Raw genomic sequence first — 57,671 nt, forward strand, 5'->3', positions numbered from 1 at the left:
GCCGACCAGGCAACGGCCGAACGAACGAACCTGAAACCCCGTCAACCCGCCCTGACCAGCTGATCAGCACCTCCCGCACGCCGGGGGAACCTCAGGTGGACTTCGAAGCCGACGTGAACGCTGCGGACTTCGACGCCGAAGCGACGCGCGACTGGCTCATCGAACGCGTCGCCGACTACCTCGAAAGGCCACCGGCGGTCATCCCGACCGACGCCTCACTGATCTCGATGGGCCTCGACTCCGTCTACGCCGTCGCCCTCTGCGGCGATCTGGAGGACCGCTTCGGTCTGGAGCTCGACGCGGCCCTGGTGTGGGAGCACCCCACGGTCGACGCCCTTGTCAGCCACGTCCGGGCCCAGCTGGCCACCGCGGACACCTACGGTCGTACCTGAGAGAGCAGAGAGATTCGATGACACGGCACATCGCCCCCAGGATCGCGATCGCCGGCGCCGGTATCGGCGGACTGACCGCCGCGCTGGCCCTGACCCGCCGAGGATTCCGGGTGACTGTCCACGAACAGGCCCCCGAACTCCGTGAGGTGGGTGTCGGACTCCACCTGGCCCCCAACGGCAGTCGGATCCTCCACCGTTTCGGCCTCGCGGACGCCCTTCACCAGATGGCCGTACGCCCCGAGGCGCTCGAGGTCCGGCGATGGAGCGACGGAGAGGTCCTCACCCGACGCCCGATAGGCGACGCCTGGGTGAGCGAGTTCGGCGGTCCGCACTACACCGTGCACCGCGCCGATCTGCACGCTCCGCTCGCCGCCCGGCTCCCGGCGGACTCCCTGCGCCTGGACAGCCGGTGCACCGGCTACGCCGAGGACCTCGACGGCGTGGAACTCCACTTCGCCGACGGATCCACCGCACGGGCGGATCTCGCGATCGGTGACGACGGCGTCAACTCCCTTATGCGCGCAGCGGTTTCCGGCGGACAGGACCTCCTGGTGCCGACCGGGACGTGCGCGGTGCGCGGGCTCGTCCCCATGGACCGGCTGCCCCGGCTCAACGCCCAGGACATGTACGTGTGGGCCGGTCCCGGCGGTCGCATGCTCACCGCCCCGGTGAGCGCGGGGCAGCAGCTGTCCTTCGTCGCCGTGATCCCCGAGAACGACGAGGAGCAGCGGCGCGAGTCCTGGAGCCGGCCGGCCGAGCTGGACCTGGTTGCCAAGGCGTTCCAGGGCTGGGACCCCACCGTGCAGGAGCTGGTCGACGCCGCGGACGAGGCCGGCCACTGGACGCTCTGCGACCGCGAGCCGCTGACCCGCTGGAGCACCGCGCGCACCGCGCTCCTCGGTGACGCGGCCCACCCGGTGCTTCCGCATCACGGCCAGGGTGCCAGCCAGGCCATCGAGGACGCCGTCGTCCTGGCGGCCTGTCTCGCCGATGCGGGGGAGCCCCCGAGTCCGCAGGACATCGCCGCGGCACTGCGGCGGTACGAGACGGTTCGCCTGGCCCACACCACACAGGTCCAGCTGGGCAGCCGCGACAGCGGCTCGCAGCGCCTGCGCGGCGGCCCGGCCGGTCTGCAGGCCCGCAAACAGTCCGGCCAGGAGATGAAGGCGCTCGTCGCCGACACCTCCTGGATCCAACGCCACGATGCGGAGGCGGCGCTCGCCGAACAGCCCGCCGCCTGAACCGCTCCCCTACGCACCACGCGCCCGTGCCCCGCACATCCCACACCCTGGACGAGGAGTCCCCATGTCACGACCGCACCGCTGGGCCGACCGGCTCCTGAAATTACCGGGAGGGAGGAAGGGCAAGTGGTTGACGCTGATCACCTGGCTGATCATCGTCGTCGCGTCCGTGCCCCTGGCCGGACAGCTCTCGGAGATCGAGAAGGACGAGCTGACCATCGAGCTGCCCCGAGGGGCCGAGTCCACCGATGTCGCCGGGCTCACCGACCGGTTCGCCGACAGCAAGATCTCCCTCGGCATCGTCGTCTACGTACGGGACAGCGGGCTGACCGCCGAGGACAAGGCCAAGGTCGCCTCCGACATCAAGGAGTTCGCGAGCTTCGCGGCCGGCGAGGTCGGGCCGGCCAGGCCGTCCGACGACGGCAAGGCGCTGACCGCGTTCGTGCCCCTCGACAAGGAGGACAGCACCGCACTCGCGGACAACGCGGAGAAGGTACGGGACCGGGCCACCGCCGACCGGCCGGACGGCCTCGAAGCCAAACTCACCGGCCCGGCGGGCAACTCGCTGGACGCCGCCGACGCCCGGGAGTCGACCGGCCGCGCGCTGACCCTCATCACGGTCCTCGTCGTCGCCGCCCTGCTCCTGATCACGTACCGCAGCGCCATCCTGTGGTTGCTGCCCCTACTCACCGTCGGCGTCGCGTTCCTCACCACTCAGGCCGTCTCGTACCTCTTCGCCAAGGGCTTCGGGCTCACGGTCGGCGGCGGCAACGAGATCGTCGTGACAGCACTGCTGTTCGGTGTCGGCACCGACTACGCGATGCTGCTGCTGGCCCGCTACCGCGAGGAACTGCGGGTCCACGAGGACCGGCACGAGGCCATGCAGACCGCGGTCCGCAGGGCCGTCCCCGCGATCGCCGCGTCCGCGGCGACCGTCAGCATCGGGCTGCTCTGCCTGACGCAGGCGGACGTCGGCTTCAACTACATGCTCGGCCCTGCCGGGGCCATCGCCATCATCTGCGGTCTCGCCGCGATGACCACGCTCTTCCCGACCGTTCTGGTGTTCCTCGGACGTTGGGTCTTCTGGCCCAATGTGCCGCGCGCCGGAGTGGCCGTGAAGAACGCCAACCACCGCCTGTGGGACCGTGTCGGCGGCAGGATCTCCCGCCGTCCGCGCCTGGTGTGGATCGGCTCCGCCCTGGTCCTCACCGTGCTGGCCCTCGGCTCGCTCGGCCTGAAGACCGGTCTCGACGACGAGCACCTCATCGTCGGCAAGCCCGGCTCGATCGCCGGCCAGGAACTCCTCGCCGACCACTACCCGGCCGGCCAGAGCAGGCCCGCCGAGGTGATCAGCAAGGCCGCGGTCGCCGCCGCGCTGAAGGGCATCGACGGGGTTGCCGAGGTCGCCGCACCGGAGAAGTCCACGGACGGCACTCTCGCCAGCACCCGGGCCGTTCTGAAGGACAGCCCGGACAGCGCGGCGGCGGCCCGTACGGTCGACCGCATCCGCACCGCCGTGCACGCCGTCCCCGGCGCCGACGCCCAGGTCGGCGGCCCCACCGCGATGGCACAGGAGAAGACCGAGGCGCAGGCCCACGACCGCAAGGTGGTGATCCCGCTGGTGCTCGCCGTGGTCTTCCTGATCCTGGTCGCCCTGCTCCGGGCCCTGGTCGCGCCCCTGCTGCTGATGGCGACCGTGGTGTTGTCCTACTTCGCCGCCCTCGGCATCAGCTGGCAGCTGTTCCAGCACGTCCTGGGATTCCCGGCGGTGGACATCCAGGTCATGCTGATCGGCTTCCTGTTCCTGGTGGCACTCGGCGTCGACTACAACATCTTCCTCATCCACCGGATCCGCGAGGAGGTCGGTCACCGCGGCCACCGTGCCGGTGTACTGAGCGGACTCACCTCCACCGGCGGCGTCATCACCAGCGCTGGCGCGGTGCTGGCGGCGACGTTCGCCGCTCTCACCACGGCCCCGCAGGTGGCGTTCATCGAGATCGGCATCGTCGTGGCCATCGGTGTCCTGATCGACACCTTCCTCGTGCGGTCCGTCCTCGTCCCGGCCCTGGCCCTGGACGTCGGCCGGACCTTCTGGTGGCCGGGCCGCCCCGTAGGCACGGACACCGCACCGCCCGCGGCGGGCGAACAGCCCACGCCAGCCGCCGTACCCGCGGGCAGCCGAGGTGGTGGCGTATAGCCCGGATATAGCCAAGGGCCGGAAGGTGGGGGGGCCTGTTCAGCCGGACGACTCCGGCGGGCAGTTCCGCTCAGCCTTCCGGCCCTTCGCGCTCTCCGGTCCGACCGGCGCGGCGGCCGCCCTACCCACCGGGAGCCGCAGCATGCCACCGACCGTTCGGACCCTGCCCCTCTCGGCGAGCCAGCAGGCGCTGTGGCTGGCCCACCGGCTGGCGCCCGAGAGCGCCGCCTACACCATCGTGCTGCCGGTACGGCTGCGAGGGCCGCTGGACAGCGACGCGCTCTCCGCGGCCGTTCGCACCGTCGCGGCCAGGCATCCCCTGCTGCGTTCGGTATTCGCAGAAGGGGACGGCGAGGGTGCGGGCGGGGAGCCGTACCGCACCGTGCTCGACAGCCCGGGCCAGGACGTCCTCACCGTCCGGGAGCTGCCGGACGCCACGGACGCGCACCTGCGTGCGTTGGTCCGCGAGTGCGCCCAGGAGGCCTTCCGGATCGACGTGGAGCCGCCGTGAGTTTGAGCAGTCGGCCTCGGCGTCCTTGCGGACCTTGGCTTTCGCGGCCTGGACAACGACGTACGCGCCCCAGTGATCGTCACCGGCTTCACCGCCACCCGCGCCCGCAAGCTCACCCCGGCCAGAAGGACGCCAACCGAGTTCTCGCCACCGGGCGCACACCGGGCGAACACGGCTTCGCCCACCTCAAGAACTGGCGGGCCCTCACCCAACTCCGCACCGACCTCGCCCGAGTCACCCAACTCCTGTGCGCCCTGCTCGTCCTGACGAACCTCGAAGTCAACCGCTGACGGACACCGGCCCACAGCCGGGGTGAGCATGACGATACTCAGAGAGGGGCCTTCCAACCCGCTTGTACGGTGGGAACATGGCAGATCAAGGGAACTCAGAAGCTTCGGTCGCACAGGTCACCGCAGCCTGGGGGCGTATCGAGAAGTGGCTGCATGCCCATGCTCCGGCGTCCGCCGCACTACTGCGACCTGCGGCCAGTGAGGGCGAGATCGCCGCCGCCGAGGAGGCGATCGGTATACCGTTTCCGCCCACGCTGCGAGCCTGGTACGGGCTTCACGACGGCACCAATGATCCCGATGCCGGGCAGAGTTGGTGGCCTGCAGGGTTCCTGCCGGGGTATCAGGGCTGGTATCGACTGGCGCAGTTGCAAGACGCTTACGTCGTGCAGACCCGTGACTGGGAGCGCGAACCGGGCCGCATCCCGATCTCCTGCACCCCGGACGACATGTGGCACGGACTCTACATCGATGCCCGCCCGGAGGAGCCGTCCTACGGCAGCCTCGGTCGGTGGGTGGTCGACCGGGAGCCGGAGCCCATCCCGGAGTCCACCTCGGGCTGGCCGCTTCCGGCGTGGCTCACCGAACTCGGCGACGCTCTGGAGCAGGGCCGCTGCCTCATCGAACCCGACGGCTTTCGGGATGAGGACAGCTGGCCGGCGTTGACCGTGTGCGGGGGGCTGGCGTGGGTGTCTCCTGGGGAGGAGCCTGAGTGTCCCGAGGGCCGTGTCCTGCTGGACGGTCCTCGATAGCGCCTGGTGGTCCGGCAGGAGCGGCGTCCTGCCGGACCACAACAAGTCTTCTTACGGCTTGGGGACCGTGCAGGTCACGATCACCTTGGAGGCGTCACAGTGCCCGAACTGGGGGAAGTCCACCCAGTAGGGGTCCTTGTCCAGCAGCCGGTACTTGCCGGAGAACCCGCCGCTGAACGCGCCGCCCATCGAGGTGGAGTTGATCCACCCGGACATGGCAGATCGGCCGCAGACCTCATTCCACGTCGGGGCCGCCTTGCGCTCGTCGTCGTACAGGTGCCACTCGCCCTGCTTGACGCGGGTGGCGTAGGTCTGCACGCACTTGTCGCCCGAGGAGACTGGATTCATGCCGCCGATGACGCCGCCGGGCATGCCGCCGGAGTTGTAACTGGAGGCATAGGCGAACTCATCGCACGACGCCTTGTCGCCCGCGCTGATCTCCGGGACGGTCGTGGCGGCCGGATTGCCCTGCTTGCTCGCCCAGCTTGAGCCATCAGGGTTCTTGGGGCTGATGACATCTCGGTTCTTGTTCGGGTCGCGGCCCGGGGCGTTCTTGTCCGCTGCTGGCAGGAAGAACATCGGCTTGTTGTGCGCCTTGCTGCCCGGGTGGTTGGGCAGCTTGGACTGGATCAGCCACGCGTGCGCGACCGCGGGCGACGTCTTGTCGAAGTTCATTACCCACGTCGGGATGTACTTGTGGAACGTGCAGCCCAGTGTCGTGGAGGAAATCTTGTCGCAGCGGATCTGCGCACCGTCGGCCTGCCAGCGCGAGGCGGCCGGGTTCGCCACCGGCGAGTAAGCGGTGATCTTCGTGGACAGGTCGAGTGTGTCGGCGTTGTTCGCCGCGCTCCAGGTGTGGTCGATCTTCCCGACCGCCGAGTGCGAGAACGGATCCGCACCCAGCCACTCCAGCGCCCCGTCCCACTGCTGCGGACCGTTCGTGCACCGGTCGGGCATCATGCAGTCGAACCGCACGTCCAGTGTCACCGACACGAACTTCGCATCAACAGCCACCGGCACGAGCGTGAGTTGCTGGGTGAACGTCGCCGAGTTCCCCGCCAGTTTCACCTCCTGGCCGAGGGCCCACGAGGCGATCAGGATTTCACCGGTGGGCTTACCGTCCTTGACGACGATGCCCACGTACTCGTAGGTGAAGCTGCCGATGCACGCTTCGTACCGCTTGATGTGCGAGTTGCCCAAGCCCTCGCACCAGTCGACCAGGTGAGGCAGCGCCGCCCTTGCCCCCTGTATTCCCTTGGTGAGGGCGGCACGGGTCTTCTTGCTGTCATCCGGCACCAGCCGAGAACACGGCTGAATGTTCGTCTTCTCGTTCAGCTCGCCACAGCTCCAGCCATCTGCCGCGCTGCGACCGATGGGCGGCTCGGCCGGTGGCACCGGCTTCACATCCGGCTGGGCGATCGCCTGCGGCTGCTGGTGGCTGTCCTGGTTGAGGACCGGTGCGTCCTTGTTAGGCTCGGGCAGCTTGATATCGACGGCCCGGTTGCGGATCTTGAAGTTGACCCACGGGGACCACACGGTCTCGTACAGCCCCGTGTCGTCGTAAGCGGAAGTGTGGAGGGCGTACGTGACGCCCGGCTGCAGCCTCCCGTACGGAACCGTGACCTCTGCTATCGAGCCGGAAGGCACGAACTTCGACACGAGGACGCCGTACTGACTGTCATCCAGCTTGACTTGACTCTTCGGCTTGCCAGTGATGTCCGTCGTGTAGACCTCGAAGGTCAAGTTCGCCGTGTCGTTGTCCTTGTCGGTCACGGTGTTGCGCAAGACCGGCTCGGTGGTGTTGACCTGCCACACCCCGCCCACCTGAGTCCAGGGCGGGCCGGCCTGTGGGTTCTTGCCCGACTCCGGCCGGTTACCGGCCAGGACGCTGCTCTCCGGCCCCGCCGCCGGCCTGGAGGACGGGGCGGCGGCCGGGTTGGGGGGTAAGTCGGGCGCGGGTGCGGCGGTTGCCATCCCGGCTCCCAGGAGCAGGGCAGCCGCGGCACCCATGGCTATGTGAGCCAGGATGCCTCGTCGTCTGGTTGAGCTGAACACGTAGTCGTCCTCACTCATGGTGGTTGCGTTCGTCGAGCACCCACCTTCCTAGCCCCTGCCGAACGCACGTATCAACGCCAACTACCAGGACATCCCTGCCCGTTCGGCAGAAGCCAGACGTGATCCTGAGCACGGTTATAGAACACTCGGTCACGATCACGTTGCGCGCTTCGCCGTGAGAACGAGCGGGGCCTGCCGCGACAACAACCATCTGCGGGAGACCCGCAGGCAGCGGCTACAACGTTCCGTCTGCGCACACCGCCGACGTCGGCCCATCGACGCTTCTCCGAGTGGTCGAAGGCCAGGGTGTGGGCCCAGCTCCACCGAGTGGTGCTCGACGAACTCGGTTCCCGCGGCGAGTTGGACTGGTCCCGCTGCGCGATCGACTCGGTGAACATACGGGCCCTGAAAAGGGGGACCTGACAGGTCCGAATCCTGTCGACCGGGGCAAGTACGGGTCAAAGATCCATTTGATCACCGAGCGGACGGGTCTGCCCCTATCCGTCGCCATCTCGGGGGCGAACCTGCACGACAACCAGGCCCTCATCCCCCTCGTGCAAGGGATACCGCCGATCCGCTCCCGCCGTGGACCGCGGCGCCGCAAGCCCGCAAAGCTTCACGCCGACAAGGGCTACGACTACTCCCACCTGCGACGATGGTTACGCGGACGTGGCATCCAGCAGCGCATCGCCCGTAAGGGAATCGAGTCCTCACGGCGACTGGGCCGCCACCGCTGGACCGTCGAACGCACCATGTCCTGGCTTGCTGGCTGCCGCCGACTCCACCGACGCTACGAGCGCAAAGCCGACCACTTCCTCGCCTTCACGAGCATCGCCTGCACCCTCATCTGCTACCGAAGACTCACCAATTGAGATGACTTCTAAATCCCGGGATGAGCCTGGCGGGTGCCCGTCTATTGGCCAGGTGGTGTCCGGCATGCAGGCGACATGAGCCCGGTCTGCGGCTTCCGCACGGAACAGGAGAAGGCGTGCCTCGATACCGCCCGCCGCGATGCGGCGGCAAGAGGGAGTGCCCCAAGCAGCGGCTTCCGTGAGGGCCGAGGGGTGGAAAGTCCCCTCGGCTACTCGGCGACGCGCTGGTGAGCCGCTGCCAGTTCGTTGACGATCACCGGCGCCGGTTCGACGTCAAGCGGCTCTGCGACATCCTGGGCATCGCCCGCTCGAGCTTCTACTACTGGCGCCGCACCGCCCCGGAAAGAGCGGCCCGCCAGGCCGCCGAGGACCGCCTCGCGGCCTGGATATGTAAGGCCCACAAGGACTCCGACGGCACCTACGGAGCCCCGAGGATCACCGCCGAACTCCGCAACGAGGGCGGCCAGGTGGTCAATCACAAGCCGGTCGCGAGGATCACGCGGACCATCGGGATCGAGGGGCTCCGCCTGCGGCGCCGGCATCTGGGATTCGCATCCTGCGGGCCACCGAACAGGTTGAGTGGGGCGACAGGCCCAAGAAGCAGGAAGAGGCTTTGGCTGGTCTGGTGGCTGCGGCAGCCGGGGTGGCCTTCGGTCGACGAAGCCGCGGTGCCCCCGCCGTGATCCTTCGTGGAGTGAAGTCGTTCGCACGCGCTGCGGGGCGGAGTGCGCGGGATGGCGGACGAAGTGCATCGGTCAATTGCACCTTCAGTGAAGGTTTCTGACGGACCGTCATGTGGCTGGAAGTCGCCTTGCTGTATCGCTTCGCAGGCGCGGTATAAAAATGGAATGAACTTTCCGAAAATGAGCCGACGTAGAGTTCTCACAGGTCTTGGCGGTGTTCCTCTCGCGGCGGCTGCCGGAATACCAGTAGCCCGCCGCGAGCAGCCCGGCGGGCATGGTGAGAGACCGGGTGAGCGGCGGACCACGGTACTGCGCGGTGCCGACCTCGTCCTCACCATGGACCCCGGCATCGGCAAGGGCGTACTGGGCGCGCTGGAGGGAGGCGTCGATGTCCTGATGCGGAACGGCGAGATCGCCGCTGTCGGCAGGCGGCTCGACGTGCCACACGGTGCGCGAGTGGTGGACGCCACCGGCAAACTCGTCCTGCCGGGCTTCGTCGATATGCACAATCACCTCTGGCAGTCGAGCATCAGAGGCGGCTGCTCCGATCAGAACCTCATTGGCTGGCTGGGTGCGTGCAACAGGGCCATCCTGCCGAAGATCGGCGCCCAGGACATGTACGGCTTCGTCCACCTGGCAGCCCTCGACGCCCTGCAGACCGGTGTCACCACTGTTGTCGACTGGGTACATCCCATCCCGTACGACACCAGCGAGCGCTATGTCCGGGCACTGCACGACTCCGGACTGCGCTTCGTCTACGCGATGGCGCAGAGCGGCGCCGACCGCCACCTCATACCGAAGGTGAAGAAGGATTTCCTGGATCCGCTGCCGCTGGCCTCCGCGCAGGTGGCGGTGCACGCGGGCATGCCGGGCATCAAGGACCTGCGGCTGCTGCACGAGACCTCCCGCGACCTCGGCCTGATGATCAACTCCCATGTGCTGGAAGTCAGGACCGATCGCAAGGACGAGCAGATCGGCGCTCTGCGCGAGGTCGGCGCCTTCGGTCCTGAACTGCTGATGAACCACGCGATCCATCTCACCGATGACGAGATCGCGCTGGCTGGTGACCACGATGTCCGAGTGGCGCACTGTCCGCTCAGCAATATGCGCCTGGCCTCCGGCATCATGCCGCTGCCCGCGCTGCACCGGCATGGCGTCCGGGCCGGACTCGGCCACGACGGCGGCACCAACGACACCTCTGACATGTTCAACGTCATGAAGGCGGCCGTCGGGCTACAGCGAGCCCTCCACCAGGAGGCCGGAATCCATCCCACCATCCCGGCCGTTCTGCGGATGGCGACGCTGGGCGGCGCGGAGTGCATCGGGATGGCCGACCGGATCGGATCACTGACGACGGGCAAGCGCGCCGACGTCCTCGTCCTGGACCCCGGCACCCTCAACTTCGCGCCGCATTTCGACTGGGTCAGCCAGATCGTGCTCAATGGCCAGCCCCCGAACGTCACTCACGTCTTCGTCGACGGCTATCTGCGCAAGTCCGACGGTGAGCTGGTGAATGTGGACACCGAGCGGGTGGTCCGCGCGGCGGAGAGGGCGGCGGCACACGTGCGCGCCGCCTGATTGCATGGGCGTGGACGCCGCAAGGAGAAGCGTGGCACAGCGGCAGGGATATGTTGACGAGCTCGGACTCGCCCTTCGGTAGCACTTCGGTGACGTCCGGGCGCTGCTGTGGGTCATCTCTCAACTGCCGAAGAGTGTGCCGAGTGTGCCGCGTATGCCGGTGACCTCGAAGGTACTCGACCTGTCGCAAGGCAGCTTGTACGGGAGCGCGGGGGTACGGGGGCGGGGGTGCGCAGGGCCTGGCAGATTTCGCCGGCCGCTGGGTGGGCGCCAGTCGGCCAGAGGCAGCCGGCGCAGCACCACCGCTTCGTGTTTCGCCACTTCGGCGAAGTCCAGACATCTTCGCTTCCTGGATCACAGCTGCTCCGCCCCACTGTTGGAGGGGCGGGCGGAGCAACCAGCTGGGCGGTGTGTTCGAGACCTGGCTACGGTCGGCGTGAGTGCCTTGACAGGATGGTGCTCCCGGGATGGCTCCGCGGTCACTTCGCACGTTCTGCGGAGCCAACTTTTCCATGTCGGGTCAGAATATCTGGTCCGGCTCACCTCCGCTCGCGCGGAGAAGGCTGCGCGTGCGCCAGTGCGTAGGCGGCTCCGACGTTCGGGGGCAGGTGCATCCTCGGCTGTCACCGATGCGGCGCGGGCAGTCAGGCAATGTTGTCTTCGCGGCCATCAGGAGAAGTCGGTGGTGGGCTCGGTGGCGTAACGGCTCATTGCCCGGAGGTTCGCCTGGGGGGTCAGCGCCTGGCCGTCGGCGATCAGGTCCTGCAGGTCCCGGAAGTACTGCACGTACAGGTCCGGTGTGAACGTGCTGAGCATGACGGCTGGTTGGTCCGTCACGTTGGCGAATGTGTGCGGGGCGCCGGGCGGAACCATCACGAGTGTGCCGGCCGTCGCGTCGTAGTCCTTCTCACCGACCGTGAAGCGCACCGTGCCGGAGATGATGTAGAAGCCCTCGTCGTGCTGGGCGTGACGGTGCTGCGGCGGTCCAGGTGTGTGCGGGGCGAGGATGGACTCGGCCATCCCGAGGCGGTGCCCGGTGTTGCTGCCGTCTTCGAGGACGCGCATTCGCGTGGTGCCCAGGAGGATCGTCTCACCGTCGTCGGGACCGACCACCGATACGGCGGGGTCTGCGATCGGTTCACTGGCCTTCGGTTCGTCAGTCATGCTTCGATTGCACGGCCGGGGCACCGCGACTGTCCAAGACCCATTCCGTACTGCCGATGCCGTACGGGTATCGTCGCACCATGGAGCTACGCACGCTGCGCTATTTCGTGGCGGTCGCTGAGGAACTCCACTTCGGCCGGGCCGCCGCCCGGCTGCACATGAGTCAGCCGCCGCTGAGCCGGACGATCAGGCGTCTGGAAACGGAGCTCGGCGTCGCACTGTTCGACCGATCGTCCACAGGTGTCTCGCTCACTCCGGTGGGGCTCGTGCTGCTCGATGAGGCGCGCGCCCTGCTCGACCAGGCCGACCGTGTGCGCGAACGCGTGGCCGCGGCGGCCGGTGCCGCCTCCATCACCGTCGGCTTCCTGGGCGACGGCACCGACCCGCGTGCGACCCGGCTGGCCGAGGCCTACCGCCGACGCCACCCGCACGTCGAGATCCGTATCCGTGAGACGGATCTGACGGATCCCACCTGCGGGCTGCACGCCGGGCTGGTCGACATCGTCCTGACCCGCGGGCCGTTCGACGAGACCGGCCTGACCGTGCACGGGCTTCGTACCGACCCGGTGGGTGCGCTGCTGCGCGCCGACGATCCGCTGGCCCGCTTCGACAGCCTGAAGCTCGCCGATCTGGCCGACCGCCGCTGGTTCCGGTTCCCGGAGGACACCGACCCCCTTTGGCAGTCGTACTGGAACGGCGGGGAACCTCGCGAGGGTCCGGTGGTGCGCGCCGTACGGGAATGCTGGCAAGCCGTTCTCTGGAACGGTACGGTCGGCATGACTCTTCTGGACCACGAGCCGGCGGAGGGGCTCACCGTGGTGCCGCTGGCCGACATGCCGCCGAGCCGCGTGGTGGCGGCGTGGAACGAGGGCGACACGAATCCACTGATCCGCTCGTTCGTCCAGATCACGACCGACGCCTACCACGACTGAGCACCTCACAGGCGGCACCGAGTACGACCAGTACGACATGGGCGAACGCGATGCCCCGATCCTCCCGAGCCCGGAGACGGGAGGCAGCCGCCCGGTCCACGACCACCACGGCAGCCGTGGCCTCCGTTCTCACGGGCAAGGCGATCGCAGTTGCCACTGACGGTCCGTTCATCGGCGAGCGGACCGCGACCGCCGCATCCGTGGGCTCACTCACAAGCCGGGCGCCATGGTGGCGCTGACCTGCAAGAGGCATGGCCAGAACGTGGACGGCAGCAACCTCTGGTACTTGCTGCGGGACAAGGACGCTGGGTGTCGGTGCGTCACGTGCGGAATCGCTTACGGGTGCCGCTCCGCATCCACAAATGACGTCTCCGCAAATGACGTCTCCACGGGTGACGCACCCGCCGCGGAGGTCTCGTCGACCCGCCCGTCCGACACGCGGGCCAGCAGTGCCCCGTGCAGGGCCGGCCCGGGCTGCCACCAGGCCGGGCGGGGGGCGCCCCGTCGGGGTCGGTGACGTTGGCGCCCGCTTCGCGGGCGATCAGCACGCCGGGGAGGAGGTCGCCGGCGTCGGGGCCGCACTTTGGGACATCGGCCCACTCGACGGCGGCGATCGACCGGCCCATCGCCCGGCGCGAGGTCCGCCTCCGGGAGAGGATGCTGTGGTGCATGCTCTACTCTCTGAACTTTGTCATCGCGGCGTAGGCCAGGCGATGTTGGGATGCTTCAGGCGTCACCGCGTGAGGACCTGTCTCTCGGACTCCTGGTGCTCCCAGCGTGATTCACCGTGGGGATGCCGAGGTCAACAACGCTGCGATTGGCCGGACGCCGGTCGAGCTGTGCGAGTTCCAAAGCATGCTCATGGATGCAGGGGGTGCCGAAGGCCCGGCCGCAGGCCCCGATGGAGGCCTTGCGCCGTTCGAAGTGGCCTAGGAACTCCTGTTACTCCTCATCGGTGGGAACGCGGCATTCCTCACTGGGCCGCAGCGACCGGCGGCGAGCGAGGAAGGCCCAGTGGGCCAGGACCGCTTCTTCGGGGTAGATCGCTAATGGTGGAGTCGGGTATTGGAACCGTCCGAATGCCCCCTCGGCAGCAAGGCGGGGACGGGTCATAGAGGCGCGAGGATCATGAGGATCTCGTCGCGGTCGTCGGCTGGGGCAAGTCGCAGGGCGCCGGGCCATCGTCCGATCTCCTTCCAGCCGAGGCGACCGTAGAAGTCTTCGAGTCCGGCACCGCCTCGCGCGGCGAGGTGGAGTTGTTCGAGGTTCATCTCGTCCCGAGCGATTTCGCGGGCCCGGTTCATCAAGGCGGTGCCGATGGAGCGGCCGCGGAAGGCTATGTGGCTCTGGACGTGGTTGACGGTGCCCCAGTGCGCAACGAGCGGGTTGAGGTCGCGGCGGAGGTTCAGCCAGCCGGCGAGGACACCGTCGACGATGGCGAGGAGGAGTCGGCTGCGCTGAGGATCGAGGTCAGCGATGAGCCGGTCGGCGATGGGGGCGACCTGATCTATGTCGACAGGTGGGAAGGGGAACCCGGCGGCCCCACCGGCGTTGGTGACGGTGATCCAGCAGTCGATCAGATCCCGTCTCAGTTCGGCTGTGATCTCGTGTGGGTGGACGATCTGCTGGAAGGCAGGAGTGTTGGTGCTGGTCATAGCGGCGAGCATCGCTTTCGGGTCGGTCACGATTGGGCTTTCAAGCTGTGCTGGTCGGGATTTCGCTGAGCGACGTCGGCGGCGTAGGCGGCCCAGTCTCCGGCTGATGCCCGCTGCCACTGGACGGCGACCTTGATGTGGACCCCAAGCATCCGGGCGAGGATCGCGGCAGGCAGTTCGGCGGCGAGAGTGAACAGCGCGGTGGATCGGTCCTGGCGAGGCTGGAGCCCGATCTTCTGGAGCCGAAGGCCGAGCCGGTCGTCACCGATCAGGTGTCCGGGGCGACCGCCTGGGAAGAGCCAGGGGACATCATCCGGTGTCCCGATCTTGGCCTTGCCACGGCGGATGGCGACGAGTGCGCGGACCAAATCGGCCAGCGGTTCAGGGAGGACGACCGGTGCGGTTCCGAACGTGATCGTGACAGAGACCTCGCCGAGCTGGACGTCGTCGACGGTGAGTTGGGTGATGGTGGCGATCTTCTGCGTGTAGAGGAGCAGGAAGAGACCGGCGACACGATCCTGAGCGGGCAGGCTGTCGTCGTGGAGAAGGCGTCGGGCGTCATCCTAGCGTTTCTCGCTGTCGATGGTGCTGGTCGGGCCGGTCCAGCCGATGGTGCCGAAGGTCAGATCCCGTGCATGCCGGTGCTGTACCGACCAGCGAATGAAGTGGCCGGTCTCGTCCCGGTAGGTGGCTTCCGGGGCTGAAGCCCATTGTTCGAGGGTGGCTTGGGTGCAGGTGGCGAGAGTGAGTCCGTTGCTGGTCAGCCAATCGAGGAAGTTCGTCGCGGCGGTGACGTGGCAGCGGACATTCAGGGCCTGGAGGTGGGTGGTGTGCCCTTCGCCGAGGCGTCGTCGGAGTCGGCGGAGGTGGTGCCAGACCGCGTATCCGTGCAGGATGCGGCGCTCGGCGAGATCGGTTCGGGCCTGGACCGTCGTTGTGATCTCCTTCTCCAGGAGGACGAGCCGCTCGTCGCGGGCCGGCAGGGCGCCGGTGGCCACCAGGACACTGCGCAGGTGGGCCAGCACCTTGCTCGCGGGGAGTTCGTCGAGCAGTTCGTGGGTGACGGGCCGTTCGTCACGACCTATCTGTTCCAGCAGGCCGCGGACCTTCGAGCGGGCGATCCAGGCAAGGGCAACGTCGGGGCGTTCGGCGCCGGTCAAGGCTTCGTGGAATGAGGCGAGCTCAGGGCGGACGCCGCCGGTGCCGTCGCCGAGGAGGCCGCGTAGTTTTTGGTCGAGCACGCAGCGTTGGCAGGGCCGTGGGCTGAGTTGCCAGGTCTTCATGCAGGTGGGACAGCGGCCCCAGAAATCAAGGTCGGGGTTGGTGCACTGTGCGCACAACGGGGCGTCCCAGGTGCCGCCGCGGGCCTGGGCCACGGTGCCGCAGCCGCTGCAGGTCACCCATCGCTGCTGGCATCGCTCGCACCAGGGCTGACCGGTAGCCCGGGAGATCTCGCAAGGCGCTGTCCGCCCCCAGATCCCGCATTCACGGACCTCCTTCGGCCGGCAGTTCTGGCAGCGGACGCCGTCGGCAAGCCGGACAGCGACCGGCTGCCGGCGACCGCAGCCGATGCGGACTTCCAGGTTGTTCGGATCTCGCATCAGGCAGTTGGGACACAGCGGCTGCCCGTCAGGATCACGGGTAGCGGGTTCACGGACGGCGCCGCAGCGAGAACAGGGGACGGCAGCGTGGCGGGCGAAGCAGGCCCGGCAGATCCTTTTGCCGTCGAGGAGCTTCGACAGAGCCTTCACGCCGTGACATCGCGGGCAAGCGGGTTTGACGATCTTCGTGGCTCCGGCTGCGATGAGCTCGCTGATGAACCGCAACGCGGCCGGGGTGGGGGCCTCATGCCCAGAGCCGGTCAGCAAATCGGGCCGGTCGATCACGGCCCAGGCCAGGCGGCGTTGCCCGGCTGGCCGGAGCGTCGCCCGGGCGAGTGCGGTCAGCACGGCGTCCGCGTCGAGGGCAGGATCGATCCTGGTGACGAGCTCGGCGAGTTCCTTGAGCGGATCACCGTCGTTGTCGGGGCATTTCGTACATCGGGGCTGGCCATGACGGTCCCTGCTAACGACGCGCCGTTCCCGGTGGCAGCCCGCGCAGACAGCGTGCTTGTCGAACCAGGGCGCGCACCCCCACCGGCCCCCGGCGCGGCTGCCGACGTAGGGGCGTGGGCGTCCGCACTCGCCGCAACGGGGCAAAGCGATGTCCTGGGCGCCAGCCTCGCGCAGGGTCATCAGCAGCTTGGCGACACGGAACGGCGCTGGCGGCTTGCCGGTTCGCAGCAAGGACGGGTCGTTGTGCAGGGCCTGGGCGAGGTTGCGGCGACCGGCCCGTGTACGTACGAGCATGTGTTGGCACCTGTGACCAGGTCTGATCGGACACTTGCTGACCCTTTGCTTGACTCTACTGACAAGTAATCAGATTGACGGAGTCGGCGGGCGCCAGTGCCTGACGGTCGGCCGCAGCGTGGTTGGACCGTGTGGTCCTGGCATAGGAGTGCCGTTTGGTGTTCCTGCCTCCTCGGGCTCTCGCCCTGATCTTGGACACTTGAGGCTGTGGTTCTTGAGGATCTGAGAACGGATATGTCGTGGTCATGAAGCACTACCCGCCGGAGTTCAAGGCGGACGCGGTCGCGTTGTACGAGTCGCGGCCCGAGCCGAGGCAGGCAGCCTGCTCGGCCGACGACACGAAGGCGATCTCGTCGAGCTCGGGTACGTTTTCACGCTCCGTCTCCAACACGGCGAGATCCGCATGTCAGCGACGCGCGAGTGCGCTGGGTACAGACGGGGCGAGGAAGCGGAAGCCAAGACTGCCGAACTGTGCTCCTAGGGTGAGGCCCCAGAGCCGCAGTTGCTCAAACGGAGTCATACCGTCGAGGGCGACGCGGCGACGCGCATCGGTCCTTGCGGCGGCGAGGTCCCGCACATCGCTCGCCGGGTGGGGCCGACGCGCCAGCGCGGCCCCACCCGGCGCGTCATGGCCAGGTCGGCCGATCAGGTGCCGATACCGCGATTCTGCGTAGTCCCTTCGAGCAATGCATTACCCATAAACGGCAAACCGTAACAATGAGGACGGGGGGGTGGAAGGCAGATCGACAGGAGAGTGGTGCATGTCCCTGCGGAGACGTAAAGCGCAGCTGAAGGCCCGGGCCGGGAAGATGGCGGACAGTGCTTACGGCGCGGTGGATGGGCGCCTGCCCGTCAGCGAGCTGGCCAGGCAGTTGCTGCGCAAGGCCTTTCCCGATCACTGGTCCTTTCTCCTCGGTGAGATCGCCCTCTACTCCTTTGTGGTCCTGCTCCTCACCGGCGTGTACCTCACCCTGTTCTTCGACCCGAGCATGATGGAAAGCGTCTACGCCGGTTCCTATATCCCCCTTCAGGGGGTGAGGATGACGCAGGCCTACACCACCACCCTCAACATCAGTTTCGGCGTGCGCGGAGGCCTGCTGATCCGTCAGATCCACCACTGGGCGGCACTCGTGTTTGTCGCCGCGATCGCCGTTCATATGCTGCGGATCTTCTTCACCGGCGCCTTCCGTAAACCGCGGGAGGCCAACTGGGTCGTGGGCGTGACACTGTTCGTACTCGCGCTTCTCGAAGGATTCGCGGGCTACTCGCTGCCCGACGACCTGCTGTCCGGTACGGGCCTGAGGACGGCGGCCACCATTGTGGGGTCGATCCCTGTCGTCGGAACGTACCTGGCGCTGTTTGTCTTCGGCGGACAGTTCCCGGGCGATGCCGTGATCCCCCGTCTGTACCCCGTGCATGTCCTGCTCGTGCCCGGCCTGATCGTGGCGCTGATCACCGCTCATCTCATCCTGGTGGTCTATCTCAAACACACCCACTGGGCGGGTCAGGGGAAGACCAACGTAAACGCCGTCGGCTCACCGGCGTTCCCTCACTTCACGGCGAAGACCACAGGTTATTTCCTCATGGTGTTCGGCGTACTGACCTTGCTGGGCGCGCTCGCCCAGATCAACCCCGTATGGAACTACGGCCCCTACCGCGCCAACCAGGTCTCCGGTAACGCACAGCCGGACTGGTATGTGGGGTTCCTGGAGGGCGCGCTCCGGCTGATGCCACCATGGGAGACCGACATTGCGGGCCACACCATCATGTGGAATGTGTTCATTCCGGCGATCGTGCTGCCAGGCGTGGTCTTCACAGTGCTGTTCCTCTATCCCTTCTTCGAGAAATGGGTGACGGGCGACCGCGGGGAACACCATCTGTGCGACCGGCCGCGCAACCGGCCGACCCGTACGGGGCTCGGCGTGGCGGCCATCGTCTTCTACGCCGTTCTCCTGGTCGCCGGCGGCAACGACGTCGTCGCCCTCTCATTCAGGGTTTCGATCGAGGCCATGACCTGGATCCTCAGAACCGCGCTGATCGCCGCCCCACTCCTGGCCTTCGCCCTGACCAAACGCCTCTGCCTCGCCCTTCAGATGCGGGACCGCCGCCGACTGACCGAAGGCGAGGAGACCGGCCAGGTGACACAGTCGGTGAACGGCGATCTCTCGGAGAGCCGCCGTGGCCTGAGCCAGACAGCCCGCTACCGCATCCTGATGCGTGATGTCCCGACGCCCCTGGAGCTCCCCGCGGAGGGCCCGATCTCGAATCGGCGACGGCTTCGGACCGTACTGAGCGGCTGGTACTACGGGGACCTCGTGGATCTGCCCGTCACGGAGGAACAACGGTCCCGGATCGCGGAGCGGACGACACCGCCGGCGCCGGTACGTGAACGCAAGGACTGAGAACCGCCCTCAGTCCTGGACACGCACGTACTGGAGGACCATTCGGAACGCCCCCGCAAGGACCAAGCCCAGCCCGATCAGGAACAGCCACAGACCGAACACCACACCGAGGGCGAGCAGGGCCATTCCCGCGGCTGTCAGTGACGGCCAGATGCTGTGCGGAGGGAAGAAGTCCACCGGACCGTACCGCTCATGGATGTGCCCGTCCCCGCGGTCCTCGGGGCGCAGGCCCTTCCTCCGGTAGTTGGTGGCGAGGAAGAACGTGACCAGCAACGCCATGAGGAACGAGACGGTGAGAGCCGCCGTGCCTGTCGGATCACGGGACCACACGGCGTAGAGAACATCGGTCACGAGGAAGAACCCCGCGACTCCGGCGAAGAGAATGGCCTCGGTCTTCATTTGCCCGACTCCTCTTCAGTGCCCGATGCGGAGCGGGACCCGCCCCGGCCGAGGCCCGGCTTCTGCTTCTCCGACGTGAGGGGGTGGTGCAGGTCGAAGGCCGGCGAGTCGGAACGTACGCGGGGCAAAGCCCGGAAATTGTGCCTCGGGGGCGGACAGGAGGTAGCCCACTCCAGGGAACGGCCGAACCCCCACGGGTCGTCCACATCGACCTTGGGCGCGTAACGGCTGGTGCGCCACACGTTGTACAGGAACGGCAGTGTCGACAGGCCCAGCAGAAAGGAGCCGACGGACGAGATCGTATTGAGCAAGGTGAAGCCGTCCGCCGCGAGATAGTCGGCGTAACGCCGGGGCATTCCGGCCTCCCCCAGCCAGTGTTGGACCAGGAAGGTCAGCTGAAAGCCGATGAACAAGGACCAGAAATGGATACGTCCGATGCGTTCATCCAGCATGCGTCCGGTCAACTTGGGCCACCAGAAGTAGAAGCCGCCGAACATCGCGAAGACCACTGTTCCGAAGAGCACGTAATGGAGGTGGGCGACGATGAAGTACGAATCGGTGAGATGGAAGTCCAGCGGGGGTGAGGCGATCAGCACTCCACTGAGGCCGCCGAGGAGAAAGGTCACGAGGAAGCCGATCGCCCAGAGCATGGGTGTCTCGAACGAGATACTGCCGCGCCACATAGTGCCGATCCAGTTGAAGAACTTGACACCGGTGGGCACGGCGATGATGAACGACATGGCGGAGAAGAAGGGTAGGAGAACGGCTCCTGTCGCGAACATGTGGTGGGCCCAGACAACCGCCGAGAGCATGGTGATGCTGATCGTGGCCATCACCATTCCGAAATACCCGAACATCGGCTTCCGGCTGAACGCGGGAATGATCTCGCTCACCACTCCGAAGAAGGGCAGCGCGACAATATAGACCTCGGGATGGCCGAAGAACCAAAACAGGTGCTGCCACAGCAGCGCCCCACCGTTCGCGGCGTCGTAAACATGGGCCCCGAACTTCCGGTCGGCTTCGAGGGCGAGCAGGGTGGCGGCGAGTACCGGAAACGCGAGCAGCGCGAGGATCGAGGTGAACAGAATGTTCCAGGTGAAGATCGGCATCCGGAACATGGTCATACCCGGGGCGCGCAGACAGACGATCGTGGTGATGAAATTGACCGATGCCAGGGTCGTACTGATCCCCGACAGCACCAGGCCCATGGTCCAGAGGTCTCCGCCGGCGCCGGGCGAAAAGACGGCACTGTTCAGCGGGGCGTAGGCGAACCAGCCGAAGTGTGCCGCGCCGCCAGGCACCACGAAGCCGGACACCACGATGATTCCGCCGAAGAGGAAGAGCCAGTAGGTGAGCGCGTTGAGGCGGGGGAAGGCGACGTCGGGCGCGCCGATCTGCAGCGGCATGATGGCGTTCGCGAAGCCGCCGAACATCGGCGTGGCGAACAGCAGCATCATGACGGTGCCGTGGATGGTGAACAGCTGGTTGTACTGTTCCGCGCTGACGATCTGCAGTCCTGGGCGGGCCAGCTCCGCTCGCATGAGCATGGCCAGCACTCCGGCCAACAGGAAGAACCCGAACGCGGTGACCATGTAGAGATTGCCGATGACCTTGTGGTCGGTGGTCGTCAGCCAGCCCATGAGTCTCACACCGGCATTGATGCGCTTGTTGGCCACCGGCTCGGCCGGCGCGGCTTCCTGCAGGTCCTGCGCCATCGGTTCTCCGTCCCTCCCGGTTGACTCGATGGTGGAGCCTGCCACCGTGGGAGCCCGTACGACTGGCGGTGACACCTCGAATTTCACCAGTTCACCGGTGCTCCGATCGGGTGTCCCAGGGGCCCGCCACGTCCAGGATGCCCGGCGGTCATGAGCCGGATCGTCGTCACGTCCGGTGCGAGGGGCGTGCGCCGACGGCATTGATCAGGGCTTGGAGTTCGGGTGGTGGGGGTGTGCTACTCCAGGCTCGCCAGCAGCGTTGGATGGTGGTCCAGGGATCGAGCCAGGCCCGGACGGCGCGGACCGCCTGAGGCCGGCTGGCCGGTTGGGGCTGGTGGGTTCCGCTTGGGCCCCGTCTCAGCCGGTCCCACTGGCGTGGCAGCCGGCGGGACCGTGGGGACAACGGCAGGCTCCCGGTCCGGACGTTGAGCGAACCAGGTGTCCCAGCAGAACGAGAACGCGAAGGCGGCCAGGGTCTGGTGGCGGCGGATGGTGGTATCGGAGCGGACCTGGAGGTCGGCCCAGCCCAGTTCGTTCTTGATCTGCTTGTAGCTCTGCTCGATCCAGTGCCTGATGCCGTAGATCCGAACGGCTTCGTGCAGGTCGGCAGCCGGTTCGGGGCGGTCGGCCTCACGGGGGCCGCCGGGGCGGGGCAGGTCGGTGGCCAGATACCAGGTGGTCCGCGCGGGCAGGGTGGCCGGGTCGGTGGTGGCCACGACGAGGCCCGGGTGAGGCCGTCCGGCCCCCACCAGCCCAGGCGGGCGTCGGCGGCCCACCACGTCTCGGTGTGTCCGTCGCGGAAGGTGCGCTCGACGGCGGTCCAGTCCCCGGGATGCTTGGGGTTCGTCCAGCTCAGGGCGCGGGCGGCGTCAACAGGGGTGTAGGCGTCCACGCCGTAGGCCCAGGTACCGTGGCTCGGTTTGAGGGCCATCACGAACGGCAGTCCCGCCTTGTCGAGTTCCCTGCGGAAGCCGTCCTGGTCGCCGTACGCGCAGTCGGCGGCCACAGCCCGGAAGACCACCCCGGCGTCCTTCGCGCTGCGGGCCAGTTCGGCGGCGATCTGCAGCTCCGTGCGGAAGCCGGGGTCGCTCTTGCCCTTGGGGAAGTGATGGGCGGGGCTGTAGGGCACAGAGTGCAGCGGGTAGTAAAGGTTCTCGTCCGCCCAGCAGGTGGTCACTGTCACGATGCCGTTGTCGGTCTTGCCCAGTCGGCCCAGCCATTGCCGTCCGATGTACGCAGTCGCCCTGCCGTCCTTGCGGCCGCCCGAGTCGTCGATCACAGCCCCCCGCCCGGGTGCGGCGCGGTCGCGGGGTCGGCCAGCAGCAGTTCCACCCGGCGGGCGTTGACCCGCTCGTGGTCCCACGTCGACTCGGGATTTGAGGCACAGGGCACTACTGAACTTGATTGGGTGATGTCGGTCCGTTCGCCTGACGGCGTGTGGGTCGGGTCGGTAGTTGTGGGCTGTGAGATATGCGCAGGGCGGCGGGTTGACCGACGCGGAGAGGGTCGCTCGGGAGCGGATCCGGCTGGAGGCGGTCGGCCGTTTCGAGGGCGGGGAGAAGAACCGGGAGATCGCTGCCGCGTTGCGGGTGAGCGAGCGGTCGGTGGAGCGCTGGCGTCGTCAGAAGTCCCGCAACTCGGGGTTCTGCTGGATCTTCCCCGCTTTGGGGCGGGGGCGGCGGCTGTCCGCGCGGGCCTGGGTTTCCGACTCTACTGGCGAGTAATCATATGGGTGGAGTCGTTGGCTCTCGGCGTCCGGCCACTCCGAGCGAGCGACGCTCCCGGCATGCCGTGGACTTGTTCCGAGAGTGAGAATTGGGGTGGGTGCCGTGCTGGTCGGTTCATGGAGTCAGGGCGCGAGGTCCTGCCCATGAACCGGGTGCCGAGCCGGCGGGAGACGACGATGAACGGATCAGTCCGTGTCGGACAAGTTGTCGGGGTACCACTGCGGATGCACTGGAGCGTGCCGCTGCTGGTGGTCCTGTTCGCGTACGGCCTTGGTCGCCAGACCCTTCCGGCATGGACTCCAGGGCGCTCGGATGCGGTTTACACCTTCGCCAGTGCCGTGGGGGCCGTGCTGCTCATGGGCAGCCTTCTGCTCCACGAGACGGCACACGCCGCGACTGCCCGCAGGAAGAAGATCGCGGTACAGGATGTGACGCTGTGGGCGCTGGGCGGGATGACCCGCATGGGGAGACCGCAGACAGCCGCGGTGGCATTCGCAGTGGCGATCAGCGGGCCGCTCACCAGCGTGGCCATTGGGGGCACGGCGCTCGGAGTGGGAATCGGCCTGCACGCGATGTCCGGCTGGGTGGTGCCCGCCGCCGTTCTCGTGTGGCTCGGCTGGACGAACCTGTTCCTGGCCGCATTCAATCTGCTTCCCGCTGCGCCGCTCGACGGCGGAAGGGTGGTGCAGGCCCTGTTGTGGTGGCGTACCGGAGACCGGGAACGCGCGGATCGAGCGGCCTCCCGAAGCGGTCAGGTCGTGGGCGGGCTGCTGATGGCCTTCGGCTGGATCTCTTTCCTGCGCGGGGTGCCGGGCGGGCTGTGGCTCGTCTTCGTCGGTCTCTTCATCACGGTCGTCGCCGGCGCCGAACGGCAGCGCGCTGTGATCCACACAGCGCTGCGGGGCGTCAAGGTCACCGATGCCATGTCCAGCCCGGTGACCACCGGTGCCGACTGGCTGACCATCCGGCATTTCATCGACGAGGTGGCGGTGAACTCCAGCCATTCCGCCGTGCCGCTGCTCGATTTCGAAGGCCGTCCCAGCGGGATCGTTCAGATACGCAAGCTTGCCCGGATACCGGAAGCGCGCAGGGAGGCGCTGCGCGTGCGTGAGGTGGCGATCCCGCTGTCACAGTGCGCGGTTGCGGCCCCGGGTGATCTTCTGAGTGAAGCACTCGACAAGCTCCGCCCAGGTAGTGGCATGCGCATTCTTGTTGTGGACGGGGGCCATCTGGTGGGGTTCGTCACTGCGAAGGACATTTCACGGCTGATCCAGCGGCACACACTGAGGGCCAAGGGCCCAACCGAGCACGGGTCCCGCAAGGCCGTCGGAGATGTGCGTCCTTAGGCAAGGAGGCCCCTCGGCTTCACAACCGTCCGGCTGATGCTCGACGTCACCACAGGCCGGGCCTACCCGATGAGCTCTTCGATCAGGCTCGGGCGTGGTTGTCCGCCGGATGGGGCTCGGACGATCATCGGCGTACCTGCAGAGCCGGCCGTGCGCGGATCGGAGGCGTGAGTTTCGCCCACGGGTGGCCGCGCGAGCCGCGTGTCGGTACCGGCTGTCGCGCTCTGTGTCCGGCCCGGGTGCTGCGGAGAGGCGGAGTCGCTAGGCTCGTCATCGTGTCCACCGCGTGCGTGACGTCGGCTTCCCTGATTCCCGCCGATATCACGGTCGCGACCCGGTATCTCGACCTTGCAGGTGTCTTCTCGTGCGCGCTGCTGGGTGGTGCCGTGGCCCGTACGGCGGGCCTGGACCTGTTCGGGTTCCTGGTGGTGGGCATCATCTCCGGTTTGGGCGGAGGCATGATCAGGGACGTGCTGCTGCAGCACGGCACACCTGTCGCGCTGACCGACTACGCCTACCTGCCGACCGCTGTCGCCGGTGCCGTGGTGGTTTTTCTCATCAAGCTGAGTGAGGAGTCCTGGAGCCGGCTGTTCACCGCGCTCGACGCCGCGGTCATCGGGTTCTGGGCGGTCACCGGTGTGAACAAGACGCTGGCTGTCGGCCTGGGCTGGTTGCCGGCCGTCCTGCTGGGCACCGTGACCGCCGTCGGCGGCGGCGCCTTGCGCGATGTCGTCCTCGGTCGGGTGCCGGCTGTGTTCGGCGGTAATGGTCTGTACGCCACTGTCGCCGTCGCGGTCGCCGGAGTCACGGTGATCTGCGTGTACCTCGGCGTGCCGGGGATCGGCGTCGGCCTGGGCGTCGCCCTGGCTCTGGCCTTCCGGCTCACCGCCGTGCGGTTGGGCTGGAACCTGCCCAACAGCCTGAACTGGCAGTCCCGGTCCAAGCTGGCTGCGACGCTACGGCGCCGCACCGATCCCGATGCCCGAAACGGGAATGAAGAGCGGTCCCACCCGCGCAAGGAGTCATCGTGACCGACTGTGCCGATGCCGTGCTGTCCGGCCTCGCCGAAATCCGCTTGGACCTTGAGGACCTCTACCAGGATCTGCACAGGCATCCCGAACTCGGCCTGCGGGAGCACCGCACGGCGAAGAAGGCGTCCGACGCCCTGCGGGACTTCGGTTATGAGGTCACCGAACGCATCGGCGGCACCGGCGTGATCGGCGTGCTGGTCAACGGCGACGGACCTACCGTCATGGCCCGCGCGGACATGGACGCCCTCCCGGTACGCGAGCAGACCGGTCTGCCCTACGCCTCCACCGTGACCTTGACCGGTCCGGACGGCACCGAGCAGCCTGTCATGCACGCCTGTGGGCACGATGTGCACGTGACCGCTCTGATCGGCTGCGCACGGCTGATGGCTCAGGCCAAGGACGCCTGGCGAGGTACCTTCGTGGCGCTCTTCCAGCCCTCGGAGGAGAACGGCGACGGCGCCCACGCCATGATCGACGACGGGCTCACAGCAAAGGCGCCCCGGCCCGACGTGGTGCTCGCCCAGCATGTCCTGCCCTATCCGGCCGGCTACGTCGGCACCCGTCCGGGGTCCTTCCTGTCGGCTGCGGACAGCCTGCGCATCACCGTCCACGGTCGAGGGGCGCACGGCTCCATGCCCCAGGCCGCGGTCGACCCCGTGGTGATGGCCGCCATGATCGTCGTGCGTCTGCAGACCATTGTCTCCCGGGAACTCGCCGCCACCACCCCCGCCGTCGTCACGGTGGGCAGCATCCACGCGGGCAGCGGCCCCAACATCATCCCCGACAGCGCCGTCATCCAGCTCAACGTCCGTACCTACGACGATGCCACGCGCAGCCAGGTCCTGAAGGCGATCGAACGCATCGTCCGGACGGAGTGCGAGGCGTCCGGGTCGCCGAAGGCGCCCGAGATCGAGAAGACGGCTGCCTTCCCGCCCACCGTCAACGACGAGGACGCCACGCGGCGCGTTGCCGAGGCGTTCGCCGCCCACTTCGGCGACGACGCGCACACCATCGACCTGCAGACCGCCAGCGAGGACATGAGCGAGCTCCCCCGAGCGTTCGGCGCGCCGTTCACCTACTGGGGCATCGGAGGCATCGACGCCGGCCTGTACGCCGAGGCCGCCAAGAACGGCACCATCGCCCAGGACGTCCCGGTCAACCACAGTCCGACGTTCGCCCCCGTCATCCAGCCCACCCTGGACACCGGCGTCACGGCCATGACGGTGGCGGCCTTGGCCTGGTTCGGCAGCTGACACCAACCCGTCATCTCCGGCGAGCCGTTGGGGGAGGCGGTCGCTACCTGCCGGAGCCGGCAGGGGTTGCCCGCTCCGCCCGTACCCTCTTCGTCGGAATCTCGCGCTCCGCCCACGGTGCGGCAACGGGCGTACCTGCGCGCGGCTGGTTCGAAACCGGCGTGGACGGCGCATTGGGGGGTGGGCAGTTTCAGACTGTTGTGCTCCCAATGAGGTGGCTAAGCCCGGATGAGGGAGAGGTCGGGCAATGGGTGCCGCGTTCGCGCGTCTGGCACTTCGATCCTCACTGTGCGGCCGCAGGAAATTCTGCAATGCGAAATATTTCGTCCGCATTGCGGAATCATCAACATGCGTCGGGACGGCCCAACCTGGCAATCTCCGAGTGGCCGAGATCGCGCCGTCGTCAACAATCCCACTTCCAGCGAGGGTGGGCGGGTTGCATCGGCGGGCTTGACGGCCCCCCACGCCGCTCTTAAGGTCAACCCTTGCTTCTCACTATGTGGATGACATATTCCGTATAGCAGAAACAGGCAAGGGGTGTGACATGCGGTTGAACGCGATACTTGACCCGATCCACGAATCGACGGAGCGGTTCCTCGCCACCGTCAGGACGCTGTCGGACGCGCAGATCCGTCAGCCCTCCCTGGTTCCGCCGTGGACCCGCGGTCACGTGATCACTCATGTCGCGCGAGCCGGCGACAGCCTCTGCCGGCTGCTGACCTGGGCCCGCACGGGCGTGGAGACGCCGCAGTACTCGAGCATGGATGCCCGGGCCGCCGAGATCGAGGCAGGTGCGGCGCGCCCGATGGCCGAACTGGTCGCCGACGTCAGCGCGGGCGCCGCCCGGTTCGCCGCCGCGATCCGGGCGCTGCCCGAGGATGCCTGGCAGGCGAAGGTGCTCATGCGCACCGGCGAGCTGCGCACCCCGCACACGCTGGTGCCCATCCGGCTGCGGGAACTCGAGGTACATCACGCGGACTTGGCGGCCGGCTATGACTTCGCCGACATGCCGCTCGCCGCCGCCCGCTGGATCATCGACGACATGGCCGCCGAATTCGCCCGCCGGGACGGTGTGCCCACGCTGCGCATCGAGGCATCCGACAGTGACATGGCCCACGACCTCGGCGGCCCGGCCGCCGACGACACCGCCCCGGTGATCAGCGGGCCCCAGGCCGCCCTGCTCGGCTGGCTCACCGGCCGCACCACAGGTGAAGGCCTGAGCGTCACCGGGGCCGGGCAGGTGCCCCCGGCCCCGCGCTGGATCTGACATCCCTCTGTCCCGTACTCGCCCAAGAGAACCGAATGCTGCACGACTTCATGCTGGCGGAAGCCCGCATCGCCGCCGAGGCCCCGGCGATCGTCGAGTCCACTGAGCACGGCCTGCGCACCGTCACCTACCGTGATCTCAAGCGCCGTACGCAGGAGTTCGCCGAGCAACTGGCCGAGCTGGGACTCGACGTCGGCGATCGCGTCATCATCGAAGCGGACACATCCTCACACGCCCTCGCGATGCCGTTCGCCTGCTCGGTCCGCGGCCTGACCTTCGTGCCGGTCCGCGCGGAGACACCGACGCTTCGTCAAGGCCCTCCGCATCGCCCGCCGTTCAGTCGCGCAGAGCGCATTTTCCCCCTCCGGGCACTGACGCAGCCGACGCGACCTGGTGTCACGCCATCCGATGGCTCACCCAACACCTCAACCCAACACGCCGAAAACGCTCACACCCCCGAGTCGTCAAACGCAAAGTCCTGAAATGGGCCGCGAATCGCTCCCACCACACACGCTGGCCCCAGCCTGAACACAGCCCCCACATCACCATCCAAAACACTAACTGAACGGTATTGAGGCTAAGAGGATGTCTCATGTGGTCGTTCGCTGATGCGGCATGATGTTGGACCGTGGGTGCTGATCTGTCGCGTCGGCTTGTACCGGAGGAACTGTGTGAGCTGACCGCTCCGTTGTAGCCGAGGTTCACAGCCCGTCCACCGGGCGGTGGTACGGCTCCGGTGGACGAGCGGGCGGTGTTCACGCCTGTGGTGTACGTGCTGACGAGCGGCTGTGCGTGGCGGTATCTGCCGGAGTCGTTCGGTGTCTCACCGGCCACCGCGCACCGCCGGTTCACCGTGTGGACCGAGGCCGGGTTGTGGCGCAGGCTGCACCGGGCGGTGCTGGACGAACTCGGCGCCAGGGGTGAGCTGGACTGGTCGTCCGCGATCGTCGATGCCGCGTCGGTACGGGCAAAAGAGGGGGGCTCGCTGACCGGGCCGAATCCGGTCGATCGCGGTAAGAAGGGCAGCGAACTGCACGTGCTGTCCGAGGCCCAGGGCCTGCCGCTGTCCGTGGCGGTGTCGGGCGCGAACCTGCATGACAGTCAGGCGTTCAAGCCGCTGCTCCTTGGGATACCCACCATTCGCTCCCGGCGCGGGCCCTGCCGGAGACGACCGGCGAAGGTCCGTGCGGATAAGGCGTATTACTCCGCGGAACACCTGCGCCGGCTCCGCGATCGCAACCTTGTCCCCCGGATCGCCCGGCCCGGCATCGAGTCCGGCGAGCGCCTCGGCCGGCACCGCTGGAAGATCGAGCGGTCGATCGCCTGGCGCGTCGGCTACCGCCGCCTCACCGTCCGGTACGAGCGAAAAGGCAACCACTTCCTCGCCTTCCTCGGCCTCGCCGCAGCCCTCACCTGCTACAAGAAACTCGCAAAGCTCACCACGTGAGACATCCTCTTAGCCGGAATATCCGCTCTTTCCGGGTTACGCGATATTGAGTTTGATCTGATTGGTTGCTGCCATGCGCACAGGTCCTCCACCTTTCTTTCGGTCATGACTCGTCGGATGACGCAAAAGGAATTCAGGAATGACCGGCCGCCACATTCCCGACCCGAATCCGACCTCAGATATCCTGCAGCGTCCTCACTATCCAGCCGACGATCGCCCCTCGTGCGAAAAATCCAACGGGATACACCTGAACGGGTGAATCTCACACACACGATTTCAAGACGCCTCGAAGTGTGCTGCGCCCTCACCAGACCCTCGGCGCGCTGCGGGATCAACATGTTTCTCCCGGGCATCAGTTCGGCTCGACAGCGCGGCAGGATCGCCCACGAATAGCCTTTACGGGCAACCCGAGCCATGGCGTGGCCCCCACCATGAGTGGTAGCTGGGCCGCGTCCGTGCGCCACCCCGCCCGAGACAATTCTTCCCGTCTGGCTGACACTGAATTCGCCGCATTCCGTAAGCACCCTCGCGCCGCTGGAGTGATTCAGTCCATGACCGACAGCGCCCCCGGCCAGAAGGCCCGCGAACTACTTGTCCAGGCATCACAGCACCCTGTCGCCAGCCCCCAGCGCAACGCGCTGGTGACGGAAGCCGCCGTGTGGGCACGGCTTGAGCACACAGCCGAGATGGACAACTACGCAGCCGCGGCAATCGGCATCAAGTCTGCCCTGACCTCCCTCACCGACACCGTGCAGAAACTCGGCAGTGCGGTCGGCGACCTGACTGAACACGTCAAACGCAGCCCGAAGTGAGCGAGTGCGCGGGCCGGGGCATCGTGCGGTCTTGGGGTGCGGCGAGGGTGAGGAGCTGAGGCAGGCCGCACAAGAACTCTCGAAGGACTGGATGGGACGCTGCCTCGCGCCTCGCGCCTCGCGCCTCGCTGCCTCGCGCCACGCGGCGCGAGGTCGCCGAGGAGGCAGGCATCACCGTTCTTGAGCCGTAGGGCGACCGGCAACCGGTGCACATCGAAGTCCACACGATCGAGTTCCGGTCGGCGACGAACGCGCCGGCCCGCACTCACTACGACGTCCGCTACATGTTCCGGACACGGGGCCGGACAGGTGCTGGTGCGACTGCGGGACGGCCAAGACGACCGGGAGGGCATCTCTGCACCGGGCGCCTGGGCCCCGGTGGGCGGCGCAGAACCGGAGGAAACGAACCCGCATGCCGGCATCTGCCGCCGAGCCGGGGGAGCTCACCTGACCAGCCGCACCGGTCCCGGAACCGGCATGCTTGGGCATATGACAAAGGGGCGGGGACTCGCAATTGTCGGCTACAGCGTGATCATTCTGTTGTGCGCGCAGCGACAGCGTGGACGGTGATTTCGGGCCGCGCACAGCTGGACCTGCTGGGACCACTGTGAGGTTTCGGGTAGCAGAGTGCCACCTCGAAGGGGGAGGACGCGGCGGAAGCCACACCGTATGCAGCGGCCCGCAGTTGGACACCACGGGCCGGCACGCGGTCAAGGTTCAGTACGACGGAAAGAAGGGCGAGATCATTCGGGCTGCACAGAAACCCTGGGGCGGCTACGAACCGGTGGACACAAGCCTCATTTCATGGGGCATCGCCGTGCTGCTCCCGATCCTGCCACTCGGTGCCACAGTGGCCGCTGGTGCCTTCACCATCAGAGAGGCTCGTCCGGCGCGCAGAGGAGGCACAACCGACATGGCATCCTGAGCAACAGGCCGCGCCTGCAGCGAAGCAGACGGCCCTCAGGCCGGCGGGGATCGAGCCCGCGAATGTCGCCTTCGGCACGTGGCCTGTCGACGGATGGAGTGCGCAGTCAAGTCGTCGCGCACCTGAGAGGCCGCCGGGCGCGGCGGCGCTCGTCAGTCCGACCGCCCGCCATCTGCCGCTCACAGTTGCCAGTAACTGCCCGCCGGGAATGGTGGAGTCCGGCCCGGCCCGGACCGATTCGTGGGTCGGCACCCTGGGTGTCCCGGAGCTGGTTGCCCGTGCCGGAGCCTTTGTCGCCAGGGCAGAGCCGCCCCGTGAATGAGGTGCCGGGCGCCTCGTCAAGATCCGCGCGCACGCTCGCCGCCTGCCAGTATCGGGCCGCACGTGGTGGATGCACCGGTGCGAACACTGGTCGACCTGGCGCTCACGCCGGGCCTCGGTAGCCCTGTTCAGCCGTACGTGCCCGCCATCCAGCCGTACGCGTACGGCTGAACAGGCTCCCTCCGCCCCGTCCGGTGCAGGCTGTGGTCGGGCCTCGCACGGCTCGGCTGAGGGCTGCCGCCGGCTCGGGCCTGCCGCACCGCCCCGGTCTCACTATCCAGTCAAATTTGACATTAGTTCGCCTTATGGAAGATAAAGAAGGTCCTTTGGGTTGAGGTTCACGCAACGTGATGATCGAGGCGTGGCAGTCACCGCACGTCTACGTGAATGAGTAATGCCGTGTCCCACGCCGCCGTAGTACCTGACCAGCCGACCGAGCCCGCGGGGGACTGGGAGGCGTGGCGCGCCGAGCGGCGGCGCTCCGTTACCTCGGCCGCCGGGAATCTCGCTCTCGTCGAGACCCGCTGGGCCCCGGCGGGTGAGCGCCCCGACCTCGATGCGGCCCGAGCCGGACAGCCGGATTCTGTGATCGTCACCACAGTCGAGCGGACCGACTTCGTCACCGGCGAGCCCGAGTACGGTCTCCGATTCTGGGACGCACGGTCCCCCGCGATCCAGAACTTCGATCGCACCGATGTCTTCCCGTACGACCCGGCCTGGGTGCTGGAGGCCTCGTACACCCCGGTGCCAGGCGCCAGGCGGGTCGGGTTCGAGCACATCCGGGACAACGGCGGCACCCGGGACCTCGCCGTGCCGGGAGACATCGAGCTCACCCTGGACGGCCGGGACTACACGCTGAGCGCCTTCGATGACGACGGCACGCTGCTGCTCGTCTTCGGTGACCCCACCAACGGCGACATCACCTACGGTGCCGGGCGCTTCCTCTTCGTCACCCACACCGGCGAGGGCCGTGTCCTGCTCGACTTCAACCGTGCCTTCGTGCCGCCCTGCGGATTCTCCGACCAGTACAACTGTCCGATGCCGCCGCGGCAGAACCGTCTCCACCTGCCCGTAGAGGCCGGAGAGAAGCGGCCTGTCTTCCGCGACGGCTTCGCCGCGCAGCACTGATCAACCCCGCACTCCTCCGCCTCGAAGCACGAAAGCGCGTACTCCTCATGAGCATCAAGAAGACTTCCCTGTACGGCGGAGCCACCGCCGCCGCCCTCGCCCTGACCCTCACCGCCTGCGGCGGGGGCTCCCACGCGGGCAGCGCAGCCGGAGGGGCGAACGACAAGAACGCCACAGTCAACATCGGCTCGCTCTACGAGCCGCAGAATCTCGACAACACCGCCGGCGGCGGTCAGGGCGGCACCGAGGCGCTCAACGGCAACGTGTACGAAGGGCTGTTCAAGCTCACCGACGAGGGCAAGGTCGAAAACCTGCTCGCCCAGGACTACAAGGTCAGCGGCGACGGACTCACGTACACCTTCACCCTGCGCGACGGTGTGAAGTTCCACAGTGGCAAGAAGCTCACCAGTCAGGATGTCAAGTACAGCCTGGAGAAGGTGATCGCGAAGGACTCGCAGTCCGCGCGCAAGAGCAGCCTCGAAGTCATCAAGTCCGTCGGGACGCCTGATGCGCGCACGGTGGAAGTCCGGCTGTCGAAGAAGTCGATCTCCTTCGTCTACAACCTCTCCTACGTATGGATCGTCAATTCCCAGGCGAAGAACCTCAAGACGAGCGAGGACGGCACCGGCCCGTACGCGCTGAACAAGTGGACCCGCGGCTCCGCTCTCAGCCTCGACCGGTTCGCCGGCTACTGGGGCGACGCGGCCGCCAACAAGCAGGTCGTCTTCCACTACTACAAGGACGCCACGGCGCTGAACAACGCGCTCCTGACCAACGCGGTGGACATCGTCACGAGCGAGCAGTCGCCCGACGCCCTCGACCAGTTCAAGAGCAATCAGAACTACAAGGTCAACGACGGCAACTCGACGACCAAGCTGTTGCTCGCCTTCAATGACAAGGCCAAGCCCTTCACCGATGTGAAGGTCCGCCAGGCCGTCTCCGCCGCCATCGACGACAAGAAGCTGCTGGAGTCGGTCTGGGGCGGCTACGGCAAGCAGATCGGCTCCATGGTGCCGCCCACCGACCCGTGGTACGAGGACCTCACCAAGGTCAATGGCTACGACACCGCGCGCGCCAAGAAGCTGCTCGCCGAGGCCGGATACAAGAACGGCTTCAGCTTCACCCTCGACACCCCGAACTACGACCCGCACCCGACCGCCGCGACCTTCATCAAGTCGCAGCTCGCCAAGGTCGGCATCACCGTCGAGATCAACACGATCACGCCGGACGAGTGGTACACGAAGGTCTACAAGAACCACGACTTCACGGCCACGCTCCAGGAACACGTCAACGACCGCGACCTGGTCTGGTACGGCAACCCGGACTTCTACTGGGGCTACGACAACAAGCAGGTCACCCAGTGGGTCGAGGAGGCCGAGCAGGCGTCCAGCACCGCTGAGCAGACCGAACTCCTGAAGAAGGTCAACCGCAAGACCGCCGAGGACGCGGCCAGCGACTGGCTGTACCTGTACCCGCAGATCGTCGTGGCCAGCAGCAAGCTGTCCGGCTACCCGGTCAATGGCCTCAACTCCCAGTTCTTCGCCTACGACATCAAGAAGGGCTGATGGGCCGGTATCTCCTGCGCCGTCTCGCCTTCCTGCTGGTGTCGCTGGCGCTCGCGAGCGTGGTCCTGTTCGCGCTGCTGCGCATGCTGCCGGGCGACCCCGCCAACGCGCTCACCTCCGTGGGCGCCGACCCCGAGCAGATCGCGGCGGCGCGGCACTCCATCGGCTCCGACAAACCTCTTCCCGAGCAGTTCATCCACTGGATCGGGCAGTTGGCGAGCGGGGACCTCGGTACGTCGTTCGTCAGCTCGCTGCCGGTCGGCCCCGAGATCGGCTCCCGGCTTAACGTCACCATCCCGCTCACACTGTCAGCCTTCGTCCTGGCGGTGCTCATCGCCGTTCCGGTCGGCTTCGTAGCGGCACACCGACGTCGGACCTGGTACGGCGCATTGCTCAACGGAGTGTCCCAACTGGGCATCGCGGTCCCCGTGTTCTGGCTCGGCATGATCCTCATAGCCGTCTTCGCCCTGAACGCCGGCTGGCTTCCCGCGGGCGGATTCCCGCAGGACGGCTGGTCACAGCCGGCCGAGGCGATCCGCTCACTCGCCCTGCCCGTCATCACGATCGCGCTCGTGATGAGCGCCTCGCTGATCCGCTACGTCAGGTCGGCCACACTCGACGTGCTGGGCAGCGACTATCTGCGCACTGCGCGGGCCATGGGCTCGTCGTTCGGACAGGCCATGTGGCGGCACGGGCTGCGCAACGCCTCTGTACCAGTGATCTCGATCCTCGGCATCGAGCTTGCGTCCACGCTGCTGGGCGCGGTGGTCGTGGAGTCCGTGTACGCGCTCCCGGGCCTCGGCTCCCTGCTCGCGACCGGCATCGCGCAGCACGACTATCCGGTGATTCAGGGTGTGCTGTTCGTGTCCACGCTCGCGGTGCTGATCATCGGCTTCGCGGCCGACTTCGCACAGCGGATCATCGATCCGCGGCTGCGCGGCAGGCTCTCGGGAGGTGCCCGATGAAGCAGTCGACGAAGCGCTCGTACACCTTGACCGTCGGATGCGTCCTGGTCGGCCTGATCGCCGTGCTCGCGCTGGTCTCCGTCTTCTGGCTCCCGTACGCCGCCGACGACACATCCGGCGGACGGCTCACGGGCCCCGGTGCGGGCCATCTGCTCGGTACCGACAAGCTCGGCCGCGATCTGTTCACCCAGCTGATGACCGGCTCCCGTATCGCCTTCGAAGCGGGCCTGGGATCGGTCCTCATCGCGGCCACCCTCGGCGGCACGCTGGGCGTGCTGGCCGCGTTCGCGCAGGGCTGGCTCGACGACACGCTCTCGGCGTTCCTCGACATCCTGATCGCCTTCCCGACGCTGCTGCTGGCGATGCTCATCGTCACCGCCCGCTCGGCCACGCTGGGGTCCGCCGTGCTGGCGATCGGCCTCGCGCAGAGCGCGGTCGTGGCACGGCTGGTGCGGATCCTGGTCAAGCGGGTCCTCGCGCAGGACTACATCACGGCCGCCCGTACCTCGGGCACGTCGTGGCCGCGGGTCGTGGCCGGGCACGTGCTGCCCAACATCTGGCCCACGCTCGTGGTGAACCTGGCCCTCCAGTTCGGGCTCGCGGTGCTGGCCGAGGCCGGCCTGTCCTACCTGGGCCTGGGAGCGCCGCCGCCCAACGCCTCGTGGGGCCGCATGCTCCAAGAAGCGCAGGCGACGTTCACCACGGCCCCGGCAGGTGCGCTGGCCCCCGGCATCCTTCTCGTCCTGCTCGTCATCGGCGTGAACCTCATGGCCGACGGACTGCGAGACACCCTCGACCCTGCGGCCCGGCGGAGGCGCGCATGAGCATCCTCGACGTTCGCGACCTCACGATCCGTACGGCTGACGGACGCATCCTCGTCGACGGGCTCTCGCTGAACATGGCCCCTGGCGAACGCCTCGGCCTCATCGGAGAGTCGGGCTCCGGGAAATCGCTGACCACCCTTGCCGTGCTCGGCCTGCTGCCGGACGGCATGACGGCCACCGGCAGCGCCGAGCTCGCCGGCACCCAGATCGTGGGCGCCACCGAGAAACAGCTCACGGGTGTACGCGGCCAGGACGTCGCCATCGTCTTCCAGGAGCCGCTCACCGCACTCGACCCGCTGATGCGCGTCGGCCGGCAGATCGCCGAACCGCTGAGCAGAAGGCGAGGGCTGAAGGGCGCCGAACTGAAGCGGTCTGTCGTGGAAGCGCTGGAGCAGGTGCGGCTGCCCGAACCCGGCCGCATCGCCCGCGCCTTCCCGCACGAAATCTCCGGCGGACAGCGCCAGCGGATCGCGCTCGCCATGGCACTGGCCTGCGCCCCGAAGCTGCTCATTGCGGACGAACCGACCACCGCCCTCGACGTCACCGTGCAGTCCGAGATGCTCGACCTGATCGACACGCTCGTACGGGAACGGGACATGGCCGTCCTCTTCGTCAGCCACGACCTCGCGGTCGTCTCGAAGGTCGCCGACCGTGTCCTGGTCATGAAGGACGGCCGCGCCGTGGAGGAGGGCGATGTCCACGGGATCGTGCGGACCCCGCGTGAGGAGTACACCAAGGCGCTGGTGGCAAGTGCGCGACAGCTGGAATCAGCTTTGGACCTGAGGAGCGCGCGATGACGCCGGTACTGGAGCTGAACGGAGCCTCCTTCAGCTACCGAGGACACACCGCCCCCGTCGTCGAGGACATCTCCCTCACCGTCGAGACCGGGCAGAGCCTTGCCCTCGTCGGCGAATCGGGCGCGGGCAAGACCACTCTGCTGCGGCTGCTGCTGGGACTCGCCCGCGCGACCTCCGGCACCGTCCTGTTCGACGGCGAGGAGCTGAAACCACGCGACAGCAAGCAGACGCGGCGTTTCCGGCGCAGTGTGCAGTGCGTCTTCCAGGACCCGTACTCGTCGCTGGACCCGCGTCAGCGCGTCGGCAGCATCGTGTCCGAACCGCTGCGTTCCCTCGGCATCGACAACCGGGTCACCGCCGTGCCCAAGGTGGCCGACGCCCTGGAGCGGGTCGGACTCCCGGCCGACGCCGCGGAGCGCTATCCACACGAATTCTCCGGCGGCCAGCGCCAGCGCATCGCGATCGCCCGCGCGACCGTGTGCGACCCGCGGGTGCTGCTCGCCGACGAGCCCGTCAGCGCTCTCGACGTCACGACCCGCGTCAAGGTCGTGGACCTGCTGAACGAGTTGAAGCAGGAGCAGGGCCTGACTCTCGTCATGGTCTCCCACGACCTGTCGGTGGTCGCCTCGCTGTGCCAACGCACCGCCGTCCTGGAGAACGGCCGCATTGTCGAACAGGGCGAAACCGCACAGGTGCTGGGGGCTCCCGCGCACCCGTACACGCGTCGGCTCGTCGAAAGCGTGCCCCGGCTGCCCGTTTGACCGGTGGCCGCGTGCCCGCCGGAGACGCTGGCGCAGCCGAGACGAACGCCGTCGTCGGCGCCGCGGGGACGCCTGCTTCGATGTGGAGCACGGACGAGCCGAGATCGTCGAACAGGCGACGCGCCTGCTGATGGACGTCCTTGAAGCCGGCCACCAACCGGACAAGCTCGCCCTGCCGGGTGGGAGCCGACCTCCCGAGAGCGGTGCGCCGAGGCACGCAACACCGTGATCACGAGCCAGGCCGGCCAGGCCGTCGGCGTACCGCCGCCCCACCCGTGGGTGCCCCTCGGGTGCCCTCGCTGCCGGCCCGCCGCGTCTGCCGAGGAGGCGGCTGTGCATGGTGTGGGCCGGCTCCTCGGGCGGTCGGGACAGCCCCGACGAGTGGTCGTGCCTCGTGCGGGTTGCCGAGGAGCGGTGTATGGGACGACTCTGGAGGAGGCGCAGCCTGCGGAACTCGGCCTCAGGCTGTGCATACGCAGACGACGGAGAGGCGCCGACCGTGGACGGTCGGGAACCTACGGAGAAGCAGCCTGGCGCGAGTGGTCACCGGGCTGTGCCACACACCGCGGACATGCGGGTGGAGGCATGGTCGCCGACGGCCGCGGGCTGCATCGGTGAGGCTGTGCGCGCGATGGTGGAGGGTTTCGCCGACACGTCCGGGGCCGCAGTTGCCGGGGACCACGAACACGTGATCACGGCGGAATCCGACGAGGATCTGCTGGTGTCCGTCCTGGAGGAGGTTGTCTACCGGATGGATGCCCACGGCGAGATCCCACTCGATGTGGAGGTGGGGGCGATCCGACCGGCGGTGGACGGCCGGTGCCTGTCGGTCCGCTTCCGAATGGCCGACGCCGGTACCGCCGTCGCAGTCGGTGCGGTGCCGAAAGCCGTTTCGCTGCACGACCTGCAACTGCGGGGCGGCCCTGGCGGCTGGACCTGCCGGGTGACCCTCGACGTCTGAGGGCGGGGCAGGGAAGGGACGGGATCATGGCGCTCACGGTGGCTCTGGCAGGCGACACCATGCTCGGACGCAACGTCGCCGCGGAACTGCGCCGCTCGCCGGTGCCGGGGACGCTGGTCTCCACGGGGGTCAGGAAGGCGCTCGCGGAGGCGGATCTCTTCGTGCTCAATCTGGAGTGCTGCATCTCCGACCGAGGGCACCGCTGGCCCGACCCGCGAAAGGCATTCTTCTTCCGGGCGCCCGCCGTCGCCGCGCAGGTGCTGGCAGACCTGGGGGTGAACTGTGTGACGCTCGCCAACAACCACGCCCTGGACTACGGGTCCGACGCCATGGCCGACACCCGCACCCTGCTGGGCGGGGCGGGCGTCCACACGGTCGGCGCCGGGGCGAACGAGCGCGCGGCCCGGGAGTTCGCGGTGCTGGAGGCGGGCGGTGTGCGGCTGGCGGTGGTGGGCGTCACGGACGACCCGGAGGAGTACGCGGCAGGGGAGAGCAGCCCCGGCGTGGCCTGGGCCGATCTCCACGCGGGGGTGCCCGACTGGCTGAGGGAGTCGGTGGGCCGCGCCGCCGCGGCGGCGGACGTCGTGCTGGTCACCCCGCACTGGGGCCCCAACATGACCTCCCGGCCGCCGCGCCGCGTCTCGGCCGCGGCCCCGGAGCTGCTGGCGGCCGGCGCGACGCTGGTCGCCGGGCACTCCGCCCATGTCTTCCACGGGATCGCCGACCGGATCCTCTACGACTTGGGCGACTTCGTCGACGACTACGCCGTCGACCCGGTCCTGCGCAACGACCTCGGGCTCCTCTTCCTGGTGACCCTGGACGGCCCGGATGCCGCGCACCTGGTTCCTGCCCGGGTGGAGGCGGTGCCACTGGCCCTGGACTACTGCCGCACCCGCCTGGCGCGCGGTGAGGACCGGGCGTGGATCCGCGAGCGGCTCACCACAGCCTGTGCCGAGTTCGGTACCACCGTCGCCGATCGGACCGGATGGCTGACAGTCGACTGGAGGTGAGGGACGTGGAGATCGCACTGGTGGAGAGCAGCCCGTACCGCTTCCGGATCGAGCAGCGGGAGCCGATGCGTGTCCCCGGGGTCGTGTTCGCCTCGCGGGCGCTGCTGCCGCAGGCGGCGGGGGACAAGGCGCTGGAGCAGGTGGCGAACGTGGCGACGCTGCCCGGCATCGTCCACGCCTCCTTCGCCATGCCCGACGTCCACTGGGGCTACGGCTTCCCGATCGGAGGGGTGGCCGCCACCGACATCTCCCACGGCGGGGTCATCTCGCCCGGCGGCGTGGGGTTCGACATCTCCTGCGGCGTACGGCTGCTGGCCGCCGGCATCGACCGCGAGGCGCTCGGCCACGACCGGATGCGGCGACTGATGGACATCCTCGACAGCACCATCCCGCGCGGTATGGGGCGCGGCGGCCTGTGGAGGCTGTCGGGGGCCGGGGAGATGGACGAGCTGCTGGTCGGCGGCGCTCGGTACGCGGTCGAACACGGCCACGGTGTGCCCCGCGACCTCACGCGCTGCGAGGACTACGGCGTCCTGGAGGGCGCGGCCCCGGGGCAGGTGAGTGCGCGCGCCGTCGAGCGCGGCCTCCACCAGGTGGGAAGTCTCGGCTCGGGCAACCATTTCCTGGAGGTCCAGGCGGTGGACCAGGTCTACGACTCGGCCACCGCAGCGGCCTTCGGGCTGCGGGTGGGCCAGGTGTGCGTCATGATCCACTGCGGCTCGCGCGGCCTGGGACACCAGGTGTGCACCGACCACGTCCGCGTGATGGACCAGGAACTGCACCGGCACCGCATCCAGGTCCCGGACCGGCAGCTGGCCTGTACCCCGGTCGACTCGCCGCGGGGCCGCGCCTATCTCGGGGCGATGGCAGCGGCCGCCAACTACGGCCGGGCCAACCGCCAGCTGCTGTCGGAAGCCACCCGCCGCGCCTTCGCGACCGCTGCGGGAGTCGGTCTGGAGTTGATCTACGACATCTCGCACAACACCGCCAAACTCGAGACCCACGAAGTGGACGGCGTGGCACGTCGGCTGTGCGTCCACCGCAAGGGCGCGACGCGGGCGCTGCCGCCCGGTGATCCGAGCCTGCCCCAGGACCTCGTCCACACGGGCCAGCCGGTACTGGTCCCCGGGACGATGGGAACTGCCTCGTACGTGATGGTCGGCCTGCCCGGCAACGACGCCTTCCGCTCCGCATGCCACGGCGCCGGCCGGGTCTGGAGCCGCCACCACGCGCTGCGCATGGTGCGTGGGGAGCAACTTCGCGGCGAGCTGGAGGCCCGGGGCATCGCCGTGCGGCCCTCCTCATGGCGCGGTCTCGCTGAGGAGGCGCCGCAGGCGTACAAGGACGTCGACGCGGTCGTCGCCGTCACCGAGGGCGCCGGACTCGCCCGGCTGGTCGCCCGACTGGTGCCGCTGGGAGTGGTCAAGGGATGAGGCGGTACGAAGCGAGAGCGACCGGCACGGCTTCCCCGGCGGACCTCGTCCGTGCGGCGGGTGTCGCGACGAGCGGCTGCTCGGCGCGCTCCCGCGCGGTTCGGCGTCGGTGGGCGCACTTGCCGAACCTTCGCACATGCGCGGACCGGCCTTACCTTCGAACATGCGCGGACTCCGCCGAACCTTCGAACATGCTCCGGCCGGCCGGTACGGAGGCATGGATCCCTGGTGCGCCGAAGGCGCGGTCGGACGGGGGCTCGGGCGGTGAAGCCGCTCGCACCTCGGCGGAACGCGAGTAGCGTGGAACCTGGATGAAGGGTCGGGCAGGAAGTCCGGTCGGAAGCCGGGAGCGGCGATCACAGGCTGAGGTCCTGCGCCTTTCGGACGAAGTCGGGCGAAGAAGTGCACTTTCTCGGAGCACCGAGCAGCGGCACGTAGCCGCAGCAACCGTGGGAGGAGCGGCGATGAGGGCCGCGGATCCGGAAGTCGTCGTGCAGGCCGGACCGGTCCGGCTCCACGGGCAGTTGTCCGTACCCGAAGGGGCAACAGGCATCGTGGTGTTCGCCCACGGCAGCGGCAGCAGCCGACACAGCCCGCGCAACCACTTCGTCTCGACCTCGCTGAACAAGGTCGGCCTGGCCACGCTGCTGTTCGACCTTCTCACTGCGCAGGAAGAAGTGGACCGCGCCCACGTCTTCGACGCCGCCCTGCTGGCCCGCCGCTTGGGCGACGCCACCTGCTGGCTGCTCGATCGGCCCGAGATCCGGCGCCTGCCCGTGGGCTACTTCGGCGCCAGTACCGGCGCGGCCGCGGCGATGTGGGCGGCGGCCGAGCCGGACTGCCCGGCCGTGGCGGTCGTCTCTCGCGGTGGCAGGCCCGATCTGGCCGGATCCCGTCTGTCGGCGGTGACCGCGCCCACGCTGTTCATCGTCGGAGGCGAGGACGGGGTGGTGCTGGATCTCAACCGCCAGGCCCAGGCACTGCTGCGCTGCGAGAGCCGACTGGCTGTGGTCCCAGGCGCCACTCACTTGTTCGAGGAGCCCGGTGCTCTCGGGGAGGTGGCGGACCTGGCCGGAGAGTGGTTCGCCGACCACCTGGGTTGTCACACAGGACCAGGGAGCTGAGCGTCGGCGCGCCGCAGGGAGGGCTTGGCGCCATCGGTCTACGCGGAGCGAGGTGCTCGACTCATACGGAGCGCGGCCGTCTCTACAACCTGCTTGTTTTCGCGCATCATTGAGTTGCTTCGCTCGGACAATCATCCTCGGCCGGAACGCGGGCGTCTCCGCTTGACGTGGCGCGTCTGCGGTCGATTCAGGACCTGTCATGCACTCGTCAAATCCCGCTGAGAGACCGCGATTGGCTCAGCCCCGGAGCCATGAGCGAACGGCTGCGACTGCGGTGCATGCCGTGGACGACGGACTGCCGCAGACCTCGTCCGCGTTCTCGCCCCAGCCGATCTCGTGACGTCATGTCAGCCGATTCCTCGCGGGCCGGTGACGGCAAGGAATCAGTCGGAACGCGTCAAGCCCGGTGTGCCAGCAGGTCGTCCAGTTCGGCTGCGAAAAGCAGCGCGGGGTCGAAGCCCATCCCGGCGAAGTGGCCTGCGAGTTCGAGGGAGAGGACTCCGTGCAGGCGGGTCCAGAAGGTCAAGGCCCGGTGGAGGACGGCGGGTTGGGCGGGGTGGTTTTCGGCCCAGTCCCGGTGGCCCTCCAGGTGTGCGTCGAACGGCGTCGCGGGGCCACCCCCGGGGAGCGCCATGAAGGCATCGAGAAGGGTCGCCATCATCTCGGAGGTGATACCGGTGGTTTCCTCGGGTGCGTGGTAGCCGGGGACGGGGGTGCCGTAGATGAGGAAGTACCGCTGGGGGTCTTGAAGGGCCCAGTCGCGCAAGGCGTGTGCCAGTCCGGCCAGGTCGGTGCCGGTGGCGGAGGCCGCCCGAAGCGTGTCGGCGAGGCTTCGGTAGGCGTCCTTGACGAGTTCGGTGATCAGTGCGTCGCGGCCGGCGTAGTAGCGATAGAGCGCGGGCCCGCTCATCCCGATCTGTTTGGCGATCGCATTGAGGGAGAGCGCGGACGCTCCCGCCCTGGCGATCTGCTCCCAGGCGCGCTCCTTGATCTCCGCGCGCACCTCGGCCCGGTAGCGCTCCCGTGGGGTCTTCGTGTCCGACTTCGTCACGGGATGCCACCTTCCTCATCCGTGCCGATACAGCTTCAAAGTGTTGTTAGAGGTTATCACGCAAGGTGTTGACCCCTCGGGCTGCGTGAGTTATACCTTCTAACGAAAGAAAGAGCTTCTAAGGCGGTGCGGCGGTACGGCTGTCGCAACCGTGTACTCCACCGGACCGGGGGACTTGTATGACCACCACGGTTGTGCCACGCCGCACCCGCGCAGACCGGCGCGTTCCACGGTCGGTGACCGTCTCCTCCTGGGCGGTCCCCGTCATGGTGGTCGGTCAGTTCGCTCTGATCGCGGTCGCCCCGGTCATGATCGGGCTGGTCGGCGCTCTGCGTCATGTCCGCGACCGGGCGGTGCGCGGGGCGGCCGTCCTGCTCGCCGTCACGTACGCGACCCCACTGGTCGTATGGATGACACGGCCCGACGTGGCGCAGAGCCTGTCCAAGGACATGCACCCCGCATTCGCCGGACTGATCACCGCCGCGTCCGCCGCACTCATCGTCACGATCCGTCGAGCCCGCAGCCGGAGTCTTCCCGTGCGGTGACGCGATGCTCGCGCGACAACCGATGTGAGCTCAACAAGCAAAGATCGCCCATCAATTGACAAGGAGAATGCCATGCCCGGCATCAGAAGCACCAGCGTCCCCGCCGCCTTGTTCACCGTCCCGCTCGCCGCCTTCAGTCTTCTCGGTGTCACCGCGGCGCCCGCCGAGGCTGCTCTTTCCCACTCCGCCAAGTCCCTCATGTGCCACGGCAAAGGCGTTGATCCCGACGCGCGTGTCCGCTACAGGGCCGAGACCGTGATCCATGCGCCCCTGAAGACCATTTGGAAGCTGCAGACCGACGTGGAGCGTTGGCCGTCCTGGCAGGCCCCGGTCGAGACCATCGAACGTCTCGACCAGGGGCCCCTCCGGCAGGGCTCGGTGTTCCGGTGGACGACTCCGATACCCCCCAATCCCGCGACGCCGGCCACCAGCCTGGACATCACTTCGACTGTCGAGCAGCTCAAGCGCGACTCCTGCATCCGCTGGACCGGCCCCGCGGTCGGTGAAGGACTGCGCATCGACGGCGTCCACGTGTGGACCTTCACCAGGGTCGAAGGGGGCGTCCGCGTGCGCACCGAAGAGACCCATGCCGGCGACCAGGTCGAAGCGGACGTTCCCGCCGCGACCGAGATCCTCGCCAAGGGCCTCGAAGCATGGCTGCGTGACCTGAAGGCCACTGCCGAGGCCCGCACCCATGACCGACCGCACTGAAATTCGGTCCGGTCCTTCAGGTGTGTGGTCGGACTTCAACGATACGTAGGGGGTGCACACACCTGGCCGCACGGCCGTGTCAATCCTGAGACATTCCCTGTGCGGGTTGAGGGGCAGGAATGGTGTTGACCATGGTTCTGACGGAGAGCACCCGCAGGGCCATTAAGCAAGGCAAGGAGTGTTCAGGATGCGTACGAACTGGAAGTTCGCCGTCACCGTCGCCGCCACTGCGCTGACGGGGGCGGCTGGTGCGGGAGTCGCGCAAGCTTCGCCCGCAACGGCCGGCAGTGTCACCCCTTCGGCCTGCCGGCCGGCCAACCACACCGCGAAGATCACCGGGGCGCCCGCCAGCGCAGGGCACAGCCACTACCGCGTGACGCTGACCGCGCCGCGCGGGTACGAGCCGTGCCGGCTGGCCGGTTCGCCCACCGACGTGCGGTTCTCGAACCACGGTTCGGAGATCGGGATCACCGCCGGCCACTACGGCAACCAGACAACAGTGGTGACCTTCGGTCCGGGCCACCCGGTGCACTTCGACATCCAGGTTCCCAACAGCGGCCGCAGCACCGCCGCGGGGGAGGCATCGTTCACGCTCCAGGCTCCGGACGGGGAGATCCCCGGCACGTCCGTGGCCGAGGGCGAGCTCAAGGTGGCCACCGGTACCCTCATCGGTCCGGTCCAGCGCGGCGCCTGACCTCCTCCTGCGCTCCGGTGCGTCCCGCGGCAGTGTCACGGCGGCGGGACGCACCGGGTCTTTCGCGACCTGCGGAACTGGCGTTGAGGGTAAACACATCGGCGGAAGATCGCGAAAGCCGGGATCGCACTGCGCGGGGCCGACTACCTCTTCGCCTACCTGGACGAAGACAAGAGCGAACTGCTGCGCGAAGTGACGGAGGACGGCATCCGGCAGCTGACCGCGCAGGACGAGGAGATCTTTGCCGCCTTCCACGCTGCGGCATCGGAACAGGACATGGACGATGCGTACGTGGAATTGGACCACTGGGCCGTGTTCGGGGCCTTCGCGGACGAGCGTCTCGTCTGCGCCGCGAGCATGTACCCGTGGGACGACTCGAGCGTCGCGGACCTCGGCGTGCTGCCCCTGCCGTCCTTCCAGGGGCAAGCGCCCGCCCGCCGCGTTGTCCGGGCCATCTGCCGCCTCGCCGCCGGGCAAGGCCATGAGCCCCAGTACGGGCGCCAACTCGACAATGCCGCCTCCGCAGTGCTGGCCAAGTCGGCCGGACTGACCTTGTTCGGGAAGTGGGACGTCGTGTCCCCGGAGCCCGTGGTCCGAGCCGGGCTACCACCCCCGCATGCGTCGACACACCGTGCTCGGCGGCCGCCCCCCGATCAGCCGACCCGCCGCCGACGTCACGACCGATGACAACCGTCCTGCGGGCCGGAGACGTGCCTCGCGCCCCACTCCGGACGTCGGACGCTTCGGGGTGGGGCGCGAGGTGAACGGCCTACGGAACAGGATTCCCCTGGCCATCGGGCTCGCCGGGCCGTTGGGTTTTCTGCTTGCCGTCAGGCTTGTGCCTGGCCGTTGGATCCCTCCTCGCCGAGGGACCGCTTGTGCGCGGGCTTCTTGTGCACTGGCTTGTGGTGCCCGGGGTTCTTGTGCCCCGGGTTCTTGTGCCCGGGCTTCTTGTGCGGCGGCTTGTGGTGCGGGGGCTTGGGCGGCCGCGGCTTGCTGATGTCGATGGTGACCTTGGCGGGTTTGCCGGCGATCTGGTTCCCTCGCGGGTCGGTTCCTGCCGCCACCGCCACGTTGGTGACGGAGCAGAGCTTGCCGTCGCCGCCCGACCTGGTCTTCTTGCAGGCATTGGCGTCGGCCTGGGTGATCGTGTACGTGCCGTGGCAGGTCGTCAGGGCACCCGGCGCCAGCGTGGTCGCGTCGCAGGTGACCTTGGTGACACGGTCGTCATTGACCAGCACGTTGTGCAACGTTGTGCTGCCGGTGTTGCTGACGATGTAGGAGTACTGCACCTTCATCCCGACGACGTACGGACCGGGCGTGACAACCCGCTTCTTCAGCGTGATGTGCGGTGCCCCGATCGGCAGCGTCAGCTGGGTCTCCGGAGAGGTGATCGTCTCGCCGTCCGCCTTGCCGGTCGCCGTGGCGGTGTTGGTGACGGAGCCGGCCGTACCGTCACTCGCAGTGATCGTGTAAGTGCCACTGCAGGTGGTGCTGTCGCCCGGGCTCTCGGCCGGGGCCAAGGTGGTCGACTGACAGGTGATGCCGGTGACATGGTCGTCGTCCACCTTGACGTCGGTCAGCTCCACCCCGCCCGTGTTGCGGACGGTGTAGGAGAAGGTGACCGTCTGCCCGACGGAGTAGGGGCCGGGCGTCTCCGCCTTCTTCTCCACGACGAGACCGGCCGGCCGTTCGATCGGCACACTCTGCGAGGACGGCGGCGACGTGACCGTCTGGCCGTTCGACCTTCCCGTCGCGATGGCCGTGTTGTCGATGGAACCATGCGTCACATCGGCGGCCGTGACCGTGTAGGTGGCGGTACAAGTGACCGTCTGACCGCTCGCCAGCGTCGTCATGGGACAGGACACCGGGCCGATCTTCGGGTCGTTGACGGCGAGTCCGGTGATGTCCGTCGCACCCGAGTTGGTGACCACGAAGTCGTACGGCACCTGCGACCCGGCCACCAGGTCACCGGGGAGCGGCTGCCTGACCTGCTTGACGAGGTTCAACCGCGGCAGCGGCTGGTCACTGGTGACGAGCACGTTTCGGATGAGGTGGACATCGGTGAACAGACCCGTGGAGGCGGCGAAACCGAACTTGTAGGTGGGGGGCACCGGTTGTGGAGCGGGAGTGCTGAGCACCTGGTGGGAGCCGGTGCCGTCGTTGAAGTCGATCGACACCGTGAGTACCGGGTTGGGTGCCGGGGTGAGCTGTACATGGACCCGGCGGCGCGACGGTTCGAGCGCGGCCTCGGCCTGGGCGGGAGTGGCTCCCGGGGGCAGCGCGGTCAGTGGTCCTTGCAGCTTTCCGGGAAGGGTCGACGGCCAGGGCCCGGTGGTGGTGAAGTTGCTGGTGGTGGCGGTCAGGAAGCAGTAGCCCTCGGTCCCGTCGCCGGGACCGCGCACCGTGACCATGTTGGCTCCGGGAGCGGGCACGCGGAATCCTGTCCCGGCGGGGGAGCGGTTGGCGCAGCCGTTCCCGCGGTGTTCCCAGTCGCCGAAGTAGTTCCCGAGGACATCGAGCCCCACGCCCAGGTAGCCACGGTCCACACCGGGCAGGAACGTGGCGGTGGGGTAGTCGTCGGGGAGCTTCTGCGCGTACCCCAGGCTGCCGCCGAAGGCGCCCGGGTGGGTCAGCGCGCCGTCACCGTTCACCAGGAAGAACGAGATTCCGTCGGCGGGGGTGGCCGGGGTCGTGCTTCCGTACTGCCACTGGTCGAACGTGACATCGAGGCCCTGGTTGGCGGGCAGCGCATGGTTGTAGAGGACGGCCCCCGCCTGGTCGTTCGAGGCGTCCGTCAGCCGCAGGTATCCGTGCGGCGCTCCGTCGGGGGGCGGCACCGGCCCGACCCCTTCCGGACAACCGCCCAGCGGGTGATCCCCCGGCCCCGGCGCGGCGGCGGCCGGGGCGCCGGTGAGACAAGCCGACCCCACACCGGTGAACTCCGGGGCCGTGGCCTGCGTGAACGTCTCATCGACCAGAGGGGACCCCGCGGCACGCGGCCGGGCCTGGGCGCCGACGTCCAGTGCCAACGACGCTCCGGCGCCGACGACGAGCGCCAATGCCGCCGAGGCGAGTCGGGCAGTCCGTGCACGAGGCGCGCGCCGACCCGACGACGGTGAGTACTTCCTTCGGTTCATGCCCGCATCAATAGCAGTCACTGTGAGCATCAGTGATGGTGACAGACTGTCATGTGCCCCAATAGGTGTCGCGATGGAGCTCACCCGGCGGTACGTCCCTCCGGGACCGGTCCTCCCTGCCGAAGGAGGCCCTCCGTCGCGTCTCCGAGCCGCAGCGATCTACCACTTCAGTGCGGCAACTTCGATACGGCTGCCTCGCTGTGGCCCTTGGCGCGACGACGAGTCCGGGGGAGTGGGCCCGCACTGCATTGATCACGTACTGAGCGTGGCCGTCGGCGGCGAACGACGACGTGGGTGCCCATCGGAGTAGGTCCTGCCGACCATGCCGGTCAGCTCGGCGAGCTCGGTGTCATCACGCAGTGTCCCGTCCTGATCGAGGACCGGATATCGGAGCCGGCCGGAGGGGCCCGGATGCCACGGCGCACGGCCGCCCCGCCGACGTCCCGCTCGCCTACGTATGCGAGCAGCTTGCCGCCAGTGTCGCGCCGGATCGACGAAGGGGGCCGACCGCTACGGAATCCGGTTCAGCCCAGCCCCGTATGGACCTGCCGGATTGTGCAGGTGGTGCGGTCGGCATGAGGCTGGAGGCCAAGCCCGTGGGCGGCCGGACCAAGAACCAGGTACGGCCGCGCCCAGCCGTCGAGCCGAGGGTGATCGCGGCTGACCAGCGTGTGAAGCCAGGGGCCATCGTTGTCGGGTCGACGGCTCGGGCTCATCGAAGCAGCCGTTCGCCGGGCCGCGTGAGGGGCGGAGTGCATCCATGGTGCAGTGAAAGCGGTAAGCGTTGAGAATCTGCCGCGGTGCCACGCGCGCTCGGCTGACTGCCTCGCACAGCGGCGACGAAGCGATCCGCCAGGCGATCCGCACATATCGGCTGAGACCCATCGACGAGTTCTCACGCCGGGCTTCAGAGCTACAACCCAGCGCCTGCTGCGCCGGACGGCTTCATCGCGGAGGAACCATGACCGGCAGCATCTCCCCTGTCTCTCATTCTCCAGAAGGAGCGTGACCAGCGTGGCCCGGAACTATCGTCTGATCCTGAGCTCGCCGTCCGAGGTCTGGGGCCTGCTGTCCGACAGCCACCGCTACGGGGAGTGGGTGACAGGAACCCAGCAGGTCCTCGCCGCGGACCCGCACTGGCCAGAAGTGGGCGCCCGTCTGAAGTTCCGAGTTGGTGCCGGCCCCCTGACGCTCGACGACACCTGCGTAGTCCGCATCTGTGAACCGCAACACCGCCTCGAACTGGAAGCGAAGGCGGAGCCTTTCGGCGCTGCCCGCATTGCCATGAACTTGATTCCCTGGGGCGACAACACCCTCTTCGTTCTCGACTGGCACCCCCTCCGAGGACCCGGCACCCGGATGCACGGACTTCCCGTGAACTACATTGTCGCGGTCCGTAACGGCCTGATGCTGACAAAGCTGGCCCGGATCGCGATGCGCGAGCATGGCGGAAGTGTTTGAGGCACCTGGCAGAACACCCGAGGCGGATCAGCTCTCGTCCAGGCCCATCCAGGTCGGCCGACCGGCCGTTTGCCGCCGGCGCCTCGGGACTCGCTGATCGTGCGCCCTGAGACGATCGCAGCTCGACTGCCGCCCGGAGGACCAGGAGGTTCGGCAGCCTACGAGTTGGGGTGTTCCATGACCACGACCGGACCCTGCTGGAGCCGCGGTACCAGTCAGGTCGCCATGCTCGGTGGTCATCACGGGGTGCATGCCCTCGGTCGCGCGCCTTGAGGGCCGGGGCCGGGGGATGGCGGGCGTGTGGCCGGTGATGGAGCCGGCCCTGCGGTGCGGTTACTCCTTGGTCGAGCAGGGGGCGCAGCAGGCGGGGGCGCGTTCGACGCAGATGGTGACAGCGTCGGTGTTGTTCGTGGGGTCGGAGTCCTTCTCGTTGCCGGTGGTGGTGGCGGTGTTGGTGATCCGGCCGGACGCCGTGGCCTTGGCCCGCAGCGTGAGGGTGGCGGTGGCGCCGTCGCCCAGGTCGCCCACGGTCCACTCTCCGGTTGTCGGGTCGTAGGTTCCGGGGGAGGGGGTGGCGGACAGGAAGGTGAGGCCGCCCGGAAGCCGGTCGGTGACGGTGACGCCGGTTGCCTGGTTCGGTCCGGTGTTGCGGACGGTGATCCGGTAGGTCACGGTCTGTCCGACGGTGACGGTGGTGGCGTCGGCCGCCTTCACCACGGTCAGGTCTGCGCACGGATTGACCGTGGTGACCGTCTCGTCGGATGTGGCGGTCAGTGGTTCGGGAGTCGGCCCGTGCGGTTCGGCTCACAGAAAATCACTTGCGGTGCCTGCATAGGGTGCAGACATGCCGAGTTCACCGCACCTGCAAGAGATCGGCCCTGACAACTTCGGGGCTGCCATCGACCTGAGGGTCCGCCCCGATCAGGAACACCTGGTGGCGCCGGTGATGAAGTCTCTCGCCGAGGCATATGTCCACCCCGCCGTCGCATGGCCCCGGCTCATCTGCGACGATGACGAGGTCGTCGGGTTCCTCATGGCCTTCTTCGACATCGACTGGACCGGCAAAGGCACAGACTTCCGCTCCGGGCTCTGGCGTCTCAACGTCGCGGCCGGAAAGCAGGGACGGGGCTACGGGCGCTTCGCAGTGGAGTCCGTAGCCGCCGAAATCCGGCGTCGAGGCGGCACACGCCTGACGACCACCTGGCACCCCGGAGCGGATGGCCCGACAGGCTTCTATCTGGGGCTCGGATTTCGCCCGACCGGAGAGACCAGCGGTGATCAGACGGTGGGGATGCTGGAACTGGACTGAACCGGACTTCTGCCGCACCTGTACTGATCGCACCATGATGTTCCGGCCCACACGATCCGAAAACCCCGCCGATGGCGACCCATCAGCACCTGGGGACATCGGGCCGGTCGAATCGCCAACTCTTCACGCACGGGCGGTCGCACGGCCTCCTGGTACGCCGAGGCATGGGCGTGAGGCGTGAACAACCGTGATAGAAGAGGGCGTTATGAAGGACGAGTCATACAACGCAGAGCAATTCCACAGTGCTGTTCCGCACTCGGCCCGCGTCTGGAACTACTGGATCGGCGGCAAGGACCACTACCCGGTGGACCAGGAGCTGGGAGATCAAGTCATCGCGAGCTACCCCCAGACACGGGAACTCGCCCTGGCGTCACGGGCCTTTCAGGCGCGTGCGGTGCGGTATCTGGCCGAAGCGGGAATATCCCAGTTCCTTGACATCGGGACCGGGCTTCCCGTGCAGAACAGCACCCATGAGGTTGCGCAGAGCAGCGAGCCGAAGGCTCGCATCGTGTACGTCGACAACGACCCGCTGGTCCTGGCACACGCCCGTGCCTTGCTGACAAGTGCACCGGACGGGCTGACGGACTACGTGCACGCGGACATGCGGGAAGCCGAGCGGGTGCTTGAGGAAGCGGCGCGCACCCTGGACATGTCACGACCCGTGGCTGTGATGGTGCTGTCCACGCTGGGACACCTCACGCCCCAGGACGGCATCGAACTCATGCGGCGGTACATGGCCGGCACAGTGCCAGGCAGCTATCTGGTCCTCTGCGACACGGTCGCCACGCCCCAGACGCTGGCCGCGCAGGAGGCGTACGCGTCGGGCGACACCCCGCCGTACTTGGTGCGCCAGCCCGAGGAGATCCTCGCCGGCGCCGACGGGATGGAGTTGGTCGAGCCCGGATTCGGGTCGATCACCCTCTGGCGAGCCGAGGACGAGGACCTTGCACCCGTCGACCAGTGGGGATTCGTGGCGCGAAAGGTGTAGCAGTCGACGACTGCCACCGCCCGATGCTCCGAGCCGGCTTCCGCGTGTGGTCAAGAAAGCGGTCACCGCACGCATGGTTGACCACACGGCGTCGCTGGGCGCCCCCGCCCGGTGTGCGCCGCCCTGCGGCGGGCCGAACCGGTGTACTGGGACGAGGACATGAACTCCTGAGCCGTGACCGCGCCCCGCTCGGTGCATCCGGGCGCCCTGTGCGAGCACGGCCCGGTCGCCCGTGTTCGTTGCGTGGCGGCGGTGAGATGCCGAAGCCGAGCCCGAGCACGGGGGCACTCGACCTGCCTGAGCAGGGCGGGTGCGCTCGCTGCCCAGGACGGCCGCGCTCGCACGGAGTCCCACCGTGAGCGAGGCTCAAGGGCGGCGTTCGGTGCCGGACCGCTTCGGTGAACGGGCCGACGGTCGAGCTGCGTTCCGATGGCCGAGGCGGCGTGCCGTTGCGGACGGCCCCCTCAGTACCTCAGCGGTGACCATGAAGGCGCCGATGACTGACAATGCCGGGACGACCCGACCCAGAACCGTGTCGCCGCATACGTGATCCGGCAGCGTTCCGTACCCGAATTGCTGGTGTTCGACCACATCGGCATGCCGGCCCAACAGCCTGCGAGGGCCGCCTTCGGACCCGTCGGCGACCGGTGGTGTCCGAGAAGCTCACCGGCCTCGTCGCGAATGCCGCCGTCGTTCAGATACTCTGGCAGGCCGGGCACCCCTGGGCACAGGAACAGCACCGGCGCGGTGCCGGCCGCGGCCCGGACTCCGAGCCCACACCAGCGGCAATCACGTCGTCATCGGCGATGGTGGAGCCGACAGACACACCCTCGCCCACGAACTCACCCACGTCATCCAGCAACGCCGAGGGCCTGTGGCCGGCACGGACAACGGGGCAGGGCTGAAGGTGTCCGACCCCTCCGACCGCTTCGACCCCTCCGACCGCTTCGAGCGGGACGCGGAGGCCAATGCGCGCCGGGTCATGCGTCGCAACCTGCCCTCGACTTGGGAGGCTGAGTAACTCGCGGCGTCGGCGGAGCGGGCCCGGCACCACATCATCCGGTGGAGGAGTCCGTCGAATTCTTGTCACAGCTCGTCGTGATGCTTGCTGACGGTGAGGTCGAGTCCGATCTCATGGCCCCGGGACTTGCCGCGGCAGGCAGGCCCCGATGGCCCCACGAGCAGGCCCGGTCCGTCTGCGCCAGTCTCCGAAGAGCCCCGGACCCATCTGGTCGAGGACCGACTCCAGCAGCGTTCCGATGTGCGACGCAGTGGTGGGATCCTTGCCGCACCAGTTCCGCATCGCCACGCGGCCGGCCGCGGCGAAGACGGCGACCATCAGCTGGGGGCGTACGTCGGAACCGGTGTGGATGTCTTCCCGTTCCGCGATGACCTCGGCCAGTCGAGCCTCAAGTCCGGCGGCACGGCGCAGCAGTTCGGCGTTCAGGCCGGGCGTCCGGTCGATCAGCCGGAGCAGCGACGCGTCGACACCGGATGCGCCGCCTTCCTCCAGGGTGCGCAGAACCGAACCGAACGCCGCGCGCATCGCACGCATGGGGTTCTCTTCCTCCGGTCGTGACCGAAGAGCTGCGACCAGCGCGTCCCCGCTCGCGGTCAGCGGGGCCAGCGCCAGATCCTCCTTGGCGGGGAAGTAGCGGAACACCGTGCGTGGGGAGATCTCCGCCACGTCCGCGATCTGGTCGACAGTGGTCTGTTCGTACCCCTGGGTGAGAAAGAGTCTGGCCGCCGTACGCGCCACGTCCTCACGCGTACGCTGCATCCTGCGCGTCCGCAGATTCTGTCCGGGCACGGCGGCCCTCCTCCTCGAACTCGGTGTACTCAGTGCGTCGGGGCCGACGGCGCCCCCGCCGAGGCGGCGTTCTCCTGCGCGAGCCGCTCCATGCCGCTCTGCGTCTTGAGCGGCTTCTCCTTGATGAAGAGCACCGCGATCAGGGCGAGAAACGCGAAGGGGGCTCCGATCAGGAAGACATCCGCGGTCGCGACGCCGTACGCGTGCTCGACCACCTGCCGGGCCGCTGGGGGAAGCGTGGAGAGGTTGGGAACGCCGTGCCCGGCGCCTGAGCCGCCCGCCGCCCCGCCGAAGCCCTTCTCCAGCTCGCTCGCCACCCGGTGGCTGAGCACGGCGCCCAGCGCGCTCGTGCCGATGGCCCCACCGAGGCTGCGGAAGAACGACAGCACCGAGGTCGCTGCGCCGAGCTCCGATGCGGGTACGTCGTTCTGGGCCGCCAGGACCAGGTTCTGCATCAGCATGCCGACGCCGACGCCGAGCACCACCATGTAGACGCTGAGAAGCCCGAACGAGGAGTCCGCGCTGATCGTGGACAGCAGACCCATGCCCGCGGTCATGATGATGCCGCCCGCGATCAGGAAGCCCTTCCACTTGCCCCGGGCGGAGATGATCTGCCCGGCGATCGTCGTGGACAGCATCAGACCGAGGATCATCGGCAGGCTCATCAGACCCGCGGCGGTCGGAGACTTGCCGAGCGAGATCTGGAAGTACTGGGAGAGAAACACCGTGCCGCCGAACATGGCCACGCCGACCAGCAGGCTTGCCACCGTGGTCAGCGCCACCGTGCGGTTGCGGAAGATGTCCAGCGGGATGATCGGCTCCTGGACCCTGGATTCGACCACGACTGCCGCGACCAGCAGCACCACACCGGCGCTGACCAGGGCGGCGGTCTGCCACGACGCCCAGTCGAACCGGTTGCCCGCGAGGGTCACCCACAGCAGCAGTGCGCTGACCCCGCTCATGATGAGGACGGCACCGAGATAGTCGATCTTCACCTCTCTGCGGATCGTCGGCAGCTTCAGGGTCAGCTGGAGCAGCACGATCGCGAGCAGGGCGAACGGCACACCGATGAAGAAGCACCAGCGCCACCCCAGCCAGGAGGTGTCCACGAGCACGCCGCCGATGAGCGGACCTGCGACGGTGCCGACGGCGAAGACCGCGCCGAAGATGCCGGAGTAGCGGCCGAGTTCACGCGGCGGAATGATCGCCGCCATCACGACCTGGGCCAGCGCGGTGAGACCGCCCGCGCCGATGCCCTGCACCACTCGGCTCACGATGAGCAGGCCGACGCTGTGCGAGAAGCCGGCGACGAGCGAGCCGACGATGAACATCGAGAGGGAGAGCTGGATGAGCAGCTTCTTGTCGTAGAGATCGGACAGCTTGCCCCAGATCGGGACGGTCGCCGTCATCGCCAGAAGTTCGGCGGTGACCACCCAGGTGTAGGAGGACTGGCTGCCGTGCAGATCGGCGATGATCCTGGGAAGGGCGTTGGAGACCACGGTGGAGGCCAGGATGGCAACGAACATGCCGGCCATCAGGCCCGACATGGCCTGGAGTATCTGGCGACGTGTCATGGCTGGTGCGGTCCCGTCGGGCGCACCGGTTTCGGGTGTGACGGCAGCGGTCATCGGCTGACGTTCCTCATTCTCTGGTGAAGGGCCCCCGGCGGGGGCTTGGGATGTGATTCAGCCGCTCAGACCGTCGGCCAGCGAGTTGAACGCCTCGTGATAGATGCTCTGGAACGTGCGGGTACGGCCGGATGCCACCCAGAGCTCGACGGCGGCGCGCACGGCAGCGATCGCTACGTGCGCGAGAAGCCGAGGGTAGAGATCGGACTCGGGGTCCTGACCGAGGCGTTCGGCCACGACAGCGACCAGGGCGCGCTCGTCCGCGCCCTGCGCGGCCAGGAATCCGGGTAGCAGCGCAGGACTCGTCCTGAGCACGGCCATCTGGAGTTCCCAGCGTTCGTGATCCTCCTCGATATGGGCGAGCTCCTGTCCGACCGCCTCGCGCAGGGCATTGAATGCCGTGAGTTCCTTCGGTGCGTCGAGTACTGCCCGACGGGCCCGCTCGGCGTTGTCCTGATCGGGACGGGTGATCGCGTCTTCCAGGCACGGGAAGTAGTTGAAGAAGGTGCGCACGGAGACGCCGACCGCATCGGTGACCGCTTCCACGGTCACGTTCTCGATTCCACGGTCCGCGGCCATGCGCAACGCCACGTCCGCAAGGGCGTCACGCGTCGCACGCTTCTTGCGTTCGCGCAGTCCGAGAGGCATGGCGTCGGCACTCATGAGGCGCATGTTATGCAATTTTGCGCGGTGTGCAAAATTATATTCGGTGTGATCCCGGCGGACGATCTCTGCGCTGCGCCGGTTGTCCACCGCCTGCCCTGCCCTGCCCTGCCCTGCCCTGCCCCGGCCTGCGTCCCGCCTTGCGATCCCGGGAACCTCCACCGGGCAGTCGGGCGAGCCATGGCCTTGTTCGACTGCAACCGCGAGGACATTCCCCATCCGGACCGGGTGGGGGAGTGGGACCACTGGTTCGCCTTCGGTGCCAAGTATCTGTTCGCCGTCCTTTCCGGACACGAGCACGACCCCAGGCTCGTCGGCCACGACGAGTGGACGGATCCGTCGGTCGACCTACCGCCGTCCCGCTGCCACGGTGGCCCACGCCGGCTGCTGGACCTCGCGGCCGACCGGGACACGGTCGCTGCGGAGGCACGCGTTCTCTGGGGCGCATACCAGGAGTTGGCACGCGCGGGCGTATCTGCGTCTGCTGGTCCACCTACCGGTCATGCTGCCGCCGGTCGCCTCCGTACTGCTCTTCAAGCACCTCTACGACCCCGGTTACGGCTTGCTCAACGAGATCCTCGGTCTCTTCGGCCTGCCTGCGCAGCAGTGGCTCCAGGGCCCGGACACCTCCATGCTCTCCGTGGTCATCGCGGCGACATGCGTGACGCGGTACGGCCGTGAGGACACCGGATTCGACTTCGCCGGGAAGATCTTCGGGACGCCTACGGACCTGGAGCTCGGCACACGGCGCGCCCGTGCTGCCGCTCTGCTGACCCTGGCGCTTCCCGGTGCCGTCTACGTGTACAAGGGCGAGGAACTGGGCCTGCCGGAGGCCGACGTGCCCCTGGATCGTATCCAGGACCCGATGCACTTCCGCTCGGGCGGCACCAACCCGGGACGCGACGGCTGCGGGGTGCCCCTCCCGTGGGTCGCCGCCGCACCCAACAGCGGTTTCGGTTCACCGGGTGACCCCTGGTTGCCGCAGCCGGAGGGCCGGCCGGCCTACGCGGCGGACCGTCAGGGCGCCGACCCCGCCTCAATATTGACGCTGTGTCGCGAGGCGCTGCGGCTGCGACGTACCGTTCCGGGCTTCCAGGACGAGTCGCTGGCCTGGCTGCCGTCCGCGCCGGGGGGCATCGCCTTCGGCCGCGGCCCCGGCCTGTTGTGTGTCGTCAATCTCGCCCCTGAGTCCGTGCAACTCCCGGCCCACACCGGCGTTTTGCTCACCAGTGGCGCTCTTGACGACCGGCACCGCCTCCCGCGGGACACGGCGGCGTGGCTGCTCGTCCGACCCTCGCGACCGTACAACCGGGCAGCCGTCCCCCGGGCGGCCGGCTCCCACATCCCTCGGGAGGCTTCTCGACAGGAACCGCGCCCCGTGAGGGTCGCCGACCGCCCCGTCCGCCCCCTTCGACCGGACCGCGATGGTCCGAGTCGCCTTACCTGCACCGGTCCTGACGGTGCGTGAACCGGACGACGCCATCCGGCGCGCGCCCTCGATGTACCGGGGCGCGCACCCCTTCGTTTCCCCGAGGCAGTTCCCCAGCGGGCTCAAGCCCGCACTGTCCACGTCAATAGGACGCGGATCCGAGGGGGCGGAATGCCGACATGGGCTCGCGGCGGTCCGTGCGCCGACCACCACCGAGTGCGGCCCCCTTCACAGCGCCCGCACGAAGGACGCGAATTGCGGCTGGGGCCGCCCGGTTGGTCAAACGACAGGTACGGAATGTTCAACCTCTGACCAAGAAATTGAGGCGACGGGGCTGGAAATCGTCGTTGGGGGACCGGAAA

The 57,671-nt window shown here is 68.1% G+C and carries 44 protein-coding genes and 8 pseudogenes; 37 read left to right on the top strand and 15 right to left on the bottom strand.

The genetic code is table 11. The features are described 5' to 3' along the window. Positions 1-95 precede the first annotated feature (95 nt). From ACZ68L_RS37890 to ACZ68L_RS37910, 5 genes are all read left to right on the top strand, one after another. Positions 96-392, top strand: a complete 297-nt coding sequence (locus ACZ68L_RS37890) for an acyl carrier protein (RefSeq protein ID WP_469586926.1) — start codon at positions 96-98, stop codon at positions 390-392. Positions 393-409: 17 nt separating this feature from the next. Beyond that, positions 410-1,633, top strand: coding sequence for an FAD-dependent monooxygenase (locus ACZ68L_RS37895; protein ID WP_469586929.1), 1,224 nt, complete (start codon positions 410-412; stop codon positions 1,631-1,633). Positions 1,634-1,697: 64 nt separating this feature from the next. After that, complete coding sequence (locus ACZ68L_RS37900) at positions 1,698-3,830, top strand: MMPL family transporter (RefSeq protein ID WP_469586932.1); 2,133 nt, start codon at positions 1,698-1,700, stop codon at positions 3,828-3,830. A 142-nt stretch (positions 3,831-3,972) separates the two neighbouring features. Next, positions 3,973-4,341: a condensation domain-containing protein gene (locus ACZ68L_RS37905; protein ID WP_469586935.1), complete on the top strand. Its 369-nt coding sequence runs from the start codon at positions 3,973-3,975 to the stop codon at positions 4,339-4,341. Positions 4,342-4,708: 367 nt separating this feature from the next. Next, a complete protein-coding gene (locus tag ACZ68L_RS37910; RefSeq protein WP_469586938.1) occupies positions 4,709-5,380 on the top strand; it encodes an SMI1/KNR4 family protein in 672 nt (223 codons plus the stop codon). Positions 5,381-5,431: 51 nt separating this feature from the next. On the opposite strand, the gene ACZ68L_RS37915 is transcribed toward ACZ68L_RS37910, so the two are convergent. Further along, complete coding sequence (locus ACZ68L_RS37915) at positions 5,432-7,453, bottom strand: hypothetical protein (RefSeq protein WP_469586940.1); 2,022 nt, start codon at positions 7,451-7,453, stop codon at positions 5,432-5,434. A gap of 249 nt (positions 7,454-7,702) precedes the next feature. Between ACZ68L_RS37915 and ACZ68L_RS37920 the strand changes: the two are divergent. The 3 genes and pseudogenes from ACZ68L_RS37920 to ACZ68L_RS37930 form a co-directional block, all read left to right on the top strand. After that, positions 7,703-8,307, top strand: a pseudogene (locus tag ACZ68L_RS37920) (IS5 family transposase); the annotation flags it as partial. A 227-nt stretch (positions 8,308-8,534) separates the two neighbouring features. Beyond that, positions 8,535-8,990, top strand: a complete 456-nt coding sequence (locus ACZ68L_RS37925) for an IS3 family transposase (RefSeq protein WP_469586943.1) — start codon at positions 8,535-8,537, stop codon at positions 8,988-8,990. A 180-nt stretch (positions 8,991-9,170) separates the two neighbouring features. Then, on the top strand, positions 9,171-10,568 hold the full coding sequence (locus tag ACZ68L_RS37930) for an amidohydrolase family protein (protein WP_469586946.1): 1,398 nt from the start codon (positions 9,171-9,173) through the stop codon (positions 10,566-10,568). A gap of 669 nt (positions 10,569-11,237) precedes the next feature. On the opposite strand, the gene ACZ68L_RS37935 is transcribed toward ACZ68L_RS37930, so the two are convergent. Continuing rightward, entirely contained in the window at positions 11,238-11,732 is a 495-nt protein-coding gene (locus tag ACZ68L_RS37935) for a cupin domain-containing protein (RefSeq protein WP_469586949.1), read from the bottom strand. An 80-nt stretch (positions 11,733-11,812) separates the two neighbouring features. Between ACZ68L_RS37935 and ACZ68L_RS37940 the strand changes: the two genes are divergently transcribed. Next, positions 11,813-12,664 carry a LysR family transcriptional regulator gene (locus tag ACZ68L_RS37940; protein ID WP_469586952.1) on the top strand — a complete coding sequence of 284 codons (852 nt, stop codon included), beginning with the start codon at positions 11,813-11,815 and terminating at the stop codon, positions 12,662-12,664. Between the two features lie 1,109 nt (positions 12,665-13,773). On the opposite strand, the gene ACZ68L_RS37945 is transcribed toward ACZ68L_RS37940, so the two are convergent. From ACZ68L_RS37945 to ACZ68L_RS37960, 4 genes are all read right to left on the bottom strand, one after another. Continuing rightward, positions 13,774-14,319, bottom strand: coding sequence for a GNAT family N-acetyltransferase (locus ACZ68L_RS37945; protein ID WP_469586955.1), 546 nt, complete (start codon positions 14,317-14,319; stop codon positions 13,774-13,776). A 26-nt stretch (positions 14,320-14,345) separates the two neighbouring features. Then, on the bottom strand, positions 14,346-14,687 hold the full coding sequence (locus tag ACZ68L_RS37950; protein ID WP_469586959.1) for a hypothetical protein: 342 nt from the start codon (positions 14,685-14,687) through the stop codon (positions 14,346-14,348). A 195-nt stretch (positions 14,688-14,882) separates the two neighbouring features. Further along, positions 14,883-16,667, bottom strand: a complete 1,785-nt coding sequence (locus tag ACZ68L_RS37955) for a site-specific integrase (RefSeq protein WP_469586961.1) — start codon at positions 16,665-16,667, stop codon at positions 14,883-14,885. Between the two features lie 253 nt (positions 16,668-16,920). Continuing rightward, the gene (locus tag ACZ68L_RS37960; RefSeq protein ID WP_469586966.1) at positions 16,921-17,058 is read right to left on the bottom strand and encodes a hypothetical protein; all 138 of its coding nucleotides are present in this window, start codon (positions 17,056-17,058) and stop codon (positions 16,921-16,923) included. Between the two features lie 370 nt (positions 17,059-17,428). Here ACZ68L_RS37960 and qcrB point away from each other — a divergent pair, with 370 nt between their 5' ends. Continuing rightward, positions 17,429-19,069 carry a cytochrome bc1 complex cytochrome b subunit gene (qcrB, locus tag ACZ68L_RS37965; protein ID WP_469586969.1) on the top strand — a complete coding sequence of 547 codons (1,641 nt, stop codon included), beginning with the start codon at positions 17,429-17,431 and terminating at the stop codon, positions 19,067-19,069. Positions 19,070-19,078: 9 nt separating this feature from the next. Here the strand turns inward: qcrB and ctaF are convergent, their stop codons facing one another. The 3 genes and pseudogenes from ctaF to ACZ68L_RS37980 form a co-directional block, all read right to left on the bottom strand. Beyond that, entirely contained in the window at positions 19,079-19,468 is a 390-nt protein-coding gene (gene ctaF, locus ACZ68L_RS37970) for an aa3-type cytochrome oxidase subunit IV (protein ID WP_469586972.1), read from the bottom strand. After that, a complete protein-coding gene (gene ctaD, locus ACZ68L_RS37975; RefSeq protein ID WP_469586974.1) occupies positions 19,465-21,183 on the bottom strand; it encodes an aa3-type cytochrome oxidase subunit I in 1,719 nt (572 codons plus the stop codon). Before ctaD ends, ctaF begins: the two co-directional genes overlap by 4 nt. 239 nt (positions 21,184-21,422) lie before the next feature. Beyond that, a pseudogene (locus ACZ68L_RS37980) lies at positions 21,423-22,554 on the bottom strand (IS701 family transposase); the annotation flags it as partial. Between the two features lie 92 nt (positions 22,555-22,646). On the opposite strand from ACZ68L_RS37980, the pseudogene ACZ68L_RS37985 reads away from it, so the two are divergent. The 18 genes and pseudogenes from ACZ68L_RS37985 to ACZ68L_RS38070 all read left to right on the top strand — a co-directional run. Continuing rightward, positions 22,647-22,805: pseudogene (locus tag ACZ68L_RS37985) on the top strand (helix-turn-helix domain-containing protein); the annotation flags it as partial. 281 nt (positions 22,806-23,086) lie between these two features. Continuing rightward, positions 23,087-24,256: a site-2 protease family protein gene (locus tag ACZ68L_RS37990; RefSeq protein WP_469587060.1), complete on the top strand. Its 1,170-nt coding sequence runs from the start codon at positions 23,087-23,089 to the stop codon at positions 24,254-24,256. A gap of 275 nt (positions 24,257-24,531) precedes the next feature. Further along, positions 24,532-25,287 carry a trimeric intracellular cation channel family protein gene (locus ACZ68L_RS37995; RefSeq protein ID WP_469586976.1) on the top strand — a complete coding sequence of 252 codons (756 nt, stop codon included), beginning with the start codon at positions 24,532-24,534 and terminating at the stop codon, positions 25,285-25,287. Further along, positions 25,284-26,540, top strand: coding sequence for a M20 family metallopeptidase (locus tag ACZ68L_RS38000; RefSeq protein WP_469586979.1), 1,257 nt, complete (start codon positions 25,284-25,286; stop codon positions 26,538-26,540). Before ACZ68L_RS37995 ends, ACZ68L_RS38000 begins: the two co-directional genes overlap by 4 nt. A gap of 544 nt (positions 26,541-27,084) precedes the next feature. Then, on the top strand, positions 27,085-27,807 hold the full coding sequence (locus ACZ68L_RS38005; protein ID WP_469586984.1) for a maleylpyruvate isomerase family mycothiol-dependent enzyme: 723 nt from the start codon (positions 27,085-27,087) through the stop codon (positions 27,805-27,807). Positions 27,808-27,842: 35 nt separating this feature from the next. Further along, the gene (locus ACZ68L_RS38010) at positions 27,843-28,289 is read left to right on the top strand and encodes an AMP-binding protein (RefSeq protein WP_469586987.1); all 447 of its coding nucleotides are present in this window, start codon (positions 27,843-27,845) and stop codon (positions 28,287-28,289) included. A 146-nt stretch (positions 28,290-28,435) separates the two neighbouring features. Further along, positions 28,436-29,254, top strand: a pseudogene (locus ACZ68L_RS38015) (IS5 family transposase). A 551-nt stretch (positions 29,255-29,805) separates the two neighbouring features. Continuing rightward, positions 29,806-30,066, top strand: coding sequence for a hypothetical protein (locus ACZ68L_RS38020; protein ID WP_469586990.1), 261 nt, complete (start codon positions 29,806-29,808; stop codon positions 30,064-30,066). Between the two features lie 1,633 nt (positions 30,067-31,699). Then, the gene (locus ACZ68L_RS38025) at positions 31,700-32,440 is read left to right on the top strand and encodes a DUF1684 domain-containing protein (protein ID WP_469586993.1); all 741 of its coding nucleotides are present in this window, start codon (positions 31,700-31,702) and stop codon (positions 32,438-32,440) included. A gap of 47 nt (positions 32,441-32,487) precedes the next feature. Then, positions 32,488-34,005 (top strand): ABC transporter substrate-binding protein, encoded by a 1,518-nt coding sequence (locus ACZ68L_RS38030; protein ID WP_469586996.1) that lies wholly within the window; start codon positions 32,488-32,490, stop codon positions 34,003-34,005. Then, positions 34,005-34,970, top strand: coding sequence for an ABC transporter permease (locus ACZ68L_RS38035; protein WP_469587000.1), 966 nt, complete (start codon positions 34,005-34,007; stop codon positions 34,968-34,970). The genes ACZ68L_RS38030 and ACZ68L_RS38035 overlap by 1 nt, the downstream gene beginning before the upstream one ends. Beyond that, complete coding sequence (locus tag ACZ68L_RS38040) at positions 34,967-35,794, top strand: ABC transporter permease (RefSeq protein WP_469587002.1); 828 nt, start codon at positions 34,967-34,969, stop codon at positions 35,792-35,794. The genes ACZ68L_RS38035 and ACZ68L_RS38040 overlap by 4 nt, the downstream gene beginning before the upstream one ends. Beyond that, entirely contained in the window at positions 35,791-36,591 is an 801-nt protein-coding gene (locus ACZ68L_RS38045) for an ATP-binding cassette domain-containing protein (protein WP_469587005.1), read from the top strand. Before ACZ68L_RS38040 ends, ACZ68L_RS38045 begins: the two co-directional genes overlap by 4 nt. Next, positions 36,588-37,352, top strand: coding sequence for an ABC transporter ATP-binding protein (locus ACZ68L_RS38050; RefSeq protein WP_469587007.1), 765 nt, complete (start codon positions 36,588-36,590; stop codon positions 37,350-37,352). Before ACZ68L_RS38045 ends, ACZ68L_RS38050 begins: the two co-directional genes overlap by 4 nt. 553 nt (positions 37,353-37,905) lie before the next feature. Beyond that, a complete protein-coding gene (locus ACZ68L_RS38055; protein WP_469587010.1) occupies positions 37,906-38,313 on the top strand; it encodes an archease in 408 nt (135 codons plus the stop codon). Positions 38,314-38,339: 26 nt separating this feature from the next. Next, complete coding sequence (locus ACZ68L_RS38060; protein WP_469587012.1) at positions 38,340-39,323, top strand: CapA family protein; 984 nt, start codon at positions 38,340-38,342, stop codon at positions 39,321-39,323. A gap of 5 nt (positions 39,324-39,328) precedes the next feature. Then, a complete protein-coding gene (locus ACZ68L_RS38065; RefSeq protein ID WP_469587014.1) occupies positions 39,329-40,756 on the top strand; it encodes an RtcB family protein in 1,428 nt (475 codons plus the stop codon). Between the two features lie 455 nt (positions 40,757-41,211). Further along, positions 41,212-41,880, top strand: a pseudogene (locus tag ACZ68L_RS38070) (dienelactone hydrolase family protein); the annotation flags it as partial. 397 nt (positions 41,881-42,277) lie between these two features. Here the strand turns inward: ACZ68L_RS38070 and ACZ68L_RS38075 are convergent. Continuing rightward, positions 42,278-42,931, bottom strand: coding sequence for a TetR/AcrR family transcriptional regulator (locus ACZ68L_RS38075; protein WP_469587017.1), 654 nt, complete (start codon positions 42,929-42,931; stop codon positions 42,278-42,280). 179 nt (positions 42,932-43,110) lie between these two features. Between ACZ68L_RS38075 and ACZ68L_RS38080 the strand changes: the two genes are divergently transcribed. The 4 genes from ACZ68L_RS38080 to ACZ68L_RS38095 all read left to right on the top strand — a co-directional run bounded on the left by ACZ68L_RS38080 (position 43,111) and on the right by ACZ68L_RS38095 (position 45,568). Continuing rightward, a complete protein-coding gene (locus ACZ68L_RS38080; RefSeq protein ID WP_469587022.1) occupies positions 43,111-43,476 on the top strand; it encodes a hypothetical protein in 366 nt (121 codons plus the stop codon). A gap of 72 nt (positions 43,477-43,548) precedes the next feature. After that, positions 43,549-44,187 carry an SRPBCC family protein gene (locus tag ACZ68L_RS38085; RefSeq protein ID WP_469587023.1) on the top strand — a complete coding sequence of 213 codons (639 nt, stop codon included), beginning with the start codon at positions 43,549-43,551 and terminating at the stop codon, positions 44,185-44,187. Positions 44,188-44,374: 187 nt separating this feature from the next. Further along, on the top strand, positions 44,375-44,881 hold the full coding sequence (locus ACZ68L_RS38090; RefSeq protein WP_469587027.1) for a DUF4232 domain-containing protein: 507 nt from the start codon (positions 44,375-44,377) through the stop codon (positions 44,879-44,881). Positions 44,882-45,073: 192 nt separating this feature from the next. After that, complete coding sequence (locus ACZ68L_RS38095) at positions 45,074-45,568, top strand: hypothetical protein (protein WP_469587029.1); 495 nt, start codon at positions 45,074-45,076, stop codon at positions 45,566-45,568. Positions 45,569-45,711: 143 nt separating this feature from the next. On the opposite strand, the gene ACZ68L_RS38100 is transcribed toward ACZ68L_RS38095, so the two are convergent. Further along, a complete protein-coding gene (locus ACZ68L_RS38100; protein WP_469587031.1) occupies positions 45,712-47,913 on the bottom strand; it encodes a DUF7507 domain-containing protein in 2,202 nt (733 codons plus the stop codon). Between the two features lie 1,122 nt (positions 47,914-49,035). Between ACZ68L_RS38100 and ACZ68L_RS38105 the strand changes: the two genes are divergently transcribed. After that, complete coding sequence (locus tag ACZ68L_RS38105) at positions 49,036-49,482, top strand: SRPBCC family protein (RefSeq protein WP_469587062.1); 447 nt, start codon at positions 49,036-49,038, stop codon at positions 49,480-49,482. A gap of 333 nt (positions 49,483-49,815) precedes the next feature. On the opposite strand, the pseudogene ACZ68L_RS38110 reads toward ACZ68L_RS38105, so the two are convergent. After that, a pseudogene (locus ACZ68L_RS38110) lies at positions 49,816-50,274 on the bottom strand (DUF11 domain-containing protein); the annotation flags it as partial. A 52-nt stretch (positions 50,275-50,326) separates the two neighbouring features. Between ACZ68L_RS38110 and ACZ68L_RS38115 the strand changes: the two are divergent. The 3 genes and pseudogenes from ACZ68L_RS38115 to ACZ68L_RS38125 form a co-directional block, all read left to right on the top strand. Further along, the gene (locus tag ACZ68L_RS38115; protein WP_469587033.1) at positions 50,327-50,791 is read left to right on the top strand and encodes a GNAT family N-acetyltransferase; all 465 of its coding nucleotides are present in this window, start codon (positions 50,327-50,329) and stop codon (positions 50,789-50,791) included. A 205-nt stretch (positions 50,792-50,996) separates the two neighbouring features. Beyond that, entirely contained in the window at positions 50,997-51,779 is a 783-nt protein-coding gene (locus tag ACZ68L_RS38120; protein ID WP_469587036.1) for an SAM-dependent methyltransferase, read from the top strand. 613 nt (positions 51,780-52,392) lie between these two features. Continuing rightward, positions 52,393-52,770: pseudogene (locus tag ACZ68L_RS38125) on the top strand (eCIS core domain-containing protein); the annotation flags it as partial. A gap of 141 nt (positions 52,771-52,911) precedes the next feature. Here the strand turns inward: ACZ68L_RS38125 and ACZ68L_RS38130 are convergent. The 3 genes from ACZ68L_RS38130 to ACZ68L_RS38140 all read right to left on the bottom strand — a co-directional run bounded on the left by ACZ68L_RS38130 (position 52,912) and on the right by ACZ68L_RS38140 (position 55,880). Next, positions 52,912-53,589 (bottom strand): TetR/AcrR family transcriptional regulator, encoded by a 678-nt coding sequence (locus tag ACZ68L_RS38130; RefSeq protein WP_469587039.1) that lies wholly within the window; start codon positions 53,587-53,589, stop codon positions 52,912-52,914. A 29-nt stretch (positions 53,590-53,618) separates the two neighbouring features. Next, a complete protein-coding gene (locus ACZ68L_RS38135) occupies positions 53,619-55,163 on the bottom strand; it encodes an MDR family MFS transporter (protein WP_469587041.1) in 1,545 nt (514 codons plus the stop codon). A gap of 111 nt (positions 55,164-55,274) precedes the next feature. Then, entirely contained in the window at positions 55,275-55,880 is a 606-nt protein-coding gene (locus ACZ68L_RS38140) for an acyl-CoA-like ligand-binding transcription factor (RefSeq protein WP_469587044.1), read from the bottom strand. 661 nt (positions 55,881-56,541) lie between these two features. Here ACZ68L_RS38140 and ACZ68L_RS38145 point away from each other — a divergent pair. Continuing rightward, positions 56,542-57,162, top strand: a pseudogene (locus ACZ68L_RS38145) (alpha-amylase family glycosyl hydrolase); the annotation flags it as partial. Positions 57,163-57,671: the final 509 nt, after the last annotated feature.

This window comes from Streptomyces sp. NPDC104309 (genome assembly GCF_055584025.1).

Coding starts and splice junctions, on each gene's coding strand:
- ACZ68L_RS37895 (WP_469586929.1), top strand. CDS start 410: ATGACACGGCACATCGCCCCCAGGATCGCGATCGCCGGCGCCGGTATC.
- ACZ68L_RS37900 (WP_469586932.1), top strand. CDS start 1,698: ATGTCACGACCGCACCGCTGGGCCGACCGGCTCCTGAAATTACCGGGA.
- ACZ68L_RS37905 (WP_469586935.1), top strand. CDS start 3,973: ATGCCACCGACCGTTCGGACCCTGCCCCTCTCGGCGAGCCAGCAGGCG.
- ACZ68L_RS37910 (WP_469586938.1), top strand. CDS start 4,709: ATGGCAGATCAAGGGAACTCAGAAGCTTCGGTCGCACAGGTCACCGCA.
- ACZ68L_RS37915 (WP_469586940.1), bottom strand. CDS start 7,453: ATGAGTGAGGACGACTACGTGTTCAGCTCAACCAGACGACGAGGCATC.
- ACZ68L_RS37930 (WP_469586946.1), top strand. CDS start 9,171: ATGAGCCGACGTAGAGTTCTCACAGGTCTTGGCGGTGTTCCTCTCGCG.
- ACZ68L_RS37935 (WP_469586949.1), bottom strand. CDS start 11,732: ATGACTGACGAACCGAAGGCCAGTGAACCGATCGCAGACCCCGCCGTA.
- ACZ68L_RS37940 (WP_469586952.1), top strand. CDS start 11,813: ATGGAGCTACGCACGCTGCGCTATTTCGTGGCGGTCGCTGAGGAACTC.
- ACZ68L_RS37945 (WP_469586955.1), bottom strand. CDS start 14,319: ATGACCAGCACCAACACTCCTGCCTTCCAGCAGATCGTCCACCCACAC.
- ACZ68L_RS37955 (WP_469586961.1), bottom strand. CDS start 16,667: ATGCTCGTACGTACACGGGCCGGTCGCCGCAACCTCGCCCAGGCCCTG.
- qcrB (WP_469586969.1), top strand. CDS start 17,429: ATGTCCCTGCGGAGACGTAAAGCGCAGCTGAAGGCCCGGGCCGGGAAG.
- ctaF (WP_469586972.1), bottom strand. CDS start 19,468: ATGAAGACCGAGGCCATTCTCTTCGCCGGAGTCGCGGGGTTCTTCCTC.
- ctaD (WP_469586974.1), bottom strand. CDS start 21,183: ATGGCGCAGGACCTGCAGGAAGCCGCGCCGGCCGAGCCGGTGGCCAAC.
- ACZ68L_RS37990 (WP_469587060.1), top strand. CDS start 23,087: ATGAACGGATCAGTCCGTGTCGGACAAGTTGTCGGGGTACCACTGCGG.
- ACZ68L_RS38005 (WP_469586984.1), top strand. CDS start 27,085: ATGCGGTTGAACGCGATACTTGACCCGATCCACGAATCGACGGAGCGG.
- ACZ68L_RS38010 (WP_469586987.1), top strand. CDS start 27,843: ATGCTGCACGACTTCATGCTGGCGGAAGCCCGCATCGCCGCCGAGGCC.
- ACZ68L_RS38020 (WP_469586990.1), top strand. CDS start 29,806: ATGACCGACAGCGCCCCCGGCCAGAAGGCCCGCGAACTACTTGTCCAG.
- ACZ68L_RS38025 (WP_469586993.1), top strand. CDS start 31,700: ATGAGTAATGCCGTGTCCCACGCCGCCGTAGTACCTGACCAGCCGACC.
- ACZ68L_RS38030 (WP_469586996.1), top strand. CDS start 32,488: ATGAGCATCAAGAAGACTTCCCTGTACGGCGGAGCCACCGCCGCCGCC.
- ACZ68L_RS38035 (WP_469587000.1), top strand. CDS start 34,005: ATGGGCCGGTATCTCCTGCGCCGTCTCGCCTTCCTGCTGGTGTCGCTG.
- ACZ68L_RS38040 (WP_469587002.1), top strand. CDS start 34,967: ATGAAGCAGTCGACGAAGCGCTCGTACACCTTGACCGTCGGATGCGTC.
- ACZ68L_RS38045 (WP_469587005.1), top strand. CDS start 35,791: ATGAGCATCCTCGACGTTCGCGACCTCACGATCCGTACGGCTGACGGA.
- ACZ68L_RS38050 (WP_469587007.1), top strand. CDS start 36,588: ATGACGCCGGTACTGGAGCTGAACGGAGCCTCCTTCAGCTACCGAGGA.
- ACZ68L_RS38060 (WP_469587012.1), top strand. CDS start 38,340: ATGGCGCTCACGGTGGCTCTGGCAGGCGACACCATGCTCGGACGCAAC.
- ACZ68L_RS38080 (WP_469587022.1), top strand. CDS start 43,111: ATGACCACCACGGTTGTGCCACGCCGCACCCGCGCAGACCGGCGCGTT.
- ACZ68L_RS38085 (WP_469587023.1), top strand. CDS start 43,549: ATGCCCGGCATCAGAAGCACCAGCGTCCCCGCCGCCTTGTTCACCGTC.
- ACZ68L_RS38090 (WP_469587027.1), top strand. CDS start 44,375: ATGCGTACGAACTGGAAGTTCGCCGTCACCGTCGCCGCCACTGCGCTG.
- ACZ68L_RS38115 (WP_469587033.1), top strand. CDS start 50,327: ATGCCGAGTTCACCGCACCTGCAAGAGATCGGCCCTGACAACTTCGGG.
- ACZ68L_RS38120 (WP_469587036.1), top strand. CDS start 50,997: ATGAAGGACGAGTCATACAACGCAGAGCAATTCCACAGTGCTGTTCCG.
- ACZ68L_RS38135 (WP_469587041.1), bottom strand. CDS start 55,163: ATGACACGTCGCCAGATACTCCAGGCCATGTCGGGCCTGATGGCCGGC.
- ACZ68L_RS38140 (WP_469587044.1), bottom strand. CDS start 55,880: ATGAGTGCCGACGCCATGCCTCTCGGACTGCGCGAACGCAAGAAGCGT.